53 protein-coding genes and 1 tRNA gene (2 of these 54 only partly in view) are annotated in these 56677 nt (G+C 71.5%); 29 read left to right on the plus strand and 25 right to left on the minus strand.

Annotation, left to right across the window (positions count from 1 at the left end):
• The 7 genes from ACWC09_RS22140 to ACWC09_RS22170 form a co-directional block, all read left to right on the plus strand.
• Positions 1-1935, plus strand: partial view of an MGH1-like glycoside hydrolase domain-containing protein gene (locus tag ACWC09_RS22140; protein ID WP_450852339.1) — the 3' portion only. 828 nt of this gene lie to the left of the window's left edge; 1935 of the gene's 2763 nt are visible here — the last part of the coding sequence; the start codon falls outside the window, past its left edge; its stop codon occupies positions 1933-1935.
• On the plus strand, positions 1932-3380 hold the full coding sequence (locus ACWC09_RS22145) for an alpha-amylase (RefSeq protein WP_450852284.1): 1449 nt from the start codon (positions 1932-1934) through the stop codon (positions 3378-3380). The genes ACWC09_RS22140 and ACWC09_RS22145 overlap by 4 nt, the downstream gene beginning before the upstream one ends.
• Before the next feature lie 57 nt (positions 3381-3437).
• Positions 3438-4100, plus strand: coding sequence for an NUDIX domain-containing protein (locus ACWC09_RS22150; RefSeq protein WP_450852285.1), 663 nt, complete (start codon positions 3438-3440; stop codon positions 4098-4100).
• Between the two features lie 86 nt (positions 4101-4186).
• The gene (locus tag ACWC09_RS22155; protein WP_450852286.1) at positions 4187-5170 is read left to right on the plus strand and encodes an aldo/keto reductase; all 984 of its coding nucleotides are present in this window, start codon (positions 4187-4189) and stop codon (positions 5168-5170) included.
• A 174-nt stretch (positions 5171-5344) separates the two neighbouring features.
• Positions 5345-6130, plus strand: coding sequence for a hypothetical protein (locus ACWC09_RS22160; RefSeq protein WP_450852340.1), 786 nt, complete (start codon positions 5345-5347; stop codon positions 6128-6130).
• Between the two features lie 26 nt (positions 6131-6156).
• Positions 6157-6486, plus strand: coding sequence for a DUF2218 domain-containing protein (locus tag ACWC09_RS22165; RefSeq protein ID WP_450852287.1), 330 nt, complete (start codon positions 6157-6159; stop codon positions 6484-6486).
• Positions 6483-7313: a DUF427 domain-containing protein gene (locus ACWC09_RS22170; RefSeq protein WP_450852288.1), complete on the plus strand. Its 831-nt coding sequence runs from the start codon at positions 6483-6485 to the stop codon at positions 7311-7313. The genes ACWC09_RS22165 and ACWC09_RS22170 overlap by 4 nt, the downstream gene beginning before the upstream one ends.
• On the opposite strand, the gene ACWC09_RS22175 is transcribed toward ACWC09_RS22170, so the two are convergent.
• From ACWC09_RS22175 to ACWC09_RS22195, 5 genes are all read right to left on the minus strand, one after another.
• A complete protein-coding gene (locus tag ACWC09_RS22175) occupies positions 7276-7803 on the minus strand; it encodes an NUDIX hydrolase family protein (RefSeq protein ID WP_450852341.1) in 528 nt (175 codons plus the stop codon). The two genes, ACWC09_RS22170 and ACWC09_RS22175, sit on opposite strands and share 38 nt — an antisense overlap.
• A 24-nt stretch (positions 7804-7827) precedes the next feature.
• On the minus strand, positions 7828-8964 hold the full coding sequence (locus ACWC09_RS22180; protein ID WP_450852289.1) for an amidohydrolase family protein: 1137 nt from the start codon (positions 8962-8964) through the stop codon (positions 7828-7830).
• A 1-nt stretch (position 8965) separates the two neighbouring features.
• On the minus strand, positions 8966-10366 hold the full coding sequence (locus ACWC09_RS22185) for a glutamine synthetase family protein (RefSeq protein WP_450852290.1): 1401 nt from the start codon (positions 10364-10366) through the stop codon (positions 8966-8968).
• 39 nt (positions 10367-10405) lie between these two features.
• Positions 10406-11218, minus strand: coding sequence for an SAM-dependent methyltransferase (locus ACWC09_RS22190; RefSeq protein ID WP_450852291.1), 813 nt, complete (start codon positions 11216-11218; stop codon positions 10406-10408).
• A gap of 152 nt (positions 11219-11370) precedes the next feature.
• On the minus strand, positions 11371-12195 hold the full coding sequence (locus tag ACWC09_RS22195; RefSeq protein WP_450852292.1) for a hypothetical protein: 825 nt from the start codon (positions 12193-12195) through the stop codon (positions 11371-11373).
• Positions 12196-12375: 180 nt separating this feature from the next.
• Here ACWC09_RS22195 and ACWC09_RS22200 point away from each other — a divergent pair, with 180 nt between their 5' ends.
• From ACWC09_RS22200 to ACWC09_RS22210, 3 genes are all read left to right on the plus strand, one after another.
• Positions 12376-12846: a potassium channel family protein gene (locus tag ACWC09_RS22200; protein ID WP_450852293.1), complete on the plus strand. Its 471-nt coding sequence runs from the start codon at positions 12376-12378 to the stop codon at positions 12844-12846.
• 139 nt (positions 12847-12985) lie between these two features.
• Complete coding sequence (locus ACWC09_RS22205; RefSeq protein ID WP_450852294.1) at positions 12986-14398, plus strand: cytochrome P450; 1413 nt, start codon at positions 12986-12988, stop codon at positions 14396-14398.
• 86 nt (positions 14399-14484) lie between these two features.
• Positions 14485-15366, plus strand: a complete 882-nt coding sequence (locus ACWC09_RS22210) for a Cof-type HAD-IIB family hydrolase (protein ID WP_450852295.1) — start codon at positions 14485-14487, stop codon at positions 15364-15366.
• Positions 15367-15465: 99 nt separating this feature from the next.
• On the opposite strand, the gene ACWC09_RS22215 is transcribed toward ACWC09_RS22210, so the two are convergent.
• Both ACWC09_RS22215 and ACWC09_RS22220 read right to left on the minus strand, forming a co-directional pair.
• On the minus strand, positions 15466-16155 hold the full coding sequence (locus ACWC09_RS22215) for a response regulator (protein ID WP_450852296.1): 690 nt from the start codon (positions 16153-16155) through the stop codon (positions 15466-15468).
• Positions 16156-16199: 44 nt separating this feature from the next.
• On the minus strand, positions 16200-16700 hold the full coding sequence (locus tag ACWC09_RS22220) for a hypothetical protein (protein WP_450852297.1): 501 nt from the start codon (positions 16698-16700) through the stop codon (positions 16200-16202).
• A 131-nt stretch (positions 16701-16831) separates the two neighbouring features.
• On the opposite strand from ACWC09_RS22220, the gene ACWC09_RS22225 reads away from it, so the two are divergent.
• The 7 genes from ACWC09_RS22225 (at position 16832) to ACWC09_RS22255 (ending at position 23757) form a co-directional block, all read left to right on the plus strand.
• Positions 16832-17488 (plus strand): helix-turn-helix domain-containing protein, encoded by a 657-nt coding sequence (locus ACWC09_RS22225; RefSeq protein ID WP_450852298.1) that lies wholly within the window; start codon positions 16832-16834, stop codon positions 17486-17488.
• 65 nt (positions 17489-17553) lie between these two features.
• Entirely contained in the window at positions 17554-18879 is a 1326-nt protein-coding gene (locus ACWC09_RS22230) for a M24 family metallopeptidase (protein ID WP_450852299.1), read from the plus strand.
• A complete protein-coding gene (locus ACWC09_RS22235; protein WP_450852300.1) occupies positions 18879-19856 on the plus strand; it encodes a thiamine pyrophosphate-dependent dehydrogenase E1 component subunit alpha in 978 nt (325 codons plus the stop codon). The genes ACWC09_RS22230 and ACWC09_RS22235 overlap by 1 nt, the downstream gene beginning before the upstream one ends.
• Positions 19844-20824, plus strand: coding sequence for an alpha-ketoacid dehydrogenase subunit beta (locus tag ACWC09_RS22240; RefSeq protein ID WP_450852301.1), 981 nt, complete (start codon positions 19844-19846; stop codon positions 20822-20824). The genes ACWC09_RS22235 and ACWC09_RS22240 overlap by 13 nt, the downstream gene beginning before the upstream one ends.
• A gap of 22 nt (positions 20825-20846) precedes the next feature.
• Positions 20847-22199: an amidohydrolase family protein gene (locus tag ACWC09_RS22245; RefSeq protein WP_450852302.1), complete on the plus strand. Its 1353-nt coding sequence runs from the start codon at positions 20847-20849 to the stop codon at positions 22197-22199.
• Positions 22196-23071 carry a cupin domain-containing protein gene (locus ACWC09_RS22250; RefSeq protein WP_450852303.1) on the plus strand — a complete coding sequence of 292 codons (876 nt, stop codon included), beginning with the start codon at positions 22196-22198 and terminating at the stop codon, positions 23069-23071. Before ACWC09_RS22245 ends, ACWC09_RS22250 begins: the two co-directional genes overlap by 4 nt.
• On the plus strand, positions 23068-23757 hold the full coding sequence (locus ACWC09_RS22255) for an SDR family NAD(P)-dependent oxidoreductase (RefSeq protein WP_450852304.1): 690 nt from the start codon (positions 23068-23070) through the stop codon (positions 23755-23757). Before ACWC09_RS22250 ends, ACWC09_RS22255 begins: the two co-directional genes overlap by 4 nt.
• 17 nt (positions 23758-23774) lie before the next feature.
• Here the strand turns inward: ACWC09_RS22255 and ACWC09_RS22260 are convergent, their stop codons facing one another.
• The 3 genes from ACWC09_RS22260 to ACWC09_RS22270 all read right to left on the minus strand — a co-directional run bounded on the left by ACWC09_RS22260 (position 23775) and on the right by ACWC09_RS22270 (position 25595).
• Complete coding sequence (locus ACWC09_RS22260) at positions 23775-24107, minus strand: DUF3140 domain-containing protein (RefSeq protein WP_450852305.1); 333 nt, start codon at positions 24105-24107, stop codon at positions 23775-23777.
• 63 nt (positions 24108-24170) lie between these two features.
• Complete coding sequence (locus ACWC09_RS22265; protein WP_450852306.1) at positions 24171-24653, minus strand: Dps family protein; 483 nt, start codon at positions 24651-24653, stop codon at positions 24171-24173.
• A gap of 132 nt (positions 24654-24785) precedes the next feature.
• Positions 24786-25595 (minus strand): alpha/beta hydrolase, encoded by an 810-nt coding sequence (locus tag ACWC09_RS22270; RefSeq protein ID WP_450852307.1) that lies wholly within the window; start codon positions 25593-25595, stop codon positions 24786-24788.
• Positions 25596-25845: 250 nt separating this feature from the next.
• Here ACWC09_RS22270 and ACWC09_RS22275 point away from each other — a divergent pair, with 250 nt between their 5' ends.
• The 6 genes from ACWC09_RS22275 (at position 25846) to ACWC09_RS22300 (ending at position 29180) form a co-directional block, all read left to right on the plus strand.
• Positions 25846-26619, plus strand: coding sequence for a sulfite exporter TauE/SafE family protein (locus tag ACWC09_RS22275; protein WP_450852308.1), 774 nt, complete (start codon positions 25846-25848; stop codon positions 26617-26619).
• A gap of 107 nt (positions 26620-26726) precedes the next feature.
• Positions 26727-26891, plus strand: a complete 165-nt coding sequence (gene rpmG, locus ACWC09_RS22280; RefSeq protein ID WP_450852309.1) for a 50S ribosomal protein L33 — start codon at positions 26727-26729, stop codon at positions 26889-26891.
• Positions 26892-26971: 80 nt separating this feature from the next.
• Positions 26972-27232, plus strand: coding sequence for a type B 50S ribosomal protein L31 (locus ACWC09_RS22285; protein ID WP_450852310.1), 261 nt, complete (start codon positions 26972-26974; stop codon positions 27230-27232).
• A gap of 24 nt (positions 27233-27256) precedes the next feature.
• Entirely contained in the window at positions 27257-27379 is a 123-nt protein-coding gene (ykgO, locus tag ACWC09_RS22290; protein ID WP_450852311.1) for a type B 50S ribosomal protein L36, read from the plus strand.
• 275 nt (positions 27380-27654) lie between these two features.
• Complete coding sequence (locus ACWC09_RS22295; RefSeq protein ID WP_450852312.1) at positions 27655-28413, plus strand: hypothetical protein; 759 nt, start codon at positions 27655-27657, stop codon at positions 28411-28413.
• 20 nt (positions 28414-28433) lie between these two features.
• A complete protein-coding gene (locus ACWC09_RS22300; RefSeq protein ID WP_450852313.1) occupies positions 28434-29180 on the plus strand; it encodes a cobalt-precorrin-6A reductase in 747 nt (248 codons plus the stop codon).
• Positions 29181-29275: 95 nt separating this feature from the next.
• Here the strand turns inward: ACWC09_RS22300 and cobF are convergent, their stop codons facing one another.
• Together cobF and ACWC09_RS22310 are read right to left on the minus strand one after the other, a co-directional pair.
• Positions 29276-30052: a precorrin-6A synthase (deacetylating) gene (cobF, locus tag ACWC09_RS22305; RefSeq protein WP_450852314.1), complete on the minus strand. Its 777-nt coding sequence runs from the start codon at positions 30050-30052 to the stop codon at positions 29276-29278.
• A 372-nt stretch (positions 30053-30424) separates the two neighbouring features.
• Positions 30425-30940, minus strand: coding sequence for a DUF309 domain-containing protein (locus tag ACWC09_RS22310; RefSeq protein WP_450852315.1), 516 nt, complete (start codon positions 30938-30940; stop codon positions 30425-30427).
• Between the two features lie 101 nt (positions 30941-31041).
• Between ACWC09_RS22310 and ACWC09_RS22315 the strand changes: the two genes are divergently transcribed.
• Positions 31042-31115 (plus strand) — tRNA-Pro (locus tag ACWC09_RS22315).
• A 435-nt stretch (positions 31116-31550) separates the two neighbouring features.
• On the opposite strand, the gene ACWC09_RS22320 is transcribed toward ACWC09_RS22315, so the two are convergent.
• Positions 31551-32309, minus strand: a complete 759-nt coding sequence (locus tag ACWC09_RS22320) for a TetR/AcrR family transcriptional regulator (protein ID WP_450852316.1) — start codon at positions 32307-32309, stop codon at positions 31551-31553.
• A gap of 192 nt (positions 32310-32501) precedes the next feature.
• Here ACWC09_RS22320 and ACWC09_RS22325 point away from each other — a divergent pair, with 192 nt between their 5' ends.
• The 3 genes from ACWC09_RS22325 to ACWC09_RS22335 all read left to right on the plus strand — a co-directional run bounded on the left by ACWC09_RS22325 (position 32502) and on the right by ACWC09_RS22335 (position 38147).
• Positions 32502-35201: a DegT/DnrJ/EryC1/StrS family aminotransferase gene (locus tag ACWC09_RS22325; RefSeq protein WP_450852317.1), complete on the plus strand. Its 2700-nt coding sequence runs from the start codon at positions 32502-32504 to the stop codon at positions 35199-35201.
• The gene (locus ACWC09_RS22330) at positions 35201-36226 is read left to right on the plus strand and encodes an LCP family protein (protein WP_450852318.1); all 1026 of its coding nucleotides are present in this window, start codon (positions 35201-35203) and stop codon (positions 36224-36226) included. The genes ACWC09_RS22325 and ACWC09_RS22330 overlap by 1 nt, the downstream gene beginning before the upstream one ends.
• 292 nt (positions 36227-36518) lie before the next feature.
• Positions 36519-38147, plus strand: coding sequence for a fibronectin type III domain-containing protein (locus tag ACWC09_RS22335; protein ID WP_450852319.1), 1629 nt, complete (start codon positions 36519-36521; stop codon positions 38145-38147).
• 65 nt (positions 38148-38212) lie between these two features.
• Here the strand turns inward: ACWC09_RS22335 and ACWC09_RS22340 are convergent, their stop codons facing one another.
• The 10 genes from ACWC09_RS22340 to ACWC09_RS22385 are packed head-to-tail and all read right to left on the minus strand — an operon-like array spanning position 38213 to position 49453.
• A complete protein-coding gene (locus tag ACWC09_RS22340; RefSeq protein ID WP_450852320.1) occupies positions 38213-38866 on the minus strand; it encodes a sugar transferase in 654 nt (217 codons plus the stop codon).
• A 2-nt stretch (positions 38867-38868) separates the two neighbouring features.
• Complete coding sequence (locus tag ACWC09_RS22345) at positions 38869-39531, minus strand: PIG-L deacetylase family protein (RefSeq protein WP_450852321.1); 663 nt, start codon at positions 39529-39531, stop codon at positions 38869-38871.
• A complete protein-coding gene (locus tag ACWC09_RS22350; protein ID WP_450852322.1) occupies positions 39528-40502 on the minus strand; it encodes a methionyl-tRNA formyltransferase in 975 nt (324 codons plus the stop codon). The genes ACWC09_RS22345 and ACWC09_RS22350 overlap by 4 nt, the downstream gene beginning before the upstream one ends.
• Positions 40423-41865, minus strand: coding sequence for a lipopolysaccharide biosynthesis protein (locus ACWC09_RS22355; protein WP_450852323.1), 1443 nt, complete (start codon positions 41863-41865; stop codon positions 40423-40425). The genes ACWC09_RS22350 and ACWC09_RS22355 overlap by 80 nt, the downstream gene beginning before the upstream one ends.
• Positions 41862-43175 carry an O-antigen ligase family protein gene (locus ACWC09_RS22360; RefSeq protein ID WP_450852324.1) on the minus strand — a complete coding sequence of 438 codons (1314 nt, stop codon included), beginning with the start codon at positions 43173-43175 and terminating at the stop codon, positions 41862-41864. The genes ACWC09_RS22355 and ACWC09_RS22360 overlap by 4 nt, the downstream gene beginning before the upstream one ends.
• Positions 43172-44392, minus strand: coding sequence for a phosphotransferase family protein (locus ACWC09_RS22365; RefSeq protein WP_450852325.1), 1221 nt, complete (start codon positions 44390-44392; stop codon positions 43172-43174). Before ACWC09_RS22365 ends, ACWC09_RS22360 begins: the two co-directional genes overlap by 4 nt.
• A complete protein-coding gene (locus ACWC09_RS22370) occupies positions 44389-45828 on the minus strand; it encodes an RtcB family protein (RefSeq protein ID WP_450852326.1) in 1440 nt (479 codons plus the stop codon). The genes ACWC09_RS22365 and ACWC09_RS22370 overlap by 4 nt, the downstream gene beginning before the upstream one ends.
• Before the next feature lie 15 nt (positions 45829-45843).
• Positions 45844-46977, minus strand: coding sequence for a glycosyltransferase (locus ACWC09_RS22375; RefSeq protein ID WP_450852327.1), 1134 nt, complete (start codon positions 46975-46977; stop codon positions 45844-45846).
• The gene (locus ACWC09_RS22380; protein ID WP_450852328.1) at positions 46974-47969 is read right to left on the minus strand and encodes a hypothetical protein; all 996 of its coding nucleotides are present in this window, start codon (positions 47967-47969) and stop codon (positions 46974-46976) included. Before ACWC09_RS22380 ends, ACWC09_RS22375 begins: the two co-directional genes overlap by 4 nt.
• Positions 47969-49453: a hypothetical protein gene (locus ACWC09_RS22385; protein ID WP_450852329.1), complete on the minus strand. Its 1485-nt coding sequence runs from the start codon at positions 49451-49453 to the stop codon at positions 47969-47971. The genes ACWC09_RS22380 and ACWC09_RS22385 overlap by 1 nt, the downstream gene beginning before the upstream one ends.
• A gap of 86 nt (positions 49454-49539) precedes the next feature.
• Here ACWC09_RS22385 and ACWC09_RS22390 point away from each other — a divergent pair, with 86 nt between their 5' ends.
• Positions 49540-50367 (plus strand): hypothetical protein, encoded by an 828-nt coding sequence (locus ACWC09_RS22390; protein ID WP_450852330.1) that lies wholly within the window; start codon positions 49540-49542, stop codon positions 50365-50367.
• On the opposite strand, the gene ACWC09_RS22395 is transcribed toward ACWC09_RS22390, so the two are convergent.
• Positions 50330-51778: a polysaccharide biosynthesis protein gene (locus ACWC09_RS22395; RefSeq protein ID WP_450852331.1), complete on the minus strand. Its 1449-nt coding sequence runs from the start codon at positions 51776-51778 to the stop codon at positions 50330-50332. The two genes, ACWC09_RS22390 and ACWC09_RS22395, sit on opposite strands and share 38 nt — an antisense overlap.
• 125 nt (positions 51779-51903) lie before the next feature.
• Between ACWC09_RS22395 and ACWC09_RS22400 the strand changes: the two genes are divergently transcribed.
• Complete coding sequence (locus tag ACWC09_RS22400; protein ID WP_450852332.1) at positions 51904-53874, plus strand: glycoside hydrolase family 15 protein; 1971 nt, start codon at positions 51904-51906, stop codon at positions 53872-53874.
• A 76-nt stretch (positions 53875-53950) separates the two neighbouring features.
• Here ACWC09_RS22400 and ACWC09_RS22405 read toward each other — a convergent pair whose 3' ends face one another.
• Positions 53951-56677 carry the 3' portion of an EAL domain-containing protein gene (locus tag ACWC09_RS22405; RefSeq protein ID WP_450852333.1) on the minus strand. 438 nt of this gene lie beyond the right edge of the window, so only the last 2727 of its 3165 coding nucleotides appear in the window; its start codon lies off the right edge, out of view; its stop codon occupies positions 53951-53953.

Here is a 56677-nt window from a genome sequence, read left to right on the forward strand (position 1 = left end):
GACGGCATCGACCGCTGTGTCGTCCACGGCGACACCGCGGCCGTGAACCCGGCTCAGACCGGCACCAAGGCCGCCCTGCACAGCGTGCTGACGGTTCCCGCCGGTGAGAGCGTGACCGTCCGGCTGCGCCTGAGCGACCGTGAACTCGCCGAGCCCTGGGGCGAGTTCGGCACGACGATGGACGTGCGCCGCACCGAGGCCGACGCCTTCTACGAGAGCGTCCTCCCGGACGGCATGGGCGAGGACGAGCGGCGCGTCGTACGACAGGCCCTCGCCGGGATGCTGTGGAGCAAGCAGTACTACTACCTCGACGTCGAGCGCTGGCTCGCCGAGCACGGCGTCGACCCGCTCTCCGCCGACCCGAGCATCCGCAACAGCGCCTGGTACCACATGGTCAACGACGCGGTGATGTCGATGCCGGACACCTGGGAGTACCCCTGGTTCGCGGCCTGGGACCTCGCCTTCCACACCATCGCCCTGTCCATGGTCGACATCGCCTTCGCCAAGACCCAGCTGGAACTCCTGCTGCGACGCCTGTACCTGCACCCCAACGGCCAGATCCCGGCGTACGAATGGAACTTCGGCGACGTCAACCCGCCCGTCCACGCCTGGGCGACCCTCTTCGTCTACGAGTTGGAGAAGCACCGCACCGGCCGCGCCGACCGCGCCTTCCTGGAGAACGCCTACCAGAAGCTGATCAAGAACTTCACCTGGTGGCTCAACCGCAAGGACGTCGACGGCAACAACGTCTTCCAGGGCGGCTTCCTCGGCCTCGACAACATCGGCGTCTTCGACCGCAGCGCCCCGCTGCCCACCGGCGGCCACATCGACCAGGCCGACGGCACCGCCTGGATGGCCCTGTACTGCCAGAACCTCCTGGACATCGCCATCGAACTCGCCGTCGACAACCCGGTCTACGTCGAGCAGGCGCAGATGCTCTTCGAGCACTTCGCGTGGATCGCCGTCGCCATGAACCGCATCGGCAAGGACAACGCCAGCCTCTGGGACGAGGAGGACGGCTTCTTCTACGACGTCCTGCGCCTGCCCGACGGCAGCGCGTCCCGGTTGAAGGTGCGGTCCCTGGTCGGCTTGATTCCGCTGGCGGCGACCAGTGTGATCGGCGGCCGGACGGACCAGAGCTTCCCCGAACTGGTCGAGGGCGCAAAGGAGTTCATCCGACGGCACCCGGCCGTCGAGGCCTTCGTCGACCAGAACGTCAACGCGGACCCCAACACGGACGGCCGGTATCTCTTCGCCCTGTTCGGCGAGGACCGGCTGCGCCGCATCCTGGCCCGGATGCTCGACGAGGACGAGTTCCTGGGCCCGCACGGCATCCGCTCCCTGTCCCGCTACCACGCCGAGCACCCGTACCACTTCGAGGTGCACGGCGAGACGTACGGCGTCGGGTATCTGCCCGCCGAGTCCGACTCCGGCATGTTCGGCGGCAACTCCAACTGGCGCGGCCCGGTGTGGTTCCCGATGAACCTCCTGATGATCCGTGCCCTGCTCAACCTGCACGGCTACCACGGCCCCGACTTCACCGTGGAGTGCCCGACCGGCTCCGGGCGGCAGCTGAACCTCTACGAGGTCGCCCGCGAGATCGCCGACCGCCTCACCGCGACCTTCCTGCGCGGCGAGGACGGTCACCGGCCCGTGCACGGCGCACAGGAGAAGTTCGCCAAGGACCCGCACTGGAAGGACCTGATCCTCTTCTACGAGTACTTCCACGGCGACAACGGCGCCGGCCTCGGCGCCTCCCACCAGACCGGCTGGACCGGCCTGGTGGCGGCCACCGCCACGGTGTTCCACTCCATCAGCGCCGACGAGTGGCACCGCGGCGGCCGGACGGCCCTGAAGCCCAAGGAGGAACAGCCGGCGGAGGAGCGGGCCATGGACGAGCGGTTCACGGTCGACGAGGAGGAGCCGTTCTCATGACGGTGATCTACGAGATCAACACCCTGGTATGGGTACGGGAGTTGAGCGCGCGCTACGGCCGCCCCGTCACCCTGGGCGACGTCCCCGGCGAGGCCTGGGACGAGGTGGCCCGGCCCGGCATCGACACCGTCTGGCTGATGGGTGTCTGGGAGCGCAGCCCGGCCGGCCTCGCCATCGCCCTGCGGGACGCCTCCCTGCTCGCCTCCTTCCGCGCGGCGCTGCCCGACCTCACCGACGCGGACCTCGCCGGCTCCGCCTACTGCGTCCGGAACTACGTCGTCGACGAGACCCTCGGCGGACCGGCGGGACTGGCCGAGGCCCGCGCCCAACTCGCCTCCCGCGGCCTCAGGTTGATCCTCGACTACGTCCCCAACCACGTGGCCCCCGACCACCCCTGGCTCATCGACCACCCCGAACGCCTCATCCAGGGCACCCCGGAGGACCTGACCGGCTCACCCGGGGCCTTCCTCGAAGCCGGCGGACGGATCTACGCCAACGGCCGCGACCCCTACTTCGCCCCCTGGCACGACGTGGTCCAACTCAACGCGTTCAGCGAGGAGTTGCGCACCGCCGCCGTCGACACCCTCGTCTCCATCGGCGACCAGGCCGACGGCGTGCGCTGCGACATGGCGATGCTGCTCATGAACGATGTCTTCGCCAAGACCTGGGGCGACCGCGCCGGACCGCAACCCGTCGAGGACTTCTGGCCGCAGGTGATCCCGCACGTCCGCGCCCGCCACCCGGACCTCCTCTTCGTCGCCGAGGCCTACTGGGACCTCGAATGGGCCCTGCAACAACAGGGCTTCGACCACTGCTACGACAAACGCCTCTACGACCGGCTCCTGCACGAGAGCGCCGACCCCACCCGCGCCCACCTCCAGGCCGACCTCACCTACCAGCGCGGCCTGGTCCGCTTCCTGGAGAACCACGACGAACCCCGCGCCGCCGCCACCCTCCCGCCCGACCGGCACCGCGCGGCGGCCGTCACCGTCGCCACCCTGCCCGGCGCCACCCTCTGGCACGAGGGCCAGTTCGAGGGCCGCACGGTCCGCCCGCCCGTCTTCCTCTCGCGCCGACCGCAGGAACCCGTCGACGAACAACTGCGCGCCTTCTACGACCGGTTGCTCCCGGCGGCGGCCGCCGTGCGAGACGGCGACTGGCGCCTGCTCACCGTCATCGGCTGGCCGGACAACGACACCCACCACAACCTGCTCGCCTGGAGCTGGACCGGCACCGACACCCGCCACCTGGTGATCGTCAACTTCTCCGACACCCCGGCCCAGGGACAGGTTCCCCTGCCCTGGCCCGACCTGGCCGGCCGGCCGCACCGCCTCACCGACCTGCTCACGAACCAGACGTACGACCGCGACGGCGACGCGCTGCTCGCCCCCGGCCTCTTCGTCGACCTGCCCGCCTGGCAGGCCCATGTGCTCACCCTGACCTGAACCGGGGCCGTGATAGACAGCGACCATGACCCACGCACCCACCACCGGCGGCCCGCGATGACCGCCGGCATCGACACCCCGGACCGCCGCGGCCGCACCGGCCTGGACCGCACCGGCCTCGACCTGACCGGCAACCCCCGAGTGAGGGTGCGGGAGGTGAAGCTGCTCTCCAGCCACTGGTACGTCGAGCGCGCCACCACCTTCGACATCCGGCACAGGAACGGAAGCTGGAGCACCGAGCAGCGCGAGACGCACGACCGCGGCAACGGCGCCACCATGCTGCTCTACGACACCGACCGCGAGACCGTCCTGCTCACCCGGCAGTTCCGCTTCCCGGTCTACGTCAACGGACACCCCGACGGCATGCTCATCGAGACCCCCGGCGGGCTCCTCGACGACGATGACGAACACCCCGAACTCGCGGTCCGCCGCGAGGTGGTGGAGGAGACCGGCCACACCATCGGCGCGGTGCGGCACGTCTTCGACGTCTATATGAGCCCCGGCTCGGTCACCGAGCGGGTCAGCTTCTACGCCGCCGCCTACGGGCCCTCGACCCGCACCCACGAGGGCGGCGGCCTCGACGAGGAGGGCGAGGACATCGAGATCGTCGAACTGCCCTTCCGCCGCGCCCTGGAGATGATCCGCACCGGCGAGATCAACGACGCCAAGACCATCATGCTCCTCCAGTGGGCGGCCCTGGAGGGACCGTTCGCCAAGTAGCGCGAACTCCCTTGACTTGAAGTGCGCTTCAAGCAGAAGACTCCGGTACGTGCCCGAGAACCCGGGCGCGTACCGGAGGGACACCCATGAAGTACCGCACCATCGGAACCGCCCCGGACACCCGCCGCGAGGTGAGCGTCATCGCGCTCGGCGCGATGCTCTTCGGCTCCCGGACCGACGAGAAGACGTCCTTCGCCCTCCTCGACCGGTTCGTCGAGGCCGGCGGCACCTTCATCGACACGTCCGACAACTACGCCTTCTGGGAGGACGGCGGCCAGGGCGGCCAGAGCGAGGAACTCCTCGGCCGCTGGCGGCGCAGCCGAGGCATCGGCGACGAGATCTTCATCGCGACCAAACTCGGCGCCCGCCCCCTCGCCCCCGGCACCAGCTACCTCGACAACCCCGAGGGACTCTCCGCGAAGGTCATCCGCGAGTCGGCCGAGCGCAGCCGCGAACGCCTCGGCGTCGACAAGCTGGACCTGCTCTACGCCCATATCGACGACCCCACCGTCCCGCAGCGCGAGACCGTCGAGGCCTTCGCCGAGCTCGTGGCCGAGGGCACGGCCGGCCTGCTCGGCGTGAGCAACCAGGCCGTCTGGCGGGTCGAGCGCGCCCGCGCGATCGCGGCCGCGGCCGCTCTGCCGGGCTACGAGGTCCTCCAGTACGAGCACAGCTACCTGCGCCCCCGCTTCGACGTCCCCGCCGGCCTCTTCCCCGACGGCACCCTGGGCGCCGTAGGCCCGGAAATGCTGAGCTACCTGCGCGCCGAACCCGCTCTCACCCTGGTCTCGTACTCACCCCTCCTCAAGGGCGCCTACGTCCGGCCGGACCGCCTCCCGGCCGACTACGACCACCCCGGCACCCCACCCCGTCTCACCGCGCTGCGCGAGGTGGCGCGGGAGACCGGCGCGACCGTCAACCAGGTCGTCCTGGCCTGGCAACTGGGCGGCGACCTGCCGATCGTCCCGCTGGCCGGAGCCTCCTCGGTGGCCCAGCTGGACGAGAACCTGGCCGCCGTGGAACTGGACCTCACCGCGGACCAGCGAGCCCGGCTGGACGGGGCCCACTGAACCTTTCCCTGTTCAGAACCGTCTCTCGTAGGGGCTGCACGACCGAACAAGAGTTAGATTCCTGAGCGCAGAGTGAGGCCGGGGACCGGAGACGGGGGAGTCTTGCTTCACAGGGGGACAGGGCGCTGGGACGGCGCCGACAGCAGGCTGGACGGAGACGGGCCGGCGAGCCCGGTGGTCGAACGGAAGGGCGAGCGGCAGGCCCTCTGGTGGCGCGCCGTGCTCTTCCTCTGGCGCACGCTGCGGAACGAGTGGTGCGGCATCATCGTCGACCCGGTACGGCAGCTCAGGCGCCGTGGTCCCGCGGCCCTCTCCCTGGCCTTCCTGGCCGCCTTCGGTGTCATCTTCTTCCACGCCATCGCCCAGCACCCGACCGGCGCGACGGCGGTCCGGCTGCTCGGCGGGGTCTACGCCGACCTGCCGCTGTGGCTGGCGCTGCTGCGGACACCCGTGTCCCTGTACGTCCCGGCCCTGGACCTGCCCGTATGGGCGGGCATCACCCAGCTCTTCCTCGCCTTCGCGCTGGCGGAACTCGCCCTCGGCCGACGCAGGACGCTCTTCATCTCCTACGCCACCACACTCGCCGGCACCCTCACCGTGCGCGTCATGCTCGCGATCGGCCCCGGCCGGCACGGCATCGGACTTCCGCCCGAGATCGGGCAGGTGCTGGACACCGGCCCGTCCGCGGCCGTCGTAGGCCTGTTCACCTACATCTCCGTCGTCCGCCGCGCGCCCATCGTGTTCACGCTCACCGGCGGGTCGATGGTGTGGGAGTCGATCGCCGTACCCAACCTGGCCGGCCGCGAGCACCTGATAGCGATCGCCGTCGCGATCGTCCTGGGTCTCGTCCACGAGCGCCGCCGCACACACCCGCCCGCCGACCTGAACCCGCCTCCCCTTACGCTGCCCACCCAGACCCCGCCCTCCATGTCGCAGGACAGGCCGTTCCTGCTGACGTGACGGGCCCCTCGCACTCGGGAGTACCCATGCCACGCTCCGAAGCCCGTGTCCCCACCGACCGCCCGCACCGCTACGCCAAGCAGCTCGCCTCCCACCTCGGCCACCGCAGCGAGGCCAGCTGGGACGAGGAGAAGGGCGCGGGCAGCATTCTCTTCCAGAACGGCGGCACCGGCTCCCTCACCGCCGCCGAAGGCGCGCTGTTGCTCGCGATCGAGGCCGACACCGAGCACCTCGACCTGCTGGAGGACGTCATGGGCCGTCACCTGGTCCGTTTCGGGGTCAAGGACGAACTGGTCGTGGAATGGCACCGCGACACGGGCGAGCCCGGCACCACCCAGCGCAGACTGGAGGCATGAGCCCACTTCCCGGTGAACAGTCCGTCCGCACCACCCCGGAAGGCCTCCGGTGGGAGCCCAGCGCACGCTGGGTGCGCGGCCGCAAGGGCGATGTCACCGTCGTCGACAGCCGACGTCCCGTCCTCGTGTGGGAGCCCGACCTGCCCGTACCGCAGTACGCCTTCCCGCGCGCGGACGTACGCGAGGACCTCCTGCGCCCCGCGAAGAACCCGCCCGTGGGCCGGCACACCGGCTCGCGGGTCTTCTACGACCTCGAAGTCGACGGCGAACTGCTGGAGAACGCCGCCTGGACCTTCCCGGCCGCCGACCTCGCCGAACACATCGCCTTCGAGTGGTTCCGGCGCAGCGGCAGGGGACTGGACCACTGGTACGAGGAGGAGGAAGAGATCTTCATCCACCCCCGCGACCCGCACAAACGGGTGGACGCCATCCCGAGCAGCCGGCATGTCCAGGTCCGGGTCGACGGCACGCTCGTCGCCGACACCCGCCGTCCGGTCCTGCTCTTCGAGACCGGCCTGCCGACCCGCTACTACGTCCCGCGCGAGGACGTCCGCCTCGACCTGCTCGTCCCCACCGACCACCACACCGGCTGCCCCTACAAGGGCACCGCCACGTACTGGTCGTGGCGCGGCGAGGCCGACGTGCCGCCCAACGTGGTCTGGAGTTATCCGGAGCCGCTGCCCGCCGTGGGTGCGGTGAAGGGACTGCTCGCCTTCTACAACGAGGCGGTCGACATCACCGTCGACGGCGAGCCCCAGGAACGCCCCGTCACGCCGTTCAGTCTGATGCTCAAGCAGAGCAGCCGACGTGGGCGAGGGCCTGCCTGAGCAGCATCCCGTGCCCGCCCGGCATCTCGCTCTGCACCGCCTCGGTGACGGCCTCCTGCGGGCTGAACCAGACCAGGTCCAGGGCGTCCTGCCGGGGCCGGCAGTCGCCGGTCACCGGGACCACATAGGCCAGGGACACCGCGTGCTGGCGCGGGTCGTGGTACGGCGTGACGCCCAGCGTCGGGAAGTACTCCGCGACGGTGAAGGGCTGCAGGGACGCCGGGATCCGGGGCAGCGCCACCGGGCCGAGGTCCTTCTCCAGGTGGCGCAGGAGGGCGTCCCGGACCCGCTCGTGGTGCAGTACCCGGCCGGAGACCAGGGTCCGGCTGACCGTCCCGTCCGGGCCGATGCGCAGCAGCAGGCCGACGCTGGTGACTTCGCCGTTGTCGTCGACCCGCACGGGCACGGCCTCGACGTACAGGATCGGCATGCGCGCACGCGCCATCTCCAGCTCGTCGGGGGAGAGCCAGCCGGGCGTGGTTTCGGTCATGTCAGACATTGCTTGATCATACTTTCAGGAGGGGCCGGAAAGGCGGTAGACCCGGAGTGCATTGTGTGCTCCCGCCCACTGTGCGATGCGCAGTGCGTCGGGCAGGTCCAGTTCGTCGGCGTCCACCCGGTCCTGCAGCAGACCGGCCAGCGCCCGACGGAACGACAGGGCACCCAGATGGTAGAACTCCGCCACACCATAGGCGTCAGAGCTGTACAGCAGCTTGCGGAAGGGCGTGATCTCCAGGGCCTCCTCGAGGACGCTCCGGGCCCGCGCCGGGCCGACGTGGTGCAGGGCGAGGCCCACGTCCAGGTACACCTGCTCGAAGACCGCCGCCAGATAGGCGGCCTGGCGCTGGTACGGCCAGCAGTGCAGGAGCAGGACCGGGATGGTGCCGGCGGTCAGATGCAGCCAGTCAGTGAGACGGGTGGGATCCGAGCGGTGCAGCCGGATGTCGTTGTCACCGAGGCCGACGTGCAGTTGGAGCGGCAGTCCCAGGTCGACGGCGGTCCACAGCAGATGCCGTACGAGCACCGGGTCCGCCAGCCGGCCGCCACCGCTCGCCAGCCAGCTCCGGGCCGCCTCGGTGACCTGGGCGTCCGAGGGACGGGCCGGGTCCAGGTCGAAGCCGGTGCGATAGGCGGCCACCGACTTCACGCCCACCACGCCGGGCCGCCGTACCGCCTCCAGCGCGGCCACCCGGAAGACGTCGGCGTACTCGCCCGGCTCGACCCCCCTCGCCGCCACCGCCTCGGCGACGCTCTCCAGCCGGACGATCTCGTACGAGGTCGCGCCCGCGGCACCGGCCAGTTCCGCCGGGGTGGTGAGGCGGTCCGGGGCGTACCCGGTGTCCACGCAGAAGACGTCCGTCCCGGCGGCGGTCAGGAAGCGGCGGTTCACCTCGTGCCGGCCGAGCTCGGCGCACCGAGCCAGGTACGCGTCGGGCGGCGCGTGGCGGGGCAGGTCCAGCAGGGGTGCGCAGTGGCGGCGGACCGCCACGCCGACGGGGCTGTCGAAGGGGGAGATCCCGGGCCAGGCACCGCCCTCGGTGATCAGCTCCTCGAACTCCGCGCGGGACAGGTCGGCGGTGACCACCCCGTGGCAGTGGTGGTCCAGCAACCCCAGCGCGTCGAGCGCCTCCTGGACCGGGCCGCCGCCCATCTCAGTACTTCCAGCGGTAAGCCGCCGCCACCCGCTCGTCGTCGTGGCCGTCGACCGCCGCGATCTCGCCCTGGCGTACGGCGATCACGGCGTCCGCGAGGACCGGCCCGAGCGCGGCCCGCAGCCGCTCGTCCTTGCGGAACTCCTCGACGGCTTCCGGCAGTCGGGCCGGCAGACGGCGGACGCCCCGGGCCTCGGCCTCCGCCGCGCCCAGGCGCGCCGGGTCGCCGGTGATCTCCTCCGGCAGGGGCGTGGACGAGGTCAGGCCGTCCAGTCCGGCCGCGATCACGCAGCCGAGGGCGAGATACGGGTTGGCGGCCAGGTCGACCGGCTTGACCTCCAGGTTGGCTGCCTGGTCGCGCAGGCCCCTCGTGCCGGTGACGATCCGGACCGCCGCCTCGCGGGTCTCGCGGCCCCAGGCGGTGAACACCCCGGCCCACTGGGAGGGTTTGAGGCGCAGATAGCTCGCCGGGCTGGGCGCGGTGACGGCCGTGAGGGCGGGCAGATGGGCGAGGATTCCGGCCGCGAAGGACTCCGCCTCGGCCGTCATGCCGTAGCGGCCCGCGCCGCCGGAGTGCAGGTTGACGTCCTCGCGCCAGGCGGAGAGGTGGAGGTGGCCGCCGTTGCCGACGCCCTCGGCGAAGACCGCGGGCGCGAACGAGACGGCCAGGCCGTGCCGCCCGGCGATCGCCCTGATCGTCTGCCGTACCAGGACGCTCCGGTCGGCCGCCGCCACCGGGTCGAGCGCACCCACCGAGATCTCGAACTGCCCTGCCGCGTACTCGGGATGGATCTGCTCGACCTCCACGCCCTGCGCCGCGAACGCCGCCAGCAGGTCGGCCGTGTAGTCGCTCAACTCGACCTGGCGGGTGGCGCTGTAGGCGGGCCCGGTGGTCGCGGGCACGAAGTCCCCGCCCGAACTCCCTTGTCCCACGGCCCACTCGACCTCGACGGCTGCCTTGAAGGAGAGACCGTACCGCTCGGCCGCCTCCGTGACGATCCGGCGCAGGACGGTACGGCTGCACCCCGGATGCGCCTCGCCCTCCTGCGTGATCCGGTCCACCGGCGCCCACGCCCAGCCGGGCTGCCCGGCCAGCACGACCAGGTGATCGAGGTCGGGGTAGAGACGCAGGTCGCCGTCCGGGGAACCGAGGACGTCGGTGGCGACGATCGAGTCGTTCGCCAGGAACGTGTCGAACACCGGTGACATGCCGACGCCCCAGGCCGATGCCGAGGCGAGCTTCGCGGTCGGGATCGTCTTGACCCGGCCGACGCCCGCCGTGTCGACGTAGGACAGCACGACTCCGTGCACGCCCTGCCCGGACAGCTCCCCGCTCAGTGCGGTGGCCCGGTCGACTTCGCCGGGGCGCCCGCCGGGGACGGGATCGGCAAGGGTGGTCATACGTCCTCCTCGACGGACTCGGCCGACTGCTGCCGTGCGTCAGGGTTTCACGGCCACCCCGCCGAACTGCGGTACCACGGCCGGAGATCCGGGCTCGGCACGCCACTTCGAACACGACACCAGGCCCGGCTCCAGGAGTTCCATCCCGTCGAAGAAGGCGGCGATGTCCTCGCCGCTGCGGGCGGTGATCGGCGGGGTGGCGTTCTCGTTCCAGAACTTCATCGCCGGGATCTGGCCCGCGCCGCCGAGCTCGTCGTCGAAGGTGGGGTGGGTCAGGACCAGGTAGCTGCCCGAGGGGACCGCCGCCATGAGGTCCCGTGCGATCGCCCGTGCCTTCTCCGTGTCCAGCACGAAGTTGAGGATGCCCAGCAGCATCACGGCGACCGGCTTGGTGAAGTCCAGGGTCTGTGCGGCCCGTTCGAGGATCGCGGCCGGGTCGTGCACGTCCGCGTCGATGTAGTCGGTGACGCCCTCGTGGGTGCCGGTCAGCAGGGTGCGGGCGTGCGCCAGCACGATGGGGTCGTTGTCGACGTAGACGATCCGTGCGTCCGGCGCGATCCGCTGGGCGATCTGATGGGTGTTGTCCGCCGTCGGCAGCCCGGTGCCGACGTCCAGGAACTGCCGCACCCCGCGCTCCTCGGCGAGGAACCGCACCGCCCGGCCCAGGAACCAGCGGTCCGCGCGGGCGATCTCCCGGATGATCGGGAACATCCCGGCGACATGCTCACCGACCTGCTGGTCGACCTCGTAGTTGTCCTTGCCGCCGATCCAGTAGTTCCACACACGCGCGTTGTGCGCCACACCGGTGTTCAGCCGCGCCGACCCGCCGGCCGGGGTGGGGCTCTCACTCACGATTCGGCTCCTTCTCGACCATGCGTTCGTCGCAGCCCATTGTGCCGCCCGATGATCACGCTGTCCCGGGAATCGGCCGACCGGCCACCGCCCGCACCTTGGCGATCGCCGATTTCCTTGCCCATGTGGGCGGTTGACGGGCTGACCGGCCGTCAGCCGGGCCGGACCGGCCCGCCGGCCGGTGTCTTCCCCGACAGAACGTCGTTGAGCCGCTGGGCGCCCTTGCGTACCGCCAGTTCGAGGGAGGCGTGCTCGCCGCCGTCCAGACCACCCGCGGTGACGGTGATCGCGTCATTGCCGACGCGTACGGCGGCCACGTCCAGGGTGAGCGTGGTGGGTTCGCCGCTCGTGCTGCCCTGCACCGTCACATGCAGGCCCTGCCGGGCGTCGCCCTGGTTGGGTACCGAGGCGGTGGTCACCTGGACCGTCCGCTTGCCGCCCTGGGCGTCCGTCGTGGTGAACTGGTCGCACTTGACCGGCAGGGTCTTCAACCACGCCAGCGAGGCGCTCAGTCGGACCGGGTTGTAGGCGGCGACCTGGTAGAGGAGGCGCGAGTTGCCCTGTTCGAAGCCGGTCAGCGCGTTCGCGCCGGACGGTTTGCCGAGCAGGTCGTCGTCGTAGAGCGCGTCGAGGAGCCGCTGGCAGTCGGCGGCGTTCCCCTGCGCGGTGAGGAAACCGGCGACGTCGACCTTGCCGATGAGGAGCTTGTCGCCCCAGGCGGCGGCGTCCTTGACCTGGTTCCAGTCGCCCTCGATGTCGTTCTCGGTGATCAGCGAGGCCCGCGCCCCGGCCTGGGTGAGCCCGGCGGTCGGCGTCGCGCTGGCCCGGGCCCGATCGGCGAGCGGCGAGACGGCGGCGTCGGACGCCGCGGAACCACCGCCGTCGCCGTCGCTCGAACAGGCCGAGAGGGTCAGCAGCGCGCCCGCGGCCAGGGCGGAGGCGAGGACACGGACAGGTCGGGACGGACGACGGGGCATCGCGGGGGCCTCCTGAGCGGGCGGGGTTCTCACCTCAGCGCACCACCGGCCCGTACGACCCACCAGCGCACTGGGTCGTACGGGTGAGGCTCCACGGCGACTCGAACGCCCCGCCCGGCATGCCCACCGGCCGCTCCCCGGCGACACTGACGCCATGCCGACGTATCCGAAGGACTGACCGTGCTGCCCGGCTTCCTCTCCAGGGCGGTCGAGTTGCTGCTCGGCCGGGAGGGGCGCTCGCTGCACCTCAAGGCGGCGGGCGGCGCGACGGTCGTGCTCGCCGTCGTGATGCTCATCGGGTCCTGGGCCGTCGTCGACGTCGAGGACGGTGTTCGTCACGCCAATCTCAAGACGTACCCGCAGGCGTTGTGGTGGTCGATCGAGACCGCGACGACCGTCGGATACGGCGACTTCTACCCCGTGACCCTCGGCGGCCGGATCATCGGCGCGGTCGTGATGGTCGTCGGCATCACCACGTACGGCATGGTCACCGCCGCCCTGGCCACCTGGTTCGTCGGCCGGGAGCAGCAGCGCAGGCACCATCTCGCCCACAGGGCCCGCGAGTTGGAACAGGAGACCGCCCGCGCCCTGCACGAACGCTTCGACCGGCTGGAGCGGATGCTGGCCGGGAAGGCCGAGCAGGACCGATGAGTTCTTCGCCGGGCCCTTGCTACCGGCCAGTACCCCCGCCGTGTGACGCACGCGACGCCTGAGGTAGGGTCCCCACCGGTCCGCAGCCACCCGCAGGCTGCGGGCCGTTACGGGCAGTGTCGAAGGGGGCGCCGGAACCATGGAATTCCACGTGGTCGACAAAGAGGAAGCCACGCCCGACGACACACGGCTGGAGGACCTGTCCCCCCAGCCCCTGCTGACCCGGGACTACGAGCTGCGGCCCGCGCTCGTCTACGAGCGGCTGCGCGATCGCCACGGCCCGGTGGCCCCGGTCGACCTGCTCGGTGTGCCCGCCTGGCTGGTGCTCGGCTACCGCGAGTCGCTCCAGGTGCTCCAGGACGACGACGCCTGGCCCAAGGGCCTGGAGAAGTGGCGGGCCCGGACGGAGGGCCGGGTGCCCGCTGGCTGGCCGCTCGCCCCCTCCCTCGAGGTCAACCACGTGCTGATCCAGGGCGGCGACAGCTACCGCACCCTGCGCACCGCCTGGGACGCGGCCCTGCGCCCCTTCCAGGACCCGCGCCAGCCGCAGGCCAAGCGGCTGAAGGCGGCCGTCACCGGCTACGCCGACGAGCTGATCAGCCTCCTCGGCCAGGGCGGCCGCACCGGCCATGCCGACCTCTCGGCACAGCTCTCCCGTCCGCTCCCGCTGATGGCCGCGAGCCATCTGCTCGGCTTCCCCGGCTCCCAGGGCGACGACGCCCTGATGGACATGTGGCGGATCCTGGACGCCGGCCCGGACGCCGGACCCGCCCTGGAACGGCTCCTGGTGACCCTCACCGAACTCGCCGCCGCCAAGATCCGGAAGCCGGGCGACGACTTCCCCTCCCACCTGCTCGCCGCCCACCCCGACCTCTCGGTCGACGCGCTGGCCCGGGAACTGTTCATGCTGCTCGGCATGACCTCCGACCACGTCGGCATCCTCATCTCCAACACCGTCGTCGAGGTGATCGCCGGTGACACCGAGGGCGGGGTGCGCACCGCGCTGTCCGCCGGAATGGTCCGCGAGACCATGAACCGCGTCGTCATGCGCAAGCCGCCGCTGGTCAACTTCGTGCCGAGGTTCGCGGCCGCGGACACCCCCCTGGGCAACCACGTCATCCGGGCCGGCGACCCCGTCTGGGTCTCCTCCGCCGCCGCCCACGCCGACCCCCTCTTCGCCGCGCAGATGACCCCGGACACCAGCATCAGTAGCCGCGCCCACCTGGCCTGGGGTGCGGGCCGCCGCCAGTGCCCCGCCCGCGAGCTGGCCTCCACCATCGCGATGGCCGGCGTCAGCCGCGTCTTCGAACGGTTCGCCCACCTGGAGCTCGCCCTCCCGGTCGACCAACTCCCTTGGCGCTCCTCGCCGTTCATGCGCGGACTGCGCTCCCTGCCGGTGCGATACGAGCTCGCCGGGCCGGTGCCCGCGATGCCGGCGCCGACAGCGGACGAGGCGCCCGAGACCGCCGTAGCGGATGTCCCGGACCATGCGGCCAAGCGCCGGTCGTCGCTGTGGCGCTATCTGGCCGGGCTGATCCGCTCGAACGGCTGACCGGGGCGCCCGGAGGCCTCACGTAGGGTGGCGGGACCGCTGTCCACCCTCCGGCGCCCCGCCGCGCCCCCGACCGGAAGCAGCCCATGTCCGCCTCCGCCCCCTCGCCCCTCCTCACCACCTCCGACCTGCCCTCCACCCCCGGCGACATCCGCCTGATCGTCACGGACATGGACGGCACGCTCCTGGACGACGCCAAGCGGATCCCGCCGGGCCTGTGGGAGACGCTGGCGGAACTGCGCCGCCGCGGGGTGCTGTTCAGCCCGGCGAGCGGCCGCCAGTACGCCACGCTGGCACGGGAGTTCGCCGAGGTGGCCGAGGGCATGGTGTTCATCGCCGAGAACGGTGCGTACGTGGTCCGCGACGGCGTGGAGCTCAGCTCGGACCCACTGGGCCCGGGCGTCGTGGCGCGCGTGGTCGAGGCCGTACGGCGGCTGGTGGCCGACGGCGTGGACGTCGGCGCGGTCGTCTGCGGCAAGCGGTCGGCGTACGTCGAACGGACGGACGAGCCGTTCCTGGCCGAGGTGCGCCGGTACTACGTCGAGAACCGCATCGTCCCGGACGCCACCGCCCTCGACGACGACATCCTCAAGGTCGCCCTCTTCGACTTCGGCTCCGCCGCACACACCACCGCCCCCGCCCTGACCCGCTTCACCGACACGCACCAGGTCGTGGTCTCCGGCGAACACTGGGTCGACATCATGAACCGCACCGCCAACAAGGGCACGGCCCTGCGCCGCCTCCAGCAGGAGCTCGGCATCACCCCGGCCCAGACGATGGTCTTCGGCGACTACCTCAACGACCTCGAAATGCTGGACGCGGCCGACTGGTCCTTCGCCGTGTCCAACGCCCACCCCGAGGTCATAGCCAGGGCACGGCACCTCGCCCCGTCGAACAACGAGAACGGCGTCCTGCGGACGGTGGCGAGGATGCTGAACGTGCCGGTTCGCGGTTCATTGACGCCCTGAAGGGGCGCGGGGCTGTGTTGAATCTGCGGCTACCGCCGCGTGGGCGCGACCAGCCACGACGGCACAGCAGACGCACGACAACATGACCCGGCACTGCGCTCAGGCGCCCTTCCCCGCATGCCCGTTCTGCCAGGCCCACGCAGCAATCTCCACCCTGTTCCGAGCAGCCAACTTCAGCTGAACACTGGACAGATGGGTCTTCACCGTGGAGAGGGACACATACAACTCCGCGGCGATCTCCGCATTCGTCCGCCCAAGAGCAACGAGCCGCACCACATCGAGCTCCCGCTCGGTGAGAGCCTCCGCCGACGGCACCGAACGACGGACGGTCGGCTGAGGATCCGTCACATGGCGAAGCAACCGCACCGTCACCGACGGCGAAACCAGCGAGTCCCCGGCGGCGGCCGCCCGCACCGCCTCCGCAAGCAGCGTGGGCCCCGAATCCTTGAGCAGAAACCCGCAGGCACCCCCACGCAGCGCCCCGTACACATACTCGTCGAGGTCGAACGTGGTCACCACGACCACCCGCATCGGATCCGCCACATCCGGCCCCGCCAGCAGCCGCGTCGCCTCGAGCCCGTCCAGCCGCGGCATCCGGATGTCCAGCAGACACACGTCCGGCCGAAGCCGCCGCGCGAGCGCCACCGCCTCCTCGCCGTCGGCCGCCTCCGCGACCACGGTGATGTCCGGTTGGGCGTCCAGGAAGAACCGGAAGCCGGTACGGACCATGTCCTGGTCGTCGGCGATCAGCACCCGGATCGGGGCGCCGGAGGGGGTGGGGTCGGTCATGGGTCGATCATGCCTCACGGGGTGTACGGACCTCTTCCCGGCCGTCACTCCGCCGACGCCTGCGTCGGATCCGCCGTCACCCTCCGCAGCAGCGGCCGGCTGAAGCTGATCGCCGCGAACATCGTCAGCGCGCCGAGCACCGTGCACCCGGCCAGCTGCAGGAGCCCCCCGGTGTTGATCGTCGTGCCGGCCGCCTTGTTGAGCTGCTCGGAGCCGTACATGCCCATCGCGGTGGTGCCGCCGGCCAGGATGACGAGCGGCACGACCGTCTCGCGGACCCGGGCCCGGTCCAGCACCCGCAGCGGCGTGCCGGCCAGCCGCAACAGGCCGTACACCCGGCGCCGGTCGAGGACGTTCGCGGCGGCCCACGGCGGCGGCTTCGGCCTCGTCGGCCTGAAGGAACGGGTGACGGCGACCGGTGGCGAACTGCACGCCGGACCACGGGACGGCCACGGCTGGGAGGTACGGGCGGTGTTTCCGGCGGGCAGGCCGTAGGTGCGGCGGGGTCGGCCGGGACGGCTGCCGTTCCTGGGCTCGGCAGCCACGACCGACTGGTATGCCGGAAAGCTCGCCAGGTACGAGGTGACCCCTCCGGGGCGGTCGGCGGCCCTTCCCCTGTGGCCGGACGTGGCTGTTCAATGGGACTTCACACGCCGGACCCGGAGAGGAGCCAGCCGTGTCACCCGCCTCCGTGCCGTCCTTGGGTGCACGCATCCGGCAGGAGCGCCTCGCGAAAGGCGTGAGCCTGCGTGCCCTCGCGCGGAAGATCGGGGTCTCCGCGAGCCTGGTCTCCCAGATAGAGACCGGCAAGAGCCAGCCGTCGGTGAGCACGCTGTACGCCATCACGACCGCGCTGTCGATCTCCGTGGAGTCGCTCTTCGACGGGTACGACGGCGAGGTCGCCGAGCCTCGGGCGGTGACCGTGTCCGCCGCTCCGGCCACCGTCCTGCACGCCCTCGCCGCCTTCGCCGCCGACCCCGGCCGCCGCATCGGACCGCTGGTCGGGGCCGCTGAGCACGAGACGCTGGAGCTGGACTCGGGGGTGGTGTGGGAGCGTCTCGGCCATGTGCCCGGCACGGACGTCGACTTCCTCCGGGTGACCTACCGGCCCGGCGGGTCCTCCTCCAGCTCCGGCGGCCTGATGCGGCACGACGGCACCGAGTACGGCTATCTCACGGCCGGTGAGCTCGTGCTCACCCTCGGTTTCGACGAGTACACCCTGCGCCCGGGCGACGCCGTCTGCTTCGAGTCGACGACCCCGCACCGCTACCGCAACGACGGCGCCGAACCGGCCGTCGGGGTGTGGTTCGTGTTCAGCCGGAACGCCCGGTAGGAGTGTTCAGTACCACTTGACACCCACACCGGACGGACGTTCACTCCGAAGTGGGGGTGGTCGCCATGGCGATCCGCACATACGGCCCGAACGCCGTCGACTGGGAAGAGCGCATCGACCTGGACCGGCTGCGCAGAGAGCGCCTGTCCCGGCTCCACGAGACCCTGAACCGCTCCTCGCTGGGCGCGGTGCTCAGCTTCGACTTCGCCAACATCCGCTACATGACCGCCACGCACATCGGCACCTGGGCGATGGACAAACTGATCCGCTTCGCCCTCCTGGTACGGGGCGGCGAACCGATCGTCTGGGACTTCGGCTCCGCCGCCCGCCATCACCAGCTCTACAATCCCTGGCTGGACTACAGCGACGGCAAGGGCGGACCGCCCACCGGCGCTCGCGCCGGCATCTCCACCCTGCGCGGCGCCTTCCACCCGGACGCCGGGATCGCCGAGGACGTGGCCCGGAAGATCGCCACCGAACTGCGCGAACACGGCCTGGCGGGCGAGCCGTTGGGCATCGACGTCGCCGAGATGCCGATCCTGGCCGCCCTGCGCGCCGAGGGCATCGACGTCGTCGACGGCCAGCAGGTCTTCCTGGAGGCCCGCCGGACGAAAACCCGTGACGAGATCTCCCTGCTCACCCAGGCCTGCGCGATGGTCGACGCCGCCTACGAGGAGCTCTACGGCTACCTCCGTCCCGGCGTGCGCGAGAACGAGTGCGTCGGCCTGGTCAGCAAGGTCCTCTACGACCTCGGCAGCGAGTACGTCGAAGGCGTCAACGCCATCTCCGGGGAACGCTGTTCACCCCACCCGCACGTCTACAGCGACCGTCTGATCCGCCCCGGCGACCCCGCCTTCTTCGACATCCTGCACAGCCACCTCGGCTACCGCACCTGCTACTACCGCACCTTCGCCGTCGGCAGCGCCTCCCGCGCCCAGCGCGACGCCTACGTCCGCTGCCGCGCGTACATGGACGAGGCCATCGCCCTCGTCCGCCCGGGCGCCACCACCGCCGACATCGTCCGCGTCTGGCCGCGCGCCGAGGAGTTCGGCTTCGCCGACGAGACGGCGGCATTCGCGCTGCAGTACGGCCACGGAGTCGGCCTGTCCATCTGGGAGAAGCCCATCTTCAGCCGCCTGGTCTCCCTCGACCACCCCGAAGTCCTCGAAGAGGGAATGGTGTTCGCCCTGGAGACGTACTGGCCGGCCGCCGACGGCTGGTCGGCTGCCCGTATCGAGGAGGAGCTGGTCGTCACCGCCGACGGCTGCGAGGTCATCACCAAGTTCCCGGCCGAGGAGCTGCTGGTGGCGGGCCGCAAGTACTGGACGGTGGGCGGCGAGCTCAACACCCGGCGGGAGTCGCAGTCCCACCTCAACACCGGGGACCGCTGATGGAAGCCGCCGAACTCCTCGCCCTGTACGAGCAGATGGCCCTCATCCGCCGTACGGAGAAGGCCGCCCACGACCTCTTCCTGTCCGGCCTGGTCAAGGGCACCACCCACCTCGCCGCCGGCCACGAGGCGATAGCCGTCGGCACGAGCGCCGCCCTGCGCCCCGACGACTACGTCTTCGCCACCTACCGCGGCCACCACCACGCCATGGCCCGCGGCGCCACCCCCGAGGAGTGTCTCGCCGAACTCATGAGCCGGGCGACGGGGTTGTGCAAGGCCAAGGGCGGCTCCATGCACCTCACCAAGGCCGACGCGTTCATGCTCGGCTCCTACGCCATCGTCGGCGCCCATCTCCCCATGGCGGTCGGTGCCGCCTGGTCGGCCCGACTGCGGGGCACCGGACAGCTGGCGGTCGCGTTCTTCGGCGACGGCGCCACCAACATCGGCGCCTTCCACGAGGCGCTCAACCTGGCCGCCGTATGGAAGCTGCCGGTGCTGTTCGTCTGCGAGAACAACCTGTACATGGAGTACACGCCGATCGCCGACGTCACGGCAGTGGCCCGGCCCGCGGCCGACCGGGCGCCCGCCTACGGCATCCCCGGGGAGGTCGTCGACGGCAACGACGTCGTCGAGGTCAAGGAGGCGGTGACCGCTCTGGCCCGGCGGGCCCGCGCCGGAGACGGCCCCGCGCTGCTGGAGGCCGAGACCTACCGGCACTTCGGGCACAGCCGTGCCGACCCGGCGACCTACCGTCCGGCCGAGGAGGTCGAACGCTGGCTCAAGCACGACCCGTTGGACCTCGCACGAGGACGGCTGTTCGAGCTGGGGGTGACCGAGGAGACGGTCACCGCGGCCGACGAACGCGCGCGTGACGTCGTGGAGAAGGCGGTCGAGGCGGCGAAGAACGCGCCGCCGCCCGATCCGCGGGAGGCGCTGACCGACGTATGGGCGGACGGAGGTGCGGCATGGCGGACGTGATCACCTATCGGGAGGCGGTCGCCGAGGGCATCGCGCGCGAGATGCGCCGGGACGCGTCCGTGGTGTGCCTGGGGGAGGACATCGGCGAGGCGGGCGGGGTGTTCAAGACGACCGTCGGGCTGCTCAAGGAGTTCGGGCCCGAGCGGGTGTGGGACACACCGATCTCCGAACAGGCCATCGTGGGCGCGGCGATGGGCGCCGCGATGACCGGAATGCGGCCGGTCGCCGAGATCATGTTCTCCGACTTCCTCGCCTGTTGCTGGGACTACCTCGCCAACGAAATACCGAAAGTCCGGTACATGACGGGTGGTCAGGTCACGGTCCCGCTCGTGGTGCGGACCGCGAACGGCGGCGGGCTGGGTTTCGGCGCCCAGCACTCGCAGGCCACCGAGAACTGGGCGCTGACCGTCCCCGGACTGAAGATCGCGGCTCCCGCCACCCCCGCCGACGTGATCGGCATGATGGCGGCCGCGATCCGCAGCGACGACCCGGTCGTCTTCTTCGAGCACAAGGGCCTGCTGGCGAGCAAGGGCGCACCGCCGCTCCCGGAGCACGTCGTCGAGCTCGGCCGCGCCGCCGTCGTCCGCGAAGGCGCAGACGTGACCCTGGTCGCCCTCGCCTCCATGGTGCCGGTGGCCCTGAAGGCCGCCGACCTCCTGGCCCCGGAAGGCATCGGGGTCGAGGTCGTCGACCTGCGCAGCCTGATCCCGCTCGACACCGCCACCGTTCTCGCCTCCCTCGCCAAGACCTCGCGGCTCGTCACCGTCGAGGAGAACCCGTACCAGGGCGGCTGGGGTGCCACGCTCGTGTCGGTCGTCGCCGACGAGGGGTTCGGCCTGCTGGACGCGCCGGTGCGACGGGTGGCGGGGGAGTGCGTGCCGCTGCCGTTCGCCGACGCGCTGGAGGAACAGGTCATTCCCACCGTAGAGAAGCTCGTGGCGGCCCTGAGGAGTCTCGCCGCGTACTGAACACCCCTGAGGAGGAAGCGCGATGACCAATCGGACACTCCTTCGCGCCGGGCACGTCATCTCGATGGACCCCGCCATCGGGGATCTGCCGAGGGGTGACGTCCTGATCGAGGACGGGAAGATCGCGGCCGTGCGGCCGGAGATCAGCGCCGACGCCGAGGTGCTCGACATGACCGGACGGATCGTGATCCCCGGCTTCGTCGACACCCACCGTCACACCTGGGAGGCGTCCATCCGGGGCGTCGCCCCCGACGCCACCCTGGACGACTACTTCGTCGACATCCTCGACACCTTCGCCCCGCTCTACACGCCCGAGGACGTGTACGCGGCCAACCTCGCCGGCGCCCTGGAATGCCTCAACGCCGGCATCACCACCCTCGTCGACTGGTCCCACATCAACAACACGCCCGAGCACCCCGACGCGGCGATCCAGGCACTCGGCGAGACGGGCATCCGCGCGCAGTACGCGTACGGCAGCGCCAACACCTCCCTCGCCGACTACTGGTTCGAGAGCAAGATCGCGATCCCGGGCGACGACGTACGCCGTGTCCGCACCCAGTACTTCGCCTCCGACGAAGGCCTGCTGACCATGGCCCTGGCCACCCGCGGCCCCGGCTTCTGCGTCAACGACGTGGTCACGAGCGAATGGGCCCTCGCCCGCGAACTCGGCATCCCCCTCACCGTGCATGTGGCGATGGGCCGGTTGGCGGGCCGCTTCGGCATGGTGAAGCAACTGAACGACCTGGGGCTCCTCGGTCCGGACACCACCTACATCCACTGCTGTTACCTCAGCGCGGAGGAGTGGCGGCTGGTCGCCGACAGCGGCGGTACGGTGTCCATCGCGCCGCAGGTCGAGACGCAGATGGGGCACGGCTGGCCACCGGTGATGAAGGCGATCGAGTACGGACTGCGGCCCTCGCTCAGCATCGATGTCGTCACCACCGTCCCCGGCGACATGTTCACCCAGATCCGCGCGGCCTTCGGCGCCGAGCGGGCGCGCGTCAACGCCGACTGCTGGCAGGCCGATGTGCCGGTGCCCGAAACGATGTTGACGGCGCGTCAGATGCTGGGGATCGCGACGACGAACGGCGCGCATGTCGCGGGACTGGAGCACCGCACCGGTTCCCTGACCCCCGGCAAGCGCGCCGACGTCGTCGCCCTCGACGCCACCGCCCTCAATGTCGCACCGGTGCACGACCCGGCCGCCGCGGTGACGCTCTCGGCCGACGTGTCCAACGTCGAGACGGTCATCGTCGACGGCGTGATCCGTAAGCGCGACGGCAGGTTGACGGCCGACGTGGCGCGGGCCCGGCGGCTGGTCGAGGAGTCGCGCGACCGGCTCCTCGCGGCCAAGGAGGCGAAGCCGACCGCATGACCCGGTATCTGGTGCGACGGGCCGCCGAGGTGCCCGAGCCGCCGTACGACCGACTGGGCCACCGCAGGCGGACGTTGGTCGGCGAGGACGACGGCAGCGTGCACACCGGCTTCGGCCTGTGCGAACTGCGGCCGGACGGGCGGGTGCCGGCCCATGTGCACTCGTACGAGGAGAGCTTCCACATCCTCGACGGGACCGTGATCCTCGATGTGCCGGAGGGGGCGTTCCTGCTGGAGGAGGGCGACTACGGCCTCCTCCCGACCGGCGTCCCGCACGCCTGGCGCGGCGCCGGGGACACGGCCGCGCGCTGGGCGGACATGCTGGCCCCGGTGCCGAGGGCGCGCTACGGCCACGACACCCAGAACGTGCCTCCCCTGCCCGCGCGCGATCCCGTCCGCATGGACGTCCGCGACCCGCGCACCCGGTCCCTGGGCCACTTCGAGCCCGCCCAGATGGACCCCGGGAAACAGTCTCAGGACCTCCTCGCGGTCTCGGCGAGCATGCGCACCGCGCTGCTCGTCTACAGCGGCATCACGGTCAAGATGATGGTCGACGGCGACCTGGGCGCGGTCGCCTCGACGATGTTCATGGTGCAGTACGCGCCCGACGGCGTCGCCGGCCCGCACGACCACCCCTTCGAGGAGACGTATCTGTTCCTCGAAGGGGAGGCGAACGCCACCTTCGACGGCGAGAGCTATCGCCTCGGACCCGGCGACTGCGCCTGGGCGGGCGCCGGTTGTGTGCACGGCTTCTCCAACGCCGGTACAGGACCCCTGCGCTGGCTGGAGACCCAGGCGCCACAGCCGCCGTCCCGCCACTCGTACCGGTTCACACGGGACTGGGAGTATCTGAGGGAGGCCCTGGAGCCATGAGCAGTGTCCTGGTCGTCGGCGGTACGTCGGGCATCGGCCGTGAGTTCGCCCGGGCGCGTACGGAAAGGGGCGACGAGGTCGTCCTCACCGGCCGCGACGCCGGGCGTGCGGAGGCCGTCGCGAAGGAGATCGGCGGCCGGGGCCTCGCCCTCGATCTGTCCCAACCGCGCGAGATAGCCGGGGCGTTGGCCGACATCGGCCGCGTCGACCACCTGGTCCTGGCGGGCGTCTCCCGCGACGAGAACCGGGCGACCGACTACGACATCACCGCCGCCCTGCGCCTGGTCACCCTCAAACTCGTCGGCTACACCGAGGTCGTGCACGTCCTGCGGCCGCGGATGACCGACGACAGCGCGATCGTCGTGTTCGGCGGGCAGGCGAAGGAGCGGCCGTATCCGGGGGCGACGACGGTGGCGACGGTCAACGCGGGTGTACGGGGCCTGGTGAACACCCTCGCCGTCGAGCTCGCCCCGGTGCGGGTGAACGCGATCCATCCCGGGGTCGTGGGCGACAGCCCGTACTGGCGGGACAAGCCGGAGGAGGTGCTGGCGGGACTGCGTGCCCGGACACCGACCGGACGGCTCGCCACCATGGCGGACGTGGTGGACGCGGTGGACTTCCTGCTGCGCAACAGGTCGGTGAACGCGGTGGAGTTGAGCGTGGACGGGGGGTGGCTGCTCGGGTGAGCGGTACCGAGGCTCGCTCATGGCCTCAGCGGATCGTGGCCGATCGTCATCAGCAGGTGCCGGCGACGGGTGTCCTCGGCCTCGGGCTCGTTCTCCGTATCGGTCTGCGCCTCCACCGTGTCCACCACCTCGTACATCACCCGGATGTCGTCGTCGGTGAGGTCGGTGCGCCGCTTCTGGAGGATGGCGAGGACGTGCCGGCCGGTCGGTGTGCCCGCGTGCTCGGGCAGGGGCTCGGTGGTCTCGTCGGCGTCACTCACCCGCAGCCAGGCGGCCAGCTCCTGCGAGGTCATGTTCACTACGCGGTGGAAGTCGTCCCACAGCGCGTCGAGTTCGAGGGCGTCGGTCATCGCGTGCCCCTTTCCATACGTGTGTGTCTGGCTGACGAAGAGTCAGTTTCCGTGCGACACAGTTCAGTTGTCGCTGGGAAAGTTCTCGGCGTCGAACATCCACCGCTGCTTCTCCAACTCGGCGGTGAGGGAGATCAGCAGGTCCTGGGTGACCGGATCGGGCTCGTCGGTCGCGGCGACGCGCTCGCGCAGCCGCCCGATCGCCGCCTCCAGCGCATCCAGCATCACCTGCACGACCTCCGTGTCCCGCATCCAGCCGTTCTTCGGGCCGGGCAGCGTGTACGCGGCCGCGATCGTCTCCGGCCGGCCGTCGGGCGGCAGACCGAGCGCCGCGGAGCGCTCCGCCACGGTGTCGGCGTAGGACCGTGCCGTGGCCACCACCTCGTCCAGCTGCAGGTGGATCGAGCGGAAGCGCGGGCCCACGATGTTCCAGTGCGCCTGCTTCCCGATCAGCGAGAGGCCGAGGAGATCCACGAGAGTGCTCTGCAGTGCCTCCCCGACGATCTTGCGGGCCGATTCCGGAAGCGTGCTCTTCACCACGGTCATAGGGTGCTTCTCCTCGCGTCGTAGGGGCTGGTCCGGAGCGTTGCGCGGCCCGCACCGCGCAGTCACTCCACGCGGGCGCGGGTGCCCCTGGCGAACCGGTGCAAACACTGCGCCGCGCCGGCCACCGTTGTCTCAGTGCGCGAGCACCCTGTCCAGAAAGCGGACGAGGTCGGCGACGACCTCGGTCTTGTTCGTCTCGTGGAAGACCTCGTGCCGAGCACCGCGATAGATGTGCTCGGTGAGATCGCCCCCGCTCAACGCCTCGACCCCGACCCGGCTCCCGCCGACCGGCACCAGCCGATCCTCCTCGCCGTGCAGCCACAGCACGGGAAGCCGACCGACGTCACCCCCCTGGGCCACGACCTGCAGCGTCCGCACGAACGCCTCCACGGTCGGCCGTTTCATCGCCCCGTGCCAGACCAGCGGATCGGCCGCGTACGCCGCCCCGACCGCGGAATCCCGGGACAGCGCGGCCGGACTGATGGGCGTGTCCGGAATCTCGTCCATCGAGAGCAACCGCCCCGGCAGCTCCCAGCCCCCGATCACCGGCCCGGACAGCACGAGCGCGGCGAGCTCGTCGCCGTAGCGCTGGGCGTACCGCGCGGAGATCAACCCGCCCATCGAGTGCCCGACGACCACGACCGGCACCCCGGCATACGCATCCCGCGCCAGCGCACTCACGGCATGCACGTCACCGACGACCTCCTCGAAGTCCTCGATCAGCACCCGCTCGCCCGCCGACCCCCCGTGCCCCATGTGATCGGCCCCGAACACGGCCGCCCCATGCCCCACCAACACAGCGGCCAACTCCTCGTACCGCCCGATATGTTCGCCGTAACCGTGCACGATCAGCGCGACATACCGGGGCCGTTCGCGCGACCACTCGCGCACGTGGACCGAGCCGCGGATGCCGGCGAGGACGTGCTCACGGGCGTCGGCCATGTCTCCTCCAACTGTGTAGGCGACGGTGCGGGGGAATCCTCCCATTCGGTGGGATCTTCCCGGGCGACAGCACTTCTCGACGCCGACCGGCACTCCAGCCCGTCCGGCGTGTGAGGACGAGGCCCGTTCAGCGCCGAAGAGGGGGTCTGGGGGCTGCGGCCCCCATGAGACGCCCGCACCAATGCCGGGTGCCAACCAGCGAGACGGTCCTTACCTCACCCGGTTCCCTGCACATAGCATCGGTCCCCGCATGAACACGATGACGCTCTGGCACATAACCGCCTGGGAATTCGCCGCCCTCGCCTTCGCCGCCCTCCTCGTCGGCTTCTCCAAGACCGCCGTGAGCGGGGCCAACACGGTGAGCCTCGCCATCTTCGCCGCGGTCCTGCCCGCCCGCGCCTCCACCGGCGTGCTCCTGCCCGTCCTGATCGCCGGCGACGTCCTCGCGGTTCTCACCTACCGTCGCCACGCCCACTGGCCCACCCTCTGGCGGCTCTTTCCGGCGGTCGCGGCGGGCGTGGTCGTCGGCACGCTGTTCCTGTTGTGGGCCGACGACGGCACCATGCGCACGTCCATCGGCGCGATCCTGCTGCTGATGGCAGCGGTGACGCTCTGGCGCCGGCGCAAGGCCGACGCCGAGGAGGAACCGGACTCGGTCACCACCCGGTCCGGCCGGATCAAGGCCCGCTCGTACGGCGTCCTCGGCGGCTTCACCACCATGGTCGCCAACGCGGGCGGACCGGTGATGTCGATGTATCTCCTCTCGGCCGGCTTCCGCAAGCTCGGCTTCCTCGGCACCTCGGCCTTCTTCTTCCTGATCGTCAATGTCACCAAGGTGCCGTTCAGCGCGGGCCTCGGTCTGATCGACGGCCGCTCACTGCTCCTCGACGCCGCACTCGCGATCTTCGTCGTGCCCGGTGCGTTGTTCGGCAAATGGGCTGTGAACCGAATCAACCAACGCCTCTTCGAGCAGCTCGTCATCGCGGCGACGGTCATAGGCGGCGTACAACTGCTGCTCCGCTGACTCCGCCCCTGCGGGAATGCGACAGGCACAGGCGTTGTTGGACCGCATGTGATTGACATGCTCGGATCAAATTAGCCGATCCGTGGCGTGGGCGAAGGGAGGACCTCATGGCACGCAGCACCGCGCGCCCCGTCGTCACGTTGAAGTCGACGGCCGGAACCGGCGTCACCTACGTGACCCGCAAGAACCGCCAGAACCACCCCGACCGGCTGGTCCTGCGCAAGTACGACCCGGTGGCCGGCGAGCACGTCGCGTTCCGCGAGGAGCGCTGAACGGCTCGCAAGAGCGCTCGACAGCCTCGGAGCACAGCCCGTACGGGCCTCGTAGCACAGGCCCGTAGGAAGGAAACCCCATGAAGCCCCGCATCCATCCCGACTCCCGGCCCGTGGTCTTCCGCGACCGTGCCGCGGACGTCGCGTTCCTGACCCGCTCCACCGCCGACTCGTCCCGGACGATCGAGTGGGAGGACGGCAACACCTACCCCGTGATCGACGTCGAGATCTCGTCGGCGTCCCACCCCTTCTACACCGGCACATCACGGGTCCTGGACACGGCCGGCCGCGTCGAGCGCTTCGAGCGCCGCTACGGCCGCACGGCGGCGGCCCGCCGCTGACCGAGAGGTGAGGAGAGCAGAGCAATGAAGGTGCGCAAGTCCTTGCGCTCACTGAAGTCTAGGCCCGGGGCCCAGGTGGTCCGCAGGCGCGGCACGGTCTTCGTGATCAACAAGAAGGACCCCCGTTTCAAGGCCCGCCAGGGCTGACGGAGGTGCGTGTGCGGGGCGGCCCCGAGAACGGGGCCGCCCCGCGTGTCGTTCCTCGGGGTACTGTCCCGGCTCCCCCTTGCCTGCACCACCAGGAACGGCGACCGGCGGCTCACAAAGCCGCTCGACATACGGTCAAGTCTTGTCGGGTCGCCGAGCGCCGTCAGCCGCAAAAGACACCGTTCTGCACGGAGTTGTGGCAAGACCCCTTGATTTCCGGGACGTACCCCGCAACATCTTGCCGATACCCCCTGGACGAGGCGAAGGTGAGGCGGGTGACCGAACAGCTGCGTGTACTGGTGGCGGCCGCGCTCGGCAGGATCGTGGAGCCGGTCCTGCGCGAGGGCCTCGACCGGGCCCAGGTGGTGCTCGCCGACTCCCCGGCCGCCGTCCGACGGGCCGTCGACGGACGGCTCCGCTACGACGTCGTCCTGGCCGATCTGCTGTGGAACGACCACCGGTTGGAGCGCACCTTCGACGGCCTCGACGTACTGGACAAGCTGCACGAGCTGCAGCGCGGCGCCCCCGCGGTGATCGCGGTGCAGGGCCACGGCGTCGAGCGCGACCTGCTGGAGGAGGCGGTCGACCGCCCCGACGTGCTCGGCGTCGTCCAGAAGTCCTGCGGCCCCGCCGACCTGATCGAGGCCGTCCGTACGGCCGCCGCGGGGCGCTCTCTGCCACTGTCCCGCTTCCCGACCGGCGTCGACGGGACCAGGCCCAGCGTGCACAGCCACTTCACTGCGGGCCGGCGCGGTGCGACCAGTGCCCGTCTCGCCGGTGCCATCGCCTCCGGCCGGGCCACCGACTACCGCACCCTCAGCGAGGCCGCCCGGGTCCCGCTCAACACGGCGAACAAACTCGTCGGCTACCTCGGCCCCCTCATGACCGATCGCCGGGAACACCCGCCGGACCTGCCGCTGAACTGCCAGGCGGTGTTCCGCTGGTGCGGCCGCCACGAGCTGTACATCCTCAGCTGGTGCCGACGCCACGGCCATCAGGACCTCGCCGAGACGCCGGTCGCCGTTCCCTCCTGACGACCTCGTACGCTCGTCCCGTGTCCCCCCACATCCTGATCCTCGGCGGCACCACCGAGGCCCGCGAACTCGCCGCCGCCCTCACAGCCCACCCAGGCGTCCGCGTCACCACCTCGCTCGCCGGTCGCGTGACCCGGCCGGGGGCGCTGGCGGGTGACGTACGGATCGGCGGCTTCGGCGGGGCGGAAGGGCTGGCCGAGTGGCTGCGCGAGCAGCACGTGGACGCCCTGGTCGACGCCACGCACCCCTTCGCCGAGGCGATCACGGCGAACGCGGCCCGGGCCGCGGCGGCGACCGGCGTACCGGCCGTCGTCCTGCGCCGCCCGGGCTGGCGGCCCGGCGCCGAGGACCGCTGGCACCAGGCCGGCTCCCTGGCCGCGGCGGCGGACCTGCTGCCGCGTTTCGGCCCCCGGGTGTTCCTCACCACGGGCCGCATGGACCTCTCCGCCTTCGCCCACCTGACCGACCGTCACTTCGTCGTACGGTCCGTGGAGCCCCCCGAGCCGCCGATGCCACCGCACACCGAAGTGCTGCTGGCGCGTGGGCCGTTCACGGTCGCCGACGAGACGACGCTGCTGCGCGAGTACCTCGTCGACGTCCTGGTGACCAAGGACAGCGGGGGAGAGGCCACAGCCGCCAAACTGACAGCCGCCCGCCAACTCCGCCTACCGGTCGTGGTCGTACGACGCCCGCCACTGCCGGAGGGCGTGAGCCCGGTGCCCGATGTCGCGGGGGTCCTGGAACGGCTGGGTCTCAACTCGCCGTGACGGACGCGCGGATGCGGTCGACGGCCCGCAGGACCTCGTCGCGGTTCCTGGCACGCTCGATGGCCGACCGTCCGCGTGAACAGCTCACTGCAGGTCTACTGGTCCTTGGGGTTGCGGCGCAGCAGATACGTGTCCATGATCCAGCCCTTGCGCTCCCGTGCCTCGGCGCGCAGCCGCTCGATGCGGGGGGCGGCCTCGGCGATCGGGCCGGACGCGAGGATCTCGTCCGGGGTACCTATGTACGCGCCCCAGTAGATGTCGATGTCCTGGTCGACGTACTGCCGGAAGGTCTGGTGCGCGTCCAGCATCACCACCACGTCGTCCACGCCCTCGGGGAAGCCCTCCGCGAGCCGGCGCCCCGTGGTGATCTGGACCGGGCGGGCGACACGGTTCAGGCCTGTCCGATGCCGGGCGACGAGCGCCGAGACGCTGCTGATGCCGGGCACGACGTCGTACGCGAAGTCGACGGCACCCCGCTCCAGCACCTCGTCCAGAATCGCGATCGTGCTGTCGTACAGGGCGGGATCCCCCCACACCAGGAACGCGCCGCGCTCCCCCTCGCCCAGCTCCTCGCTGATCAACCGCTCGTAGATGTCGGCACGGGCACTGCGCCAGTCCCCGACGGCGGGGGAGTAGGCCGCGCCGCCCGCCTTCCGGTCCCGGTCGGGATCCCTGGCCTCGACGATCCGGTACGACCTCCCCTCCGGTATGTGCGCGTCGAGCATGTCCCGCCGGAGCCGCGTGAGGTCGCTCTTCACCTCGCCCTTGTCCAGGACGAAGAACACGTCCGTACTCCGCAGCGCCTGGACCGCCTGCAGGGTGAGCTGGTCGGGGTCGCCCGCTCCGATACCGATGACATGAATCTCTCGCACACCCAGAGTCTGCCGCACGGCACTGACAGTGGGTGCAGCGCGTCGGCTGTGGTGGCTGCGGTGCGCGGTGGGCCGGGACCGCGGAGCACGGCTGTCGGTTCCGTGTCCGGGCTGATTCGGAAGGGGTCTGCGTGGGTTGCCGGGCCGGGGCGTCGGCCGTGCGTTCGGGTTGGCGGGCCCGGGTGCGTGGCGTACGGGCGGGGTGCTTCCGGCCGTCGGGCGGTCGCGGGCCCCACCGCGGCCGCTGGGCTGCTGCCCGGCTTCCTTCCTGGGCCGCTCCTCCCGTGGAATCCGCGTCGCCCGATTTCCGCCGTGGGCTTCCGCCGTGGGCTTCCGACCCACAGAAACCACGCCGTCCTCCGACGTCGCTCCCTACCCCCGCAGCCGCGGCGCCTGCCCTCGCGCGTCGATCGGCCCGCCGCCCCGCTCCACGGCCTCCGCCAGCCCCCGCGCCCACCCGATCAGCCCCGCCAGATCCATCCCGTACGGCGTCCGCCGCCCCGATTCCGTCGCCCAGCCCTCCACCGCCCCGGCCCCCCGCCGCAGCAGCCGGGCACCGCCCGTGACATTTCCGCGGGCGGCGTGGGTGAGCCCCACGGCGAGTTGGGCCAGCCCGCGCCACAGCTCCCTTTCCTCCTCGGGCCCCGACTTCCACGCGTCCTCGAACACCTCGTGCGCATGGAAGGGCCTTCCGCCGTCCAGCAGCCCCTGCGCCTCGGCGACGCTCCGCTCCGGAGTCCGTACGACGCCCTCGGGCTGCCGGGCCACCCCGTCCGTGCCGTACGGCAGGGGCCGCCCGAGCCCGTCCCGCGGTCGGGCGTTGCGTGCCCGGCCCTCGTCGTCCCGGTCCCGTGCGTCCCTCGGCCGTCCTGAGGATGTGCTGCCCATACGCCGATTGTCCCGCGCCCCCGCAGCCTTTTTCGGCCTGGCCCCCCGCGTGGGGTAAAGTGCTGTTCGCGCGATCACGCGGTTCACCGTGGAAAGCGCACCGGGACGTGGCGCAGCTTGGTAGCGCACTTGACTGGGGGTCAAGGGGTCGCAGGTTCAAATCCTGTCGTCCCGACGGTGCGGAGGGTCTTCGCAGGCGAGAGCCTGTGGGGGCCCTTCTTCGTGTTGTCTGCCGCGGCGTGGGCGCCGCCGGATGCCCGTCACGGGGCGTGATCTCCGCGATCCGCGACCGGGGGAGGCGAAGGCCTCCAGGAGGACGAAGCGGACGGTTCTGTGATCTCGCAGCGAGCGTGCCCCCCACATGCGCTGCCGCCGCCACGGCCGAGGGGCCTCGGCGACGGTGGGCGGCAGGCTCAGCACTGGGGACAGGGACGTCGTAGCGCCGCATGAGGCGGGCCGTCGATCAGAGCGGCCAGGATCACCCGGCGTCAGTCCGCGATGCCGGAGCGGGCGCGAACGGCACCGGTCCGACGACCCGCCGCCAGGTGAGCGTGCCAGAGCGAGTACCAGCAGGCCCGGCCGGCCGTGGCGCACCGGGCGCTGCGGTCCGTCAGGCTTCCGTTCCCGCGAAGCGGTCGAGCAATGCGTCGACCCCGGCGGCCAGGCCTTCCGGGCCGCCCCGTTCGGCGAGGGTCGTGGCGGTCTCACGGAGCGTGGGCAGTTCCTGCTGCGGCATGCGGTGCAGGCCTAGGCGGAAGGCGAGATCGCGTTCCTCGGGGTTGTCCACCATCGGGCGCAACTCCACGAACACATAGCCGAGGAGCCAGCCGGTGAAGGCCTGGAAGGCGGCGGCCGTACGGGTGTCGTCGAGGCCGGCCCGGCGCAGCAGAGTGAGCACCCGCTCGTGGTCCTTCAGTACGGCGAGCGGCCGTCGCGCCAGGGGGACCGCGAGCATACGGGTGGCGATCAGCGGCACCGCTTGCGGATGGGCCAGGCAGACCTCGTATGTCGCCCGCGCGATCCGGTGCAGTTCGGCGCGCCACGCGGGCACTCCCGCCACGACGGCCGCGCCGGGGCCGGTGCCCAGGCGCTCCTCGAGCTCCGTGTACAGGGCCTCGACCAGGCCGTCCAGCAGGGCGTCCTTGCTCGCCGCGTACCGGTACAGGGCCATCGCCTCCACGCCGAGCTCGGTGCCCAGCCGGCGCATGCTCAGCGCCGCCAGGCCCTCCCGGTCCACCAGCTCCAGCGCGCTGGCCAGCACGCGCTCGCGGCTCAGCCTGCCGTACTGGCCCCGGTCGCTGGCGCGGCGCGCCGGACCGGCCGCGCCCTCCTCCGCCTTGCCCCGTGCCCCGGCCCGTTCCTTGGCCATGACTCGCCTCCCGACGGTCCGCCCATGTCGTGGTTCCGCTCGTGTCGACCCTGCTCGTGTTGACTCTACGCATCACCTGGCGCAAAGTGTATGTATACGTCGTAAATATACGCCATCAGCGTCACGTAATCACTGTCCCTTTGGGGGCCGCACCGGCCGTTCCCCGGGAGAGTCAGCAGTGGGGAGCGCGACATGACAGTTCACAGGCTGCAGGTCAAGCAGGCGAGGGCCGAGCACTTCTGGGCCGCAACGGACGGCGCCGCCCCGGCGTCGCCGGAAGAGCGGGACGTACCCTTCGCCGTCACCTGGATCAGTCCGCAGGCGCGGCGCGCGGCCCAGCGGGTGCTCGCCTCGGGCTGGGTGACCACCGGCCCGGAGACGGTGGCCTTCGAACGTGAGTTTGCATCATACGTCGGTGCCGCCCACGCCGTCGCGGTGAGCTCCTGCACGGCCGCCCTCGAACTGGCGCTGCGCGCCCTGGAGTTGCCCGCCGGCGCGGCGGTCCTGGTCCCGGCCGTGACCTTCTGCGGGGCTGCCCAGGCCGTGCTGCACGCGGGGCTGCGGCCCGTACTGGTCGACGTGGATCCGCGCACCGCGATGGTGACGCCGGCCGGCGTCGCGCGAGCGGCCCGGGCGTGCGGGCCCCGGGCGATGATGGTCCTGCACTACGCCGGAGCTCCGGCCCCGGTCGCCGAGCTGGCCGAGGCCGCCGGGCTCCCCCTCACGCACGTCGTCGAGGATGCCGCACACGCCCTGGGCACCTCGGTGGGCGACCGGCCCGTGGGCGGCCTGTCGGCGGCGGCCTGCTTCAGCTTCTACGCCACCAAGAACCTGCCCATCGGCGAGGGCGGCATGGTCACCACCGACGACCCGGAACTCGCCGACCGTATCCGCCGTACGCGCCTGCACGGCATGTCCGCCGACGCCTGGCGACGCCATCTGCCGGGCGGCAGCTGGCGGTACACCGTCGAGGAGGCGGGACTGAAGGCCAACATGACGGACCTCCAGGCGGCCATCGGCCGGGCCCAGCTCCACCACTTCGACGCCTGGCAGGAGCGGCGGCACGCGCTCGCCGAGCGATACGACACAGCCCTGGAGAACGTCCCCGGACTCGAGCCGCTCGACGCCACCACTCCGGGGCGACACGCCCGTCACCTCTACGTCGTGCGCGTGACGGAGGAGTACGGAACCGGCCGTGACGAACTGATCCGTAGGCTGGCCGAGCAGGGCATCGGAACCTCCGTGCACTTCATCCCCCTGCACCACATGCCGCACTTCCGGGACACGGCGATCATCCCGCCGGGCGGTCTCCCGGGCGCCGACGAGCTCTTCCCGCAGCTGCTGTCGCTGCCCCTGTACCCGGCGCTCACCGAGCGGCAGGTCGACCGGGTCTGCGAGCGGCTGGCCGCACGGACCGTGACGCGTCGGCCCGCAGGCCTGCGCACCCTGGTGATCGGGGCCGGGGAGGCCGGACGGGAACTCGCACGGGACCTGGTGCGCACCCCGCAGTTCGGGCTCGACCCGGTCGGATTCCTGGACGACGACACGGCGAAACGCCGCGCCGCCACTGTCGGGGAACTGCCCGTCCTCGGCGGCCTGGACGACACCCGTGCGGCAGTGCTCGCGCACCGCATCCAGGCGGTCGTCGTCGCCATCCCCGGCCTGGCCGCGGACCGCTTCAGCCGGGTCGCCCGGGCCGCCGAGACCGCCGGGGCGAGCGTGCGGTACCTGCCCTCGTTCGTGGCGGCGCTCCAGCGTGACGTGGTGGGCAGCGACATGCGCTCCCTGGACGTGCCCGAGTTGATCGGCCGCGCCGAAATGCACGTGGTCGGTCCCGAGGCGCGGTCGGTGATCGCCGGGAGGCGGGTCCTGGTGACCGGCGCCGGCGGTTCGATCGGCAGCGAACTCTGCCACCAGCTGCGCGCCTTCGGCCCGAGCCGGCTCTTCCTGCTCGACCACGACGAGTCGAACCTGCACCGGCTGCAACTGGAACTGAACGGCGACGCCCTGCACGCCGACGACGTGGTGATCTCCGACATCCGGGACCGCCGCCGCATCGACCAGGTCTTCCGCGAGCTGCGCCCCGAGGTGGTCTTCCACGCGGCCGCCCACAAACACCTCCCGCTGCTCGAACTGCACCCGTGCGAAGGCGTGAAGACGAACGTCCGCGGCACCGAGAACCTGGTCCGTGCCGCCGCGGCCACCGGAACCTCACGCTTCGTCCTGATCTCCACCGACAAGGCGGCCGACCCGGTGTCGGTGCTCGGCGCGACCAAGCGGCTGGCCGAACTCGTCGTGCGCAACAGCCAGCAGGACGCCCCGCCCGGCACCGTGTTCGCGGCCGTCCGCTTCGCCAACGTGCTGGGCAGCCGCGGCTCGCTGCTGTCGGTCGTGGCCCAGCAGCTCGATGCGGGCTCCCCGGTGACGGTCACCCACCCGGACGCGACACGGTTCTTCATGACCGTCGAGGAGGCCGTCGGCCTGGTCCTGGAGACGGCCCGCATGGCCAGCGGCGGCGAGGTGTTCGTCCTGGACATGACCGGTCCGGTGCGGATCGTGGACCTGGTCCGCAAGTTCGCCCGCTCCGTGCACGCATCCGACATCGACATCCGCTACACCGGGCTGCGACCGGGCGAGAAGCTCAACGAGACGCTGTTCGCGGCGCAGGAACGACACACCCCCACCTCCCATCCGCGTATCCTCGCCGCGACCCCCACCGGCCGGAGCAGGCCGCTGGCGCAACACCTCCCCGCCCTCTATACGGCGGCGGAGCGCAACGACGGCGACGACGTACGCCGCATCCTGGCCGGGCTCCTCCCGGGATTCCCCGCGGTCGAGCCGACCCGCCGGGCGCACACCGCGCTCGCCGATCCGTACCCGGACGACTTCTGATGTCCGCTCACTCACCGTGGCCGCAGTGGGCGCCGAGGCCGCAGGCCCCGAAACGCCGCCACCGGCTTCTGCGCACGCTCCTGCTGCTCGGCCTCACCGCCGTACTCGCCCTGGTCGGCGTGGGAGCCGGCGCCGTGTGGTGGGGCACCAACCACTACGGAGACCAGGTCACCCGCATCCCCGACGCCTTTCCCACCGGCCCGCGCCCGCCCAAGCCCGCCGCGCACGACGGCGGTACGACCTTCCTGCTGGCCGGAGTCGACAGCCGGTCCAAGCGGCCTACCACCGGCAGCGACGCCACGACGCGCCTGTGGAGGTACGGCGCCCAGCGCAGCGACACCATGATGCTGGTGCACTTCAGCGCCGACAGACACACCGTCCACGTGATGTCCATACCGAGGGACGGCTGGGTACCGATCCCGGGCCACGGCTCGGCGAAGGTGAACGCGGCGTTCTCCTGGGGCGGTCCGCCCCTCATGATCCAGACGGTGGAGCGGCTCACCGGGACCCGCGTCGACCACTTCGGCGTCATCGACTGGCACGGCTTCAAGGCCCTCACCGACGCGGTCGGGGGCGTGCCCATCACCGTCCCCGTGGACTCCTACGACCCCGTGCTGCAAGTGCACTTCACAGCCGGCACGCACATCATGCACGGCGAGGAGGCACTGGACTACGTCCGGCAGCGCCATGGCGTGCCCGGTGGCGAGCTGGACCGGATCAAGCACCAGCAGCAGTTCCTGCGCAGCCTGGCCGGCCAGATGCGCGGCGAGGTCAGCCTCACCAACCCGCTCGGCACCGCCCGGATGCTCGACGCGATCACTCGCACGGTGAGCGTGGACGACCGGATGTCCAACGGCGATCTGCGCGACCTGGTGGTCGGACTGCGCCACCTGAACGCGTCGGACGCCCGCTTCACCACCGCACCCATCGTCCATTCGGAGATGATCCGCGGTCAGTACGCCCTGATCCTCGACCGGACGAAGCTTCGGGCACAGTGGCACGCGGTCGAGACGGGATCCTCGTAACCGGTCGGACGTCGACCCGACGGCCAACGCACCTCCGTCGTCGTCCTCAACTGCAGGCGGATCTGCCGGGTTCACCCGCCTGACGGAACATCAGTGGCCGGTCGGCGCCACGTCCACCAGGCTGGGCCGGGACGAGCCGACCCGGCACGAAACGCGCACATGGACATGGCCGCGGGCCGGTCCGGGCGGGCTCCGAACCACCATGCACCGCGCTGTATGCGCTGCCCGCCCAGAGGACGTGAGACCAACCGTGCGACGACGCCGACGACTGCGATATTCCGTTTTCAGATCCGTGCTCCGGTGCGCCGTCACCGGAGCCCTCGCCGTGGTCGGGCTCATCGCGCTCCCGACCGCGGCTCATGCGGCCGCGCCGGCCTTCGTACAGGGCAAGGCGTTCTCCACCTCGAGCCGGGTGCCTTCCCTCTCGACCCCACTGCCCGGGGCGGTGGGGTCGGGGGACCTCCTCGTCGGATGGTTCGCCGAGTACAACGCCTCGGGGACGGTGCGCGTCTCGGACAACGTCAACGGCGCATGGACTCGGGCGCCCGGGTCGACCGCCTTCCAGAACGACACCGGTGACATCGCCCTCTACTACGTTCAGAACGCGAAGTCGGCCCCGAGCGGGCTCACCGTCACCGTGTCCGCGAGCGCCCCTGCCTATTTCCAGGGTTCGCTCTCCGAGTACTCCGGTGTCGCGATCGCCGGACCGCTGGACGCGATCGTGTCGAACCGTGGTGTCGGCACGGCCGTGGACACCGGGCCGACCGCTGACGTACCGGCCGGAGAACTGGTCTTCTCCGCACTGGTGACCGGCAGAACCCCGGGCAATGTCACCCCTGGGTCGAGCCGCGGCGTCGCCTACACGGCCCGTGCGCGGACGAGTTCGGGCTCGGCCTTCGCGGAGGACATCACCTCGGCGGTGGCGGGTCCGCAGAACGGCAGAGCCACGCTTGCGAACGTGGCCGACTGGTATGCCGTGGTCGCGACCTTCCGTCCGGCCTCATCGGAGTCACAGGCCCCCACCGTCCCGACCAACCTGCACGCCACCAGTGTGGCGGCGACGAGTGTCAGCCTCGCCTGGTCCCCCTCGACGGACGACGTGGCCGTGACCGGCTACACCGTGTACCGGAACGGCAGTCCGATCGCGACTCCCGGACCCAACACGACCTCGTACACCGACATGACCGTCGTCGGTGGGGCGACCTACAGCTACTCCGTCGATGCGTTCGACGGCGCGGGCAACCACTCCGCCCAGTCCCCTGCGATCCAGGTGACGACCCCGATTGCCGCGCCCGCGTTCGTCCAGGGAGCCGCCGACTCGCCGGGGACGAGGACGACATCGACCACCCTCACCCTCCCGTCCCCGGTGAGCGCCGGCCATCTCCTGGTCGGGTGGTTCGCTCAGTACGACGCTTCCGGGCAGGTTCAGGTCTCGGACAACGTCAACGGGGCCTGGACCCGGGCACCCGCGTCCGAGCACTTCAACAACGGCGGCGGGGACATCGCGCTGTACTACGTGCAGAACACACGGGCCGCACCCTCTCTGACCATCACCACGAGCGCCTCCGGTCCGACGTACCTGCCGAGCGCTGTCGCCGAGTATTCCGGAGTCGCCACATCGAACGCCCTCGACCAGACGGCGGTCGGCCGCGGGAACGGCACCTTCGCGGACTCCGGACCGACCGCATCGGTCCCGGGCGGTGAACTGGTCGTCGGCGCGATGATCACTGGTGGTCAACCGCTGACCGTCACCCCGGGCAGCAGCCAGGGGGTTCCCTTCGATCTGGAGGTGTACAACGGCAGCAGGTCCTCCACCGTCGAGGGAATCCTCTCCAGCGCGCCCGGCCCTCAGAACGCGCGATTCGGCCTCGCCACGACGACCGACTGGTATGCCGTCGGGGCAACCTTCCGCGCGGCCTGACACGGTCGGCCGCCTCCGGCCCGCGCCGATGCGCGGGCCGGACGGTCGTCGCGCGGCGCGGCCGGCTAGGGACGAAGCCAGCTGATGCGCAGGGCCTGCGCCACCAGCCGCAGGTCCGTGGCCGGCCGCCGGTCGCTCAGGTAAGCGAGGTCCAGGGCGAGCTTGGCATGCAACTGCAGCGCCACATAGCGCTCCTCGGCACATGCGGTGTCGTCGAGCTCGTCTCCCCGCTCCGCCACGTACAGCGCGCCGGGGCCGATGATGCCGGGCCGGACGTCCAGCAGCCGCAGCTCCTTCGGGGTGTAGTCCGGCAGGAACCGTTCGACCTCCGGGCGCGGACCGATCAGTGTCATGTCGCCGCGCAACAGGTTGACCAACTGGGGGAGTTCGTCGAGCCGGGTACGGCGCAACCATCGTCCGACGCGGGTGACACGGGGGTCCGCCGCGCCGCTCACCGCGGGCCCCGCCCGGTCGGCGCCGACCGCCATCGAACGGAACTTGAGAATGGTGAAGGGCCGCAGTCCGCGTCCCACGCGCCACTGCCGGTACACGGCAGGGCCGCGGCTGGTACCCCGCACCAGGACGGCGACCAGCGCCATCGGCACCAGCAGGAGGGGCAGCAGCACCAGCGCCACCCCGATGTCCACCGCGCGGCGCATCCGGGTGTCCCCGCGCACCTCCGACACGGCCGTGTCCGGCTGGATCCGCTCGACCACCATGATCAGCACACCTCCCGCAGTACCTGGAACGGCTCCACGGCGGGGCGCCCGACCCGGCTGCCCCAGTAGCCGGCGCGCTCCCGCAGCGCCTGCAGCGAGCGCGGGTGCGGAGGGTCGCGCAGCTCGGTCTCGTAGCAGCTCATCGCCTCGAGCTTGACGTCGAGCGTGCGCGTGACGTCGACGTAGAGCGACGGCGTGAAGGGGCTGTCGGCCGACCATGCCCACTCCGTGGACGACGGCGTCTCGAACACGGCGAACCGGCGCAGTCCGGGCAGCACATACGGGCGGCAGGCGGTCCAGGCGGCGCGGGCCACGACCCCGTGATCGGTGTTCACGTCGCCGGGGAAGTGTGTGTAGACCAGGTCCGGGCGCAGCGCGTCCACCTTGGTCTCCACCTGTTGGACCACGTCGATCAGGGGCAGTGCGTCCAGGCGCTGGTCGGGCAGGGACCAGAGCTCCAGCGAGGCCAGCCCCAGAACCTGCGCCGCCCGCTGCGCCGATTTGGCGAGATCCTCGGCCAGCCCTTCCCGGTACCGGCTCGACGCCCCTTCGGTGAGGACGACGGCGTGGACCGCGTCGCCGTCCCGGACGTGCCGGGCGAGGGTGGCGCCCGCGCCGAGCAGTTCGTCGTCGGGATGTGCGGCCAGGACGAGCACCGTGCTCATCGCGCCACCCCCTCGGGTCGGGGGCCCTTGCCCAGTACCCAGCGGGCCACCTCGGGAGCCACCGCCTCGAACCGTGCACCCGGCCGCACACCGGCCTGTCGCGCCCAGTACCCCGCGGGCTGCGGCTGCTCGGTGGGCCGGCTCATCTCGGTGACCAGGACACTGTTGGTGCGCGTGGCGACCCGTACGCCGTCCGGTTCCACGGCGATTACCGAACCCGGTGGCCCGCCGGGCTCGTCCCCGCACGGCGGGTGGGTTCGCCAGACCATCACCCGCTCACCCTCCAGCGCTCCGAAGGCGCCCGGGTACGGCGTGGTCAGCGCCCGCACCCAGTCGTGCACCGCTTGCGCCGGGCGGTCCCAGTCGATGACGCCCATGCCGGGTGTGCGGCGGGGCAGCACGTCACCCTCGGCGGGATCCTGTGGGCGGCGTGGCGCGGTGCCGGTGAGCAGGGCCGGAAGCTGCGCGAGCAGCATCCCCGCACCCGCTCGCGCCACTCGGTCGTACACCGTGGCGCAGGTGTCCTCCGGCCCGATGCGCACCGTGCGCTGATCGACGATGTCACCGGTGTCCACCCCCGGGTCGAGCATCATCATCGTGTTGCCGGTGACGGTCTCGCCGCGCAGGATCGCCCAGTTCACGGGGGCGCGGCCCCGGTGGCGCGGCAGCAGGGAGGCATGGAAGCCGATGCAACCGTGCCGCGGCACGGACAGCAGGTCGGGGCCGAGCAGTCGGGTCCAGCCGACGACGACCATCAGGTCCGGGTCCAGAGCGCGGATCCGCGCCACCGCCTCGGGCGTGTTGAGGTCGGTCTCGCGCAGCAGCGGGACCCTGGCCGCCCGGGCTGCACCGGGGAGGTCGGCGGCTCCCGACAGCCGTTGCCGGTTCTCGTCAGGCGGCGTGATCACGGCCGCGACGCTGACCAGTGGTGACTGAAGCAGGGCTGTCAGCGCCGCCTGGGCCTCGTGCACGGCGCCGATGAAGACGACGCGGCCGGGTCGGCGAACGGCGGAGGAGGAGTGAGCGGATGCGATGCGCATGGTGGCTCCTTCGGGATCGGGTGCCTCGTGTGGCCACGACATGGGTCAGGATCACCAACACCGTGGTGGTGACCAGGTACGCGAAGCTGGACGCAACGGCCGCTCCGACCACCCCGTACCGGGGGATCAGCAGCACGTCCAGAACGACGGTCACGGCGACGCCGGCCCCCATGCCCCAGGAGTTCATCCCGGGCCGGCCGACGCCGAACAGATAGGCGGTGGAGACGGCCGCCGCCCCTTCGACGGCCAGCCCCACCAGGAGGATGCAGGAGGGGACGACGGCGCCTTGGAACGCCGGGCCGTACAGCAGGGGCAGCGCGATCACGGACGCGCCGACCAGCGGTGGAACCAGCGCGGCGGTCAGCGCGGTGGCTTTCGGCAGGAGGCGGCGCATCTCCTCGCCGGCGAGCCGGGCACCGTCCCGGGAGAAGCGGGGGTAGAGCACGTAGTGCATCGCGACGGCGGGCAGCCGCATCAGCTCGGCGAACTTGGACGCGACGGCGTACACACCGAGCACGGCGGGGCCGGACAGCGCGTCCACGATGAGGAAGTCCAGCCGGAGGTTGACCAGCATCAGCACATTGCCCAGCTGGCCCCGGGCCCCATAGCGCAGCACCTCGGCGGCGAGCGGTGCCGACGGCCGGCCCCAGCCGCGTCCGAACCCGGTGCGCACCAGCCTGCCCAGCGAGGTGACCGTGGCGGCCGCACCGCCGCCGAGCAGCCCGGCGATCACCGCGTCGGCGCCCTGCAGACCGACGATCAAGGCCCCGCCGTAGGCGGGCAGGAAGAGGAACTCCTCCGCGACGATGACCAGGTTGGCGCCCCGCATGTCGGCCTGGCCCTGACAGCAGGCCTTGCCCCACACGGTGAGCAGCTGGGTGACCACGGTGACCCCCACCAGGGCCAGTTGCCACAGTGGCACGGTGGTGAAGAGCCGGTCGAGCAGTGGCAGCGCGGCCAGCCACAGCAGCGCACCGGCGGCCGATCCGGCCGCGGCGAGCAGCACCAACGTGGGCCGCAGCCGTGGATCGTCCCGCCGTTCCCCCGCCAGGAAGTACGCACTGGCCAGCGGCAGCCCGCAGCTGACCACGACCCCGGTCAGCCAGGGCATCACCCGCAGCAGCGCGTATTCGCCGAGCACCTCGGCTCCCGACAGCCGGGCGACGAGCAGACTGGCGACGAAGACCACGCACACCGCGGTGCCCTGAGCCGCCAGGTTCCCGGCCATGCTGCGGCGTCCCAGCTGGGGCGCCTGCCGGCCGGTCTCGTGGTTGTGGCCACCGGTTGCGGTCATGTCGTCTCTCCCTGTGCGTCGGCTCCGTCCGGGCCGTCCGCGTCAGGAGGTGAGGCCAGGACGGCCACCATCGCCAGCAGCACCCACAGGAACCGGAAGTGCAGCACCTCGTAGTACGCGCCCGCCACGGCCAGGCCCACCAGTGCCGCGACCAGTCCGGCCGGTCGGGGGACCTGGGCGGCGAAGCCTGTGCCGGGTGGTGCGCGCAGCGCCCGGGTGGACTGCCAGGCCGCGGTCACCATCAGGGTCAGCAGGGCGATCACACCGAGCGGGCCGCGCTCGATGAGGGCCGCGAGGTAGTCGTCGTGGGCCTCCTTGGCGTACGCGAAATCCTGGTCCGTCAGGAGCTGCTTCGTCGTGCCGGGTCCCGAACCGGTCAGCCACCGCTGCTGGTACAGCTGGAGGCCCTCCTGCACCAGCGTGCCGCGCTGTTCGGAGCTCGCCCCGCTGCGGCCCACCGTGTTCACCAGTTCCGTCTGCTGCGACAGCTGGGCCCGGTCCTGAAGATGGGCGAGGGGCGCCATGGTCAGGGCACCCCCGACCCCGAGAGCGACGACCAGCACCACGGAGGCCGCGGCGACCACGCCGCCCTTGCGCCAGGCCGTGTACGCGGCGACGAAGAGCAGGCTGACGACCAGCATGAGGACGCCGCCGTTCGACTGGCTGAGCAGCAGCGCCCAGACCAGCATGACGTATCCGTACCAGCGCAGCAGGCGCCTGCGCGGGCGCTGAGCGGCGTACACCATGAGGATCGACACCACCCAGTACGTGGCGGCGTAGTTGGGATCGCCCAGGGTGAAGAGCTTCCGGTCGCCCTCGGTCGGGGAGATCCCCTCGATCGCGGCGATGTGGCCGAGTGTGCCGGCCACCAGGACGGACGCCCAGACCACGGCCGCGTAGGCGAACGAAGCGGTGAACAGGCGCAGGACGCCCGGACGGCGGGCGAGGTTGTACAGCGCGACGCACCACGCCAGGAGCAGTATCTCCTTGCTCAGGTTCATCAGCGAGGAGCCCGGCAACGGCCCGGACAGGCCCGCGAGACCTCCGCTCAGCAGCATCAGGGCGGCCGCCAGGCTGTACGGGGCGCCGAGCCGTCGGCCGCAGGTCGCCGCCCACAGCAGGCTCATCAGCACAGTGGCCACGGTGAGTGCGTCCACCGGCGAGCTGTTGCCGGGGCCCGCAGGGCGCAGGATCGGCTGGAAGACCAGCGCGGCACAGGCGACGAACGCCGTGGTGCGGGTGAGAGTCTCGTACCGGGCGGTGGTCTTGGAGCGTCCGGGCGTGAGCCCGGTCGCGGTCACGGTGGTCATGACTTCTCCCTTTGCGAGGTCAGCCGGATGAACGCCCGGACCTGCGCCTGGGCGAACTCCGGATCCGTCGCCTCGGCCGCCACCGCCGCCAGCTCCGCCAGCACGGCGTCCCGCGCGCATGCCGGGGGCAGACCGAGTCGTCGCAGCGTGCCGGCCAGGAAGTCGCGGACCAGGCTGGGATACCAACCCGTGCCGTCCAGCGCGTAGGCCAGGGCCGCGCCCGGCTGTCCGGCGACCAGTCCCGGATGGCCGGGGACCCGGTGCCCGGGCCGGGTACGCCGGTCGAGGTACTCGCAGTAGGCCACGACGAATCGTGCGGGATCGGAGAGCGGGCTGCCGGCGGTGCGGGCGTGCTCCCAGTCGACGACGCCGGAGACCCGGCCGTCGCGCATCAGGATGTTCCCGGGCCAGTAGTCCCCGTGCACGGCGGTCAGGGGCGCCGTGTACCGCCGCAACCGGCGGCGCAGCGCACGCAGTTCCTCACCGGCGCGCTCGGGGATTCCGGCGGCGCCCGGCGCGACGTCGAGCGGGGCGGTCTCACCGGCGGTGTTCGACTGGAGTGTGGCCAGCCAGTGCGCCGCCGCCGTGAAGTCCGCGCGCACGAGCGCCGGTCGTGCGTGGTGTCCCGGTCGGTGGTAGGCGACCAGCATGGGCACCCCGGGCAGAGCGGTGGTCGCCAGCGCCGGCAGGCTCCCGTGCCGCAGCAGGCCCACCAGTTCGGGTACGGCCGGGCGGGCCCCGCCCAGCGGCAGCGCCGCCACGGCCCGCAACTGCTCGGCCTCGCGGAGGACGCTCGGCACGCCACCGGGGCCGGTCGGGACCTTCACCGCCAGCTCGGGCAGCGCCGAGTCCGGCGGAAAGAGCAGCAGAATCAAGGAGGCGTCCGGATCGTGACTGTGGTCCAGCAGCACGAGATGGCTGGACCCCAGCAGGCCGGCGATGTCGCTGCCGCCGGTACCGGCCGGTGTGGGAACCGTCAGCCGCGGCACACAGCGCCGCACCGCGGGAACGGCCAGCGCCGCCCGGGCGGCCGAATAGAGCCACGCCGGGAGCGACGGTGGCATCGCCAGCAGCGACTCGCGCACGTAGGAGAGCACGGGCGCCCGGTCCTCCGCGACCACGATGGGGTGCCGCTTCGAGGGCAGGGGCAGGTACCGCCGCCCGGGGGGCAGCAGTTCGCTCCACATCCGGTCCCGGGGCGGTGCCGTGGCAGTCATGACAGCACCGCGAAGGGCCGGAGCCGGGCGACCGGCCGGACCAGGCCGTTTCCGGACAGGATGGAGACCGCCGCGTCGACCCCGGCGTCGTCCAGCTGGGGCACGTTGCGCGGTGTGGCACGGTCGTAGGTGAAGCGCAGGGTGTGCCGGTGGCGGGGGTCCTGTCCGCTGCGGCCGCTGCGCTCGAACTCGCTGATGATGCTGCCGGTTCCGTGGCACGCCGTGTAGAGGCTGCGGCCGGCCTGGGGGGCCGGGACGCACAGGAACGACGAGGTGCGGTTGGTGCCGGGCACCAGCAGCGGCTGGCCGGTGTGCGCGAAGGCGGGGTGACCTGCCATCAGCTCGGGCGTCCAGGCCCGGGCCGCGTTGTGCCGGTGCACGAACGCCGTTTCGCCGTCGACGAGTTCCTCGTAGACGGAGTTGTGCGGGGAGTCCACCACGAGTCGCAGGCCGGCCCCGAAGGCGACGCGGGCGAAGCTCCGCAGGGCGGCGTACGTGGCGAGGCGGTAGGCGAAGCCGTAGTTCATGGACAGCCGCTGGGCGAGCAGGATGCGCCGGCCCTCGTCGCCCTCGATCGGCACCGAGGGGCAGCCGTGTTGGAAGTACGCCCCGTAGCGCTGCCGGGCCTCGGCCAGGCTGCCCCGCCTGAGCAGGTGCGACAGCGGCTTCTGCACGGCCATCTCGGTGCGCAGCATGCGGGAGGCCGACTTCCGGCGGGCGTACAGCTCACCGATCTGGCCGGTCAGCACACCACCGCCGTTGTGGAACTGCAGGGTCACCTGCCCCTGGTGCACGCCCAGCCGGTCGGCGATCTCCGGTTCCAGGACCTCCTCGACCTCCTGGAGTTCCAGGAAGTGCGTGCTGGGGCCGATGCTGCCGAAGCGCAGCCGGGCCAGCTGCACGCAGATCCACGGCAGCTCGCGGCGGGCGCGGCCGGCGCCGCCGTACTCCTCGACCGGGAGCCGTCCGAACTCCTCGATCCGTTCGATGTCCGCCGCGTCGATGCCGAACCGCTCGGCCGCGAACGGCGCGCCCTCGACGGCGGCCCGCAGTACCTCGGAGCGGGACAGTTCGAACTTCCAGCGCGGCGGATCGGGGTACCGCTGCTTCACCCGCCTGTAGAACTCCTCGACGGCGGCCGTGGAGGGCCGGGGCACGTCCAGGACGGCGAGCGCCATGCCGCAGTTGAGCGCGGCGTCGGTGAGGGCCGGCCGGATCGCTCCCCGGGTGGCCACCGCGATGCTCGACGGCATCTCCGACTTGCCTTTGTGGCAGAAGTCCGGCAGCACTACCGGCGGCGCGGCCAGATCCGCCGTCTCGGTGCCCCGGCGGACCCGGGCGAGCAGCGCCGGATCGGCCGGTGCCTCGGCACTGTCGAACACGGTGAGGTCGGCTCGGGTGCCGTTGACCGGGTTGCTGATGATGTCGACATGCACGGGGACTCCTCGGGTTCAGAGCAGCTCGTTGAGTGGGGCATAGGCCGCGGCCAGCTCTTCGCCCAGCGCCTTGCTGCTGAACGCGTCGCCGATCCGTGCCCGGGCGTCGGCGGCCAGCCGGGCCGCCTCTCGGGGGTGGTCCAGCAGATGACCGATCGCCAGGGCGAGCAGGTCGGGCCGCTGCGGGGGCACCAGCAGCCCCGTACGGCCCGGCACCACGACGTCCGGTACGGCGTTGACGGCGGTGGCCACGACGGGGGCGCCGCTCACCATCGCCTCGACGATGGCGACCGGGAGTCCCTCGTACCGGCTCGGCAGTGCGAACACGTCGAAGGCCGGCAGCAGGTCCGGGATGTCGGAGCGCTCCCCGGCGAGCACGACCGGTGCTCGCTCCCGGATGGCCAACTCCCTCACCCGGTCGGCAAGTTCGCCCCCTCCGACCCACACTCCGGTGAGGCCGGGCCGGTTCAGTGCGGCCAGCGCACGGACGAAGGTCTCGGGGTTCTTCTGGTAGGCGAGCCGCCCGACGGCCCCGACCACCGGACCCGGGCGGGTGAGACCGAGCGCCTCACGGGCCCGCGCACGGGTGGCCGGCGTCCTGGCCGGGGCGTCGAGCTCCACCGGAATGCCGATGGTGTGGACCCGCTCCGCGGACACCAGGCCGCGGCGCACCACCTCGACCGCCACGGCCGTGCCCACGCACAGCGCGACATCGGTGAAGCGCCCCACCCGCCGCTCGATGCCGACGTAGGCGGCGCGCCGTGCGGCGGACTGGAACTCGTGGTAGGGCAGTCCGTGGAACGTGTGGACGATCCGCGGCACCCCGGTCCGGTGCGCCGCCAGCCGGCCCAGCGTTCCCGCCTTGGCGCTGTGCGTATGGACGACGTCGAAGCCACGCCGCGCGAACAGACGGGTCAGCCGGTGCAGTGCGCGCAGGTCGTCGCCGGGTGCGATCGGGGAGCGCAGTGCCGGCTCGACGATCACCTCGATGCCGGCCTCGGCGGCGAGGTCGAGCAGCCGGTCGCCGCTGCCGGTGATGATCGTCGTGCGGAACGCCGCCGGGTCCAGGGCCTGCGCCCCGCGCAGGGCGACGATGCCGGCGCCGGCCTCGAACCGGGTGATCACGGTGGCCACGTGCAGTCTGGTCATGACCGTGCCTCCGCCTTCTCGGGAGCCTCGGCGGCGAGTCGGTACAGCGCGGCGAGGCCTTCCGCCGGCCGGTCTCCGAGCACGATCTCGTGGGCGGGGAGCCGACGGGCGATGTCCTGGGCCACCTCTTCGACCGGCGGGTGAGCCGGTCCCAGGCCGGTGCCCAGCGCGAGGGTGGCCGCGAAGGGCCAGTAGCGGCGCAGCTCCCCGGCCATGTACGTGCCGGCGACCAGGGTCCGGGCGGCCTGCCCGGGGTCGAGGGGATGGGTCGCCGGACGGCCGGAGGGGCTTCTGCGCAGTACCACGAGCCGGTCCGGGCGCAGCGTGTCGACCCGCCCGGGCAGGGGGAGCTCGCTGCGTCCGTGGGCCATGTGCCGGCCGCCGCCGCCCTCGATGCGCATCGGCTCGACGAGACCGTGGACGTCCCGGCCGTCGGTGACGCCCAGATTGTCGGAACAGGTGTGTTCACCGGACGCCACGGCGCCCAGCAGCAGCGTCGAGCGGCCCGTCCCGCCCGGCCCGGCCAGCAGCGGCACGGACGGCCCGACGGTCACCGCGGAGGCGTGCACCGGCACCTGTCCCCGGCAGCCGGCCCACCACAGCGCCGGGTACTGCAGCAGCACCGCCCGGGCCAGCAGATGGAAACGGGAGCGCAGCAGGCGTGCGGCGACGTGTTCCCGTACCGGCGGGCGCCAGCGGGCCTCCACCCGCAGCTGCTCGGGGGCGACGGTCAGCCGCAGGTCGAACCCGCTGCCGCAGGCGTTGCACAGCACCACCGCTCCGTCCCGGGCGTAGGCGCCGCGGGTGAGCGGCGCCCAGCCGCGGATGTCGAAGGGGGCGCGCTGCGGCTGCACCGCGACGTGCACGTCGGCGGGGCGTCCGTCGGTGCGCCGCCAGGCCCGGGCGCCGCCCTCGGCCAGCAGCCGGGACAGGGAGGCCTGGGCGCAGTCGACCTGGAGTCGTTGGCCTGCCTGGATCAGTACGGCGTGCATCAGCCACGCTCCGATCGGGCGTCGTCGGCGGAGCGTCCGCGACGCCGCGGCCGGCGGTGGTCGGGGTCGCCCAGGACGCCGATGACCGGCCAGCCGGTCGTGGCCGCCAGGTTCCGCACCCGGCGCAGTTCGGTGTATTGCGGAAGATCGGGCTCCACCGCGACCAGGGCGTGCCGGGCGCCGTCGGTGACGTCGTCCACCTGGTGCAGTGCACGCACCCGGACGGTGGGCTTGGCGAAACGGTTCGCCGCCGCGACACGGGTGACGCGGCTCTCCGCGACGGCCGTGCCCTCGTCGGCCTCCCGGCGCGCCTGGACCGCCGTGGCCCCGCGGGAGCCACGGCCCGCCGTGGTTGCCCGCTCCCGGGTGAGGTTCCCGAGGCCGTCCGGTCGCTCGTGCCCGTCATTCCCCTCCGCCTTCGGTCGCGCGGTGCGCGGACCGTCCGCGCGGTCGGAACGGAGCCCCGTGCCGGCGAGGGAGCCCCTGGCCGCCGTGAGCCGTGTCTCCAGTTCCTGCGCGAGGCCGGCCAGGCGCTCGTCGCCGACCGGGCCGGTCAGCACCAGCGTCCCTGCCCCGTGGTGGGCGGCGGCCCGGCGCAGAGCGACGAGGGTCTCGTCGTCGACCGCGGGCCGCGCGCCGGCTCCGGACCTGCGGGTGCGGCGATCGGAGCCGGGAAGCCGGCCCAGTACCGGAGCTTCGAGCTCCCGGCCGAAGGCGTCCTGGCCCGCCACGCGCGGCCGGGCCACCTCGAGCATCGTCACCAGCAGCAGTCCGGCCAGCAGCCCGACCACACCGGTCAGGGCCAGACTGGTGGGGGACAGCCGGGGTGCCGGCACCGCGTCACTGGCCGGGGACAGCAGCGAGCCGGTGCGGTCGCCCAGTCCGGCGGCCTGCGCCGCGCGCAGCGAGGCCTGGATGTCGAGGATCTGCTGGTCGAGGGAGCCGAGTTGGGCGGTGAGCCGCCCGGAGTCCGACGCGTTCTTTGCGTCCGGCAGCTGCGAGGCCACCCGCACCCGCTCGGCCTGCAGCGAGTGTTCACGGTCGGTCAGCTGGGTGACCAGCAGGTTCCCGGAGCCGTTGAAGAAGCTCACAAGCTGCTCCGACAGCGCGCTCGCGAGCTTCTCCGCCTTCCTCGGATCGCGGTCGGTGACCTTGACGGTGAAGACCGCGGAACCGCCCAGCCGGGAGACCGAGGTCTCGCGGGCCACCTGGGCCGTGGTGCGGTCGGTGATGTGCGCCTGCTTCAGAGCCGCGCCGGCGACCGAGCCACTGGTGGCGACGGCCTTCACACGGCTCAGCATGGCGTTGGCCTGGACGTCCGTCGTGGGCAGCGTGGCGGACGCCTGGACGCGCGCCTTGGAGACGTACGTGCGAGCGCTGCGGGCTTCGAGGGCGCCCACGACGAGCATCGGCAGGACGACGCACAGGACGAGCAGCCGCCAGTGACCGCCGATTACGCGGCGCAGAGCTTCGTTGAATTCCATCGTCAGTCCTCACTAAGATCGCAGATGGTCATTTATCGGAATTGAGCGAATTGGCGTTCTGTGTGGCGCCCGAAGGAGACATGTCGATGGCCGATTCCGACGCCTGGCGCGGACGGCGGCGCAGACGCCGGGCGATCCTGTCGGCCGGTCTGCTGATGGTGGCGACGCTCTCCTGCGGGAAAGGGAACTCCGGGTCGCCGTTCCGCTCGGTGATGCTCAACACCACGGATCCGGTCACGGTGCGCTACGGCTACTCGCTGGTCGACGTCTCGCCGGAGGGCGTCTCGAAGATCACCACAGATCAGCGTGCCCTCGTGTGGCTCGGCGGGTACGACAAGGCGCGGTGCGTCTGGAACTGGAGCGACGCGGAGGTCAGACGACAGTTCGCCCGATACGACGTGGCCCGTTCCGACCGGATCGCCGGATACTTCGTGGCGGACGAGCCCAACACCAACCTCAACTGTCCTGGGGCCGCGGCCGAGGTGCGGGAGCGGTCGGCGCTCGTACGCTCCCTCGACCCGGACACCGACCGTTTCACGCTGGTGAACGTGGACGATCCCAACCAGTTCGCGGCGTTCCGGGGCACTACGGACGTGATGAGCGTCGACGTGTATCCCTGTCTGGTGGCCAAGCCGTGCGACTGGACGAAGATCCCGCGGGCCCTGGAGCGGCTGCGCCAGGCGGGAGTCACCCGCTACATGGGCATGCTCCAGGCGTTCTCCTTCGAGCAGTGGCGCTGGCCCACCGCAGCCGAGCTGACCGGGATGATCGCGCAGTGGCAACGCTCCGACTGGCAGGGGCAGCTGACGTTCTCGTGGCAGTACAAGGGCGGCAGCCTGGCCGACCACCCGGAGCTGCTCCGCGTGCTGCGGCGGCTCAACGACGCACCGCATGAGCGGTTTCCGCTTCCGTGAGCCGGGCGGGAAAGCCGGGCAGCATGGTGGCCAGGAGGCGGCGGGTCTCCGCCCGGTCGTTGCGGTCCGCCGCCTCGTACAGCTCGTCGAGCGGACGCAGCGCGGCGGCGACGGCCGGCCGGGACGAGGGGGTGGCGGCGAGGATCCGTGGATGACCGGTCCGGGCGTGGGCCTCGTGCGCGGAGAACAGCGTCTCGCGCAACTTCTCCCCGGCCTGCAGGCCGGTGAAGCGGATCTCGGGCTCCGGCACGTTCATCGCCCGGGCGAACGCGCGGACCAGGTCGAGGATGCGTACCTCCTCGCCCATGTCCAGGACGAACACCTCGCCGCCGGACGCCATCCGGGCCGCTTCCAGGACCAGTCCGACGGCCTCCTCCACCGTCATGAAGAACCGGGTCATGTCGGGGTGGGTGACCGTCACCGGTCGGCCCGAGCCCAGCTGTTCGGCCAGCACCGACAGCAGTGAACCGCGGCTGCCCAGCACGTTTCCGAAGCGCACCGCGGTCAGCACCGTCGAAGCGCCCGCGCCCGCCTGCACGATGAGTTCGGCGAGCCGCTTGGTGGCGCCCAGCACCGAGACCGGGTCGGCGGCCTTGTCGGTGGAGATCAGTACGAAGCGTTCGGCGTGGTTGGCCAGCGCGGCCCGTACGAGGTTCTCCGTGCCCAGCACATTCGACTTCACGCCCTCGCACGGATGGCGTTCCAGCAGCGGCAGGTGTTTGTGCGCGGCCGCGTGGAAGACCACGTCCGGCCGGAGGTCGGCGAAGATCTGGTCGATGCGGACCCGGTCGCGGATGTCCGAGATGACGATGTCGTCGTCGTGCAGTGCCCGGCCGTACAGCTCGAGGCCGAGCCGGTGCAGATGGGATTCGTCGTGGTCGAGCAGGAACAGTCTGCTCGGCTCGAAGCCGCGCACCTGGCGGCACAGCTCACTGCCGATGGAACCGCCGGCGCCGGTCACCAGAACCCGCTTGCCCGCGATGATGGCGCCGGTCAGCGGACTGACCACGCGTATCTCGGAGCGGCCGGTCAGCCGGTGCACGTCCAGTGCGCGCATGTCGCCGCCGACGACGTCCCGGCGCAGCGCCGCGACGAACGACGGAAGGTAGCGCACGCTCGTGCCGTTGGCCTCGGCCGCCCTTGCGACGGCGCGGAAGCGCTGAGGGGGCAGCTCGGGGATCGCGACGACGACCACTTCGATGCCGTGCTTCAGGACGACCGCGGCAGTGTCGTCGAGTCCGCCCAGCACCTCCACCTCCTCGAAGCGGCACTTGGCCGGGTCGTCGTCCAGGAAGCCGACCGGCAGCAGCCCGAACTGCGAGGTCCGCAGCAGATCCCGGGCCAGCGCCCGGCCGGCCTCGCCGGCACCGACGATCAGCGTGCGCAGTCCGGTGGTCACCCATGCCGTCATCGCGTACTCCTCGGGGATGCAGCGTGTTCGCCGTATGCTTACGACGTATACGTACACTTTTGCCCCATTTGCCTCGCGCCGTCAAGTGGGGAGGTGGTTGACCCGGGACGGTCGTGAGGTTAATGATGTATGTATACGTCGTAAATATACGGTTTTGGCTCAAGCGGGCACCCCACGGGAGACGCCGACGGCGGAGCTGCCGCCGCCGTCGGCGTCGAGGAGTGGCAGGGACGGTGATCATGAACGCACCCATCGAGGACTACGCCCTCATCAGCGACCTCGAGACCGCCGCCATGGTCGGCAGGAACGGGTCCATCGACTGGCTGTGCCTGCCCCGTTTCGACTCCCCGGCCTGCCTGGCCGCGCTGCTCGGCGCCGAGGACAACGGTTTCTGGCGGGTGGCGCCGGTCGCCGCCCCCGGCACCTGCACGCGCCGCGCCTACCGGCCGGACACGCTGGTCCTGGACACCACGTGGGAGACCTCGACGGGTGCCGTGCGGGTCACGGACTTCATGCCACTGCGCGCCCAACTTCCCTACGTCGTAAGGGTGGTGGAGGGCCTGGCGGGTTGTGTGCCGATGCGCAGCGAACTGCGGCTGCGCTTCCACCAGGGCCGAGTGCTGCCCTGGATCCGGGTCACCGACGGCTGCACCGTCGCCGTCGCCGGGCCGGACGCGGTGTGGCTGGGGGCCGACGGGCCTGTCGAGGCCCTCGGCAGGGACCAGTCCACCGTCATGGACTTCACCGTCACCGCCGGCCGACGACTCGCCCTCACCCTGGCCTGGACGCCCTCGCACCACCTCCAGCCGCCCGATCCGCTGGGTGTCCCCGCTGAAACGCTGCTGAAGGAGACCACCGACTTCTGGCGGCGCTGGGCCGCCCGGTGCCGCTACCAGGGGCCGTGGCGGGAGGCCGTGGTGCGCTCGCTGATCACCCTGAAGGCGCTCACCTACGCGCCCACCGGCGGCATCGTCGCCGCCCCGACCACCTCGCTGCCCGGCTGCATCGGCGGGGAACGCAACTGGGACCACCGGTACTGCTGGCTCCGCGATTCCACGCTCGCCCTGTCGTGCCTGCTGCGCAGCGGCTACATCGAGGAGGCGACGGCCTGGCTGGACTGGCTGATGCGGGCCGTTGCCGCCGATCCCGCCGATCTGCAGACCGTCTACGGCCTGGGCGGCCAGCGGTTGCTGCCGGAGACCGAGGCCGACTGGCTGCCCGGCTACGAGGGGTCGCGGCCGGTGCGGTTCGGCAGTTCCGCCGTCGGTCAGTTTCAGCTGGACGTGTACGGCGAGATACTGGACACCCTGTACCTGTCCCTGCGGGCGGGCATCCCCCTGCCGGCTCATGTGTGGGACCTGGTCCAGGCGCTGATGGGCTTCCTGCAGCGGCACTGGCGCGAGCCCGACCGGGGATTGTGGCAGGTGCGGGGACGGCGCCGGCAGTTCGTCCACTCCAAGGTCATGACCTGGGTGGCTGCCGACCGCGCCCTGCGCATGGGGGAGCTGCTCGGCCGCAACGGCTTCTCCTCCGAATGGCGGGCCATGCGGCAGGAGGTGCACCGGCAGGTCTGCCGCGAGGGCTGGGACGCCCGGCAGCAGTCCTTCGTGCAGTCCTACGGCTCCACGGACCTCGACGCCTCGGCCCTGCTCATCCCCCGGCTCGGCTTCCTGCCCGCCAGGGATCCCAGGGTGCGCGGCACCGTACAGGCGATGGGGGGACTGGACGACGCCGGCTTCCTGCACCGGTACGCACCGGGCGGTGCCGGCACGCACGGCGTGGACGGCATGCACGGCCGCGAGGGCGCGTTCGTGGCGTGCACCCTCTGGTATGCCGACGCCCTCGCCGCGACCGGTCGGACCGGGCAGGCCCGTGAGGCCTTCGAGCGCGTCCTCGCCGTCCGCAACGACGTCGGACTGCTCTCCGAGCAGTGGGACCCGGACGCCGGACGCCAACTCGGCAACGCCCCACAGGCGTTCAGCCACATCGCCCTGGCGGAAACGGCGTTCGCCCTGTCGGCGACCCCACCCCGGGGCCGCCGCACCCCGGCGACGCCGCCTCGGCACCTGTCCGGGCCACCCCGAGCCGACCGGTGAGCGGCGCGGGCATCTTCCCCCTCCGCGAGGTCCGCGTTCGTGGTCTCGGGCACGAAGTGCACCGGCGCCACCGGGATCACGCTCGGCGCTGCTCCCGGCCGGGATCCGGTGGGCCTGAAGGCGGCAGGCCGTCGTCGTGCGGGCGGAGGATGATCTCGCTCTCGTCCAGGTTCATCGGAGGCGCGAACAGGTATCCCTGCCCGAACTGGCAGCCGATGGCGGTGAGCAGTTCGCGCTGTGGCTGCTCCTCGATACCCTCGGCGATCACGTTCAGGCCGAGCGTGTCGGCCAGATGGACGATTCCCTCGACGAGTGCGACCTGCCGGGGGTCCTCCGGGATGTCGTCGATGAACGTCTTGTCGATCTTGAGTACATCGATGGGGAACTCCCGCAGATAGCGCAGCGAGGAGAAGCCGGTGCCGAAGTCGTCGACCGCGATCCGTATCCCGAGGCCCTTCAGCGTCCGAAGGAGCGCGTCGATGTGGTCGTCCCGCCGCATGAACATCGACTCGGTCAGCTCCAGCTGCAGCGAGTCCGGGTGGAGACCGGAGGTGTCGAGGGCCCTGCGCACGTCGTTCAGGAAGCCCGTGTCCCGCCATTGGCGGGTGGACACGTTGACGCTGACGTACGGTGGTGCGCGCCACGGGGTCCGTTGCTGCAGCCGGGCGATGTCCGCCGCGGCGTTCCGCAGCACCCAGGCGCCCAACGGCGTGATCTGCCCGGTCTCCTCGGCGAGCGCGATGAACTGCAGCGGTGGGACCACACCCTGTCGGGTGTGCGGCCAGCGGGCCAGTGCCTCGAAGCCGACGACCTCGCCCACGGTGATGTCCACCACCGGTTGGTAGAGCAGGGTGAACTCCTCCTCGGCGATCGCCCGGTCCAGGCGCACCCGCAGGTCGTGGCGCTCCGCCATGCTGTCGCGCAGTTCCGGCTGGAAGCGGCGCCACTGGCGCTTCCCCGCGCTCTTGGCCGCGTACAGGGCCAGATCGGCGAGGGCCAGCAGCTCTTCGGGGTCCGCGCTGTCCCACGCTGTGGCCACGCCCACGCTGGCGGAGATGTTCACCGAATCCTCGGTCAGCTGGAAGGGCCGGTTGAGGGACTGGATCACCTGTGCGGCCAGAAGTTCGGCGTCGAGGGGCTGTTTCGCGCCCTCCATCAGCACAGCGAACTCGTCACCGCCCAGACGGGCCGCGGTGTCGGTGCGCCGCAGCGTCTTGGACAGACGCTCTCCCACCGAGGTGAGCAGCTGGTCGCCGACCGCGTGGCCCAACGTGTCGTTGACGATCTTGAAGTCGTCCAGATCGATGAAGAGTAGACAGGTGAGACTCGACTCGCGGCGGCCGCGCAGCAGCGCGCGCTCGGTGCGCTCCAGCAGCAGCGTTCGGTTGGGCAGACCGGTCAGTGAGTCGTGGAAGGCCCTTTGGGTGAGTTCGTGCTCGAGCTGACGCTGTTCGGTCACGTCCCGGAGCGTGATGACCAGTCCGCCGACGGTCCTGTCCTGCCGCAGGTCACGGCACCGCACCTCCACCTCGATACGACCGTTGCCCTTCGGCACCCACCAGTACTCGGGTGCCTGCTGCTGCTTGTCGCTGCGCAGGGCCTCAAGCGTCTGGTGCGCCCGGTCGCGATCCGAGGGATCCACCAGATCCTGCAGGGGCTGACCCGCCAGCGCGGCGCTGCCGAAGACGGCTTCCGCCGACGGACTGGCGTAACGCACGGTCGTGTCGTCGTTGAGGATGAGGATCACGTCCGAGGCGTTGTGCACCAGGGTGCGGAAGTAGGCCTCGCTCTCCTTCTGGATGATCTCCTGCCGGAGCTTCACACGTTCCGCCGCCAGCCCCGCGTACGAGGCAAGGATCTCCAGCGTGCCGCGCATCTCGGTGAGCTGCCGCTCCGGTCCGGCTGCCACCAGCACCCCCGGGAGTTCCCCGTCGGCCGGGCGGTCGGGCTGGACCATGGGGCACACCAGGGCGGCCGGAAGGTCGCCGAGTCGGTCGGCGATGTCCGGCCCCAGTTCGGGGGCGGTGACGATGAGGGTCGCCGGGAGCGCGGCGGCGACCGGCTCGCTCCGCGGACCGCCACGCGTGTCCGCGCTGCTCCTGCCGAGGGGCGCCAGCAGCGCGTAGAGCTGCTGGGCCTGCTGTTCCGACAGCAGCACGGTCATGTGCCGGACCTTCGGTCCGAACAACGCCGTGACCGCCGTGGCACAGGCCTGTTCGATCTCCTGGGCTCGTGTCGCCGAGACGAGCGAGACGGTCGCCGTGCGCAGTGTCTGTTCCCGCGCCATGGACTTGCGATGGGCCGCGATCATGCCCGCGAGACGGAGGATCACGAGCACGAACAGCAGGCCGGAGAAGGCCGCCAGTGTCGTCGCGTCCTTGACTCTGCCCACCCGTTCCTCGAAGAGCAGGACCGCAGGCATGATCAGTGTGGCCGCGGCGAGCAGCGGGAACAGGTGCCAGGGCAGGAGGGTGGGCTGCGGCTGGGGCGCCGGATCGGTCAACTCCTTCATGGAGGGATGCAGCCCGGCCAGCCCCCAGGCCGTGAAGAAGACCGCCCAGCCGGAGTGCAGCAGCCAGCCGGCCTGCCATGTCCCGTCGAGCTGAAGGGTCCCGTAGGCGATGTCGAAGGCGAGCAGCGTGACCGTGCCCAGGATGAGCAGCTGTACGGAGCGTTCGGGGCCGGAGACGCGACCGGGGGCGAGCAGCCGGACCAGCATCGCCAGCACCAGGATGTCGCCCAAGGGATAGGCGAGCCTGATCGCGTGCTCCTCCCAGGTCAGGCCCTCCAGCGTGGCGAGCGG

The organism is Streptomyces sp. NPDC001617 (genome assembly GCF_053596855.1).

Bases quoted from the DNA above. Each gene is read 5' to 3' on its own strand.
- ACWC09_RS22145 (WP_450852284.1), top strand. From the start codon at position 1,932: ATGACGGTGATCTACGAGATCAACACCCTGGTATGGGTACGGGAGTTG.
- ACWC09_RS22150 (WP_450852285.1), top strand. From the start codon at position 3,438: ATGACCGCCGGCATCGACACCCCGGACCGCCGCGGCCGCACCGGCCTG.
- ACWC09_RS22155 (WP_450852286.1), top strand. From the start codon at position 4,187: ATGAAGTACCGCACCATCGGAACCGCCCCGGACACCCGCCGCGAGGTG.
- ACWC09_RS22165 (WP_450852287.1), top strand. From the start codon at position 6,157: ATGCCACGCTCCGAAGCCCGTGTCCCCACCGACCGCCCGCACCGCTAC.
- ACWC09_RS22170 (WP_450852288.1), top strand. From the start codon at position 6,483: ATGAGCCCACTTCCCGGTGAACAGTCCGTCCGCACCACCCCGGAAGGC.
- ACWC09_RS22175 (WP_450852341.1), bottom strand. From the start codon at position 7,803: ATGACCGAAACCACGCCCGGCTGGCTCTCCCCCGACGAGCTGGAGATG.
- ACWC09_RS22180 (WP_450852289.1), bottom strand. From the start codon at position 8,964: ATGGGCGGCGGCCCGGTCCAGGAGGCGCTCGACGCGCTGGGGTTGCTG.
- ACWC09_RS22185 (WP_450852290.1), bottom strand. From the start codon at position 10,366: ATGACCACCCTTGCCGATCCCGTCCCCGGCGGGCGCCCCGGCGAAGTC.
- ACWC09_RS22195 (WP_450852292.1), bottom strand. From the start codon at position 12,195: ATGCCCCGTCGTCCGTCCCGACCTGTCCGTGTCCTCGCCTCCGCCCTG.
- ACWC09_RS22205 (WP_450852294.1), top strand. From the start codon at position 12,986: ATGGAATTCCACGTGGTCGACAAAGAGGAAGCCACGCCCGACGACACA.
- ACWC09_RS22210 (WP_450852295.1), top strand. From the start codon at position 14,485: ATGTCCGCCTCCGCCCCCTCGCCCCTCCTCACCACCTCCGACCTGCCC.
- ACWC09_RS22215 (WP_450852296.1), bottom strand. From the start codon at position 16,155: ATGACCGACCCCACCCCCTCCGGCGCCCCGATCCGGGTGCTGATCGCC.
- ACWC09_RS22230 (WP_450852299.1), top strand. From the start codon at position 17,554: ATGGCGATCCGCACATACGGCCCGAACGCCGTCGACTGGGAAGAGCGC.
- ACWC09_RS22235 (WP_450852300.1), top strand. From the start codon at position 18,879: ATGGAAGCCGCCGAACTCCTCGCCCTGTACGAGCAGATGGCCCTCATC.
- ACWC09_RS22240 (WP_450852301.1), top strand. From the start codon at position 19,844: ATGGCGGACGTGATCACCTATCGGGAGGCGGTCGCCGAGGGCATCGCG.
- ACWC09_RS22245 (WP_450852302.1), top strand. From the start codon at position 20,847: ATGACCAATCGGACACTCCTTCGCGCCGGGCACGTCATCTCGATGGAC.
- ACWC09_RS22250 (WP_450852303.1), top strand. From the start codon at position 22,196: ATGACCCGGTATCTGGTGCGACGGGCCGCCGAGGTGCCCGAGCCGCCG.
- ACWC09_RS22255 (WP_450852304.1), top strand. From the start codon at position 23,068: ATGAGCAGTGTCCTGGTCGTCGGCGGTACGTCGGGCATCGGCCGTGAG.
- ACWC09_RS22260 (WP_450852305.1), bottom strand. From the start codon at position 24,107: ATGACCGACGCCCTCGAACTCGACGCGCTGTGGGACGACTTCCACCGC.
- ACWC09_RS22265 (WP_450852306.1), bottom strand. From the start codon at position 24,653: ATGACCGTGGTGAAGAGCACGCTTCCGGAATCGGCCCGCAAGATCGTC.
- ACWC09_RS22270 (WP_450852307.1), bottom strand. From the start codon at position 25,595: ATGGCCGACGCCCGTGAGCACGTCCTCGCCGGCATCCGCGGCTCGGTC.
- ACWC09_RS22275 (WP_450852308.1), top strand. From the start codon at position 25,846: ATGAACACGATGACGCTCTGGCACATAACCGCCTGGGAATTCGCCGCC.
- rpmG (WP_450852309.1), top strand. From the start codon at position 26,727: ATGGCACGCAGCACCGCGCGCCCCGTCGTCACGTTGAAGTCGACGGCC.
- ACWC09_RS22285 (WP_450852310.1), top strand. From the start codon at position 26,972: ATGAAGCCCCGCATCCATCCCGACTCCCGGCCCGTGGTCTTCCGCGAC.
- ykgO (WP_450852311.1), top strand. From the start codon at position 27,257: ATGAAGGTGCGCAAGTCCTTGCGCTCACTGAAGTCTAGGCCCGGGGCC.
- ACWC09_RS22310 (WP_450852315.1), bottom strand. From the start codon at position 30,940: ATGGGCAGCACATCCTCAGGACGGCCGAGGGACGCACGGGACCGGGAC.
- ACWC09_RS22320 (WP_450852316.1), bottom strand. From the start codon at position 32,309: ATGGCCAAGGAACGGGCCGGGGCACGGGGCAAGGCGGAGGAGGGCGCG.
- ACWC09_RS22325 (WP_450852317.1), top strand. From the start codon at position 32,502: ATGACAGTTCACAGGCTGCAGGTCAAGCAGGCGAGGGCCGAGCACTTC.
- ACWC09_RS22330 (WP_450852318.1), top strand. From the start codon at position 35,201: ATGTCCGCTCACTCACCGTGGCCGCAGTGGGCGCCGAGGCCGCAGGCC.
- ACWC09_RS22340 (WP_450852320.1), bottom strand. From the start codon at position 38,866: ATGGTGGTCGAGCGGATCCAGCCGGACACGGCCGTGTCGGAGGTGCGC.
- ACWC09_RS22345 (WP_450852321.1), bottom strand. From the start codon at position 39,531: ATGAGCACGGTGCTCGTCCTGGCCGCACATCCCGACGACGAACTGCTC.
- ACWC09_RS22355 (WP_450852323.1), bottom strand. From the start codon at position 41,865: ATGACCGCAACCGGTGGCCACAACCACGAGACCGGCCGGCAGGCGCCC.
- ACWC09_RS22360 (WP_450852324.1), bottom strand. From the start codon at position 43,175: ATGACCACCGTGACCGCGACCGGGCTCACGCCCGGACGCTCCAAGACC.
- ACWC09_RS22365 (WP_450852325.1), bottom strand. From the start codon at position 44,392: ATGACTGCCACGGCACCGCCCCGGGACCGGATGTGGAGCGAACTGCTG.
- ACWC09_RS22375 (WP_450852327.1), bottom strand. From the start codon at position 46,977: ATGACCAGACTGCACGTGGCCACCGTGATCACCCGGTTCGAGGCCGGC.
- ACWC09_RS22380 (WP_450852328.1), bottom strand. From the start codon at position 47,969: ATGCACGCCGTACTGATCCAGGCAGGCCAACGACTCCAGGTCGACTGC.
- ACWC09_RS22385 (WP_450852329.1), bottom strand. From the start codon at position 49,453: ATGGAATTCAACGAAGCTCTGCGCCGCGTAATCGGCGGTCACTGGCGG.
- ACWC09_RS22390 (WP_450852330.1), top strand. From the start codon at position 49,540: ATGGCCGATTCCGACGCCTGGCGCGGACGGCGGCGCAGACGCCGGGCG.
- ACWC09_RS22395 (WP_450852331.1), bottom strand. From the start codon at position 51,778: ATGACGGCATGGGTGACCACCGGACTGCGCACGCTGATCGTCGGTGCC.
- ACWC09_RS22400 (WP_450852332.1), top strand. From the start codon at position 51,904: ATGTATGTATACGTCGTAAATATACGGTTTTGGCTCAAGCGGGCACCC.